Raw genomic sequence first — 57,671 nt, 5'->3', positions numbered from 1 at the left:
GATGCGTCCACGCCGCCTGGGGCGGCGGCACCGCCTGGCGCGCGTGCGGCGACGACCGCGAGGGCCGGGAGTTCCCGCTCGAGCGCCGCATCGCTGGCGAGGGGCCCCGATTCCTCGCCAACGGCGACGCGCTCGTCCTGAACGACCCGCAGTCCGGCGCGACCTGGGCGGCCTCGGGCCGGTACGAGCTCATCGACAACTGGGAGGAACTGCTCGCGGTCGAGCGCGACGAGCGGCAAGTCGAGCAGAACGACCCGGAATCGCGCGTCACGACCGAGAAGAGCCAGGTGCCGCCCGTCGCGGTCGACGACGAGTTCGGCGCGCGGCCGGGCCGCGCCACGCTCCTGCCCGTGCTGCTCAACGACTACGACGCGAACGGCGACGTCCTCGTGGTCGCCGCCGCGTCGGGCGACCTCCCGGACGGCGTCCGCGTCGACCTCGTGTCCGAGCGGCAGCAGCTGCAGCTGACGCTCGACGACCGCGCGGCGGGCTCGTTCGACATCCGCTACGACATCGACGACGGCCGCGGCGGCGTCGCCCAGGCGGTCGCGCGCGTCACCGTGCGGGCGCCCGACGAGAACGGGCCGCCGGCTCAGGTGCGGCCGACCCGCGGGGTGGTCGAGTCCAGCGGGCGGGTGACGACGGCCGTGCTCGGCGAATGGGTCGACCCCGACGGCGACCCGATGTTCCTGCGCAGCGCTTCGACCGCCTCGCCCGACGACGCGACCTCGACCGCCGAAGGCGTCGTCGTCTTCGACGAGCGCGGCGGGGAGGGCTCCGAGCGCCGCGTGGCGCTCATCGTGTCGGACGGCCGCGACGACGGAGCCGGGACGCTGCGCATCGACGTCCGCGCGCCGGGCGAGGCGCCGCTCGTCGCGGAGTCGTTCGTCGCGCTCGCCACCGCCGGCGAGGAGATCCGGCTGGAGCCGCTGCGCCACGTGCGCGGCGGCTCCGGGCAGGCACGGCTCTCGGCGGTTCCGGCCAAGCCCGAGGCCCAGCTCGCTCCCGACTTCGACAACGGCACCTTCCGGTTCTCGAGCGCAGCCGTCCGCACGCACTTCCTCGAGTACACCGTGACCGACGGGGACCAGACCGCCACGGGCAGCGTGCGCGTCGAGGTGGCGGCGCCGCCGGAGCGCGACACGACGCCGATCACCGTGCCGCACACCGCCTTCCTGCGGCTCGACCAGCCGATGGAGGTCGACGTCCTCGCCGGCGACATCGACCCGACGGGCGGGCTGCTCGTGATCACCGGTCCCGGCGAGGCGCCCGACGACCCGGGCGTCCGGGTCGAGGTGATCGACCACCGCATGCTCCGGGTCAGCCTGACGCGGCCGCTCGAGCAGGGCTCCGCACGGTTCGGCTACCGCGTGAGCAACGGGCTCGCGGACGCCGAGGGCACCGTCACGGTCGTCCAGGTCCCGCCGCCCGCCACGCCGCAACCGCCGGTCGCGGCGCCGGACACCGCCTCCGCGCGCACCGGCGACGTGGTCGACATCCCGGTCCTCGACAACGACGCGCACCCCGACGGCGACCCGCTGGAACTCGATCCCGAACTCGTCACCCGCCCGTCGTCCGGCCTGCTCTTCGCAGCCGGGAACCGGCTCCGCTTCCAGGCGCCCGACGAGCCCGGCGTCTTCGAGGCGTCGTACCGCGTCACTGGCCCCGACGGGCAGAACGCCACGGCATCCGTCGTCATCACCGTTCGCGAGGCCGACGCGGAGACGAACTCGCCCCCCGTCCCCGCGACCGCCGCGGCCCGCGTGCTCGCCGGCGACACCGTCCGGATCCCCATCCCGCTCGGCGGAGTGGACCCGGACGGCGATTCCGTCCAGCTGCTCGGTCAGGAGTCGAACCCCGAACGCGGCGCGGTCGTCGACCGAGGGACCGACTGGCTGGAGTACCAGGCGGGGGAGTACTCGGCGGGAACGGACACGTTCGAGTACGCGGTCGTCGACGCGCTCGGGGCCCGCGCGACCGGCGTGGTGCGAGTCGGCATCGCGCCCGGCCTCGACGGTGCCCGCGCCCCGGTGGCGGTGGACGACCGGATCACCGTCCGGCCCGGCCGCTCGCTCGCCGTCCGGGTGCTCGCCAACGACTCCGACCCCGACGGCGGCGAGCTCGTCATCGCCGACGTGGAGTCGAACACCGGCACCGCGACCGCCGAGGCGGACGGCGACGTCATCCGCGTCGACGTGCCCGAGGGCGACGCCGACCACAGCTTCATCTACACCGTCGAGAACGAGCGGCTCGGGTCGACGACCGCGTTCCTCCGCGTCGACGCGCGAGCCGATGCGCCCCTCATCCGACCCGAGGCCGCCGACGTCGTCCTCAGCCTGAGCGACGTGCTCGAGGAGGAGCAGGTCGAGGTCGACGTCCTCGACGACGTCTTCATCGCGGACGCCGACCACCGCGACGCCTCGGTCTCGCTCGTCGAGGGGCACGAGGACGGCGCCCGCGTCACCGGTCGGGGGACGATCGAGGTCGAGGTCCGCGACCGGCGGCGGATCGTCCCCTACGCGGTCGGCCACCCGGACGACCCGGACCTCCGCGCGCTCGCCTTCATCTGGGTCCCGGGTCGCGACGACGCGCTGCCGCAGCTGCGCCGCGATGCGCCGCCCGTGCGCGTCGAGAGCGGTGAGGAGGTCGTGCTCGAGCTCGAGGACCACGTCGTGGCCGCATCCGGCCGACCCGTGCGACTGACCGATGCCGCGAGCGTGCGGGCCTCGCACGCCGACGGCACCGACCTCGTCGTCGACGAGGACACGCTGCGCTTCCGCAGCGAGCCCGGTTACTTCGGGCCCGCCTCCATCTCGTTCACCGTGACCGACGGCGACTCGGCCGACGACCCCGACGGGCGGACCGGCACGATCGTCATCCCGATCGACGTCCGCCCGACCGACGACCAGCCGCCCACGTTCGTCGGGGGCGTCATCGACTTCGAGCCCGGCCAGTCGCGGACGATCGCGCTCGAGCGCCTCACCAACCGGCCCGACGACGGATCCGACGCCGAGCTGGCCTTCCGCATCGTCGGCGAGGCGCCGCCGGGATTCGACGTCGCGATCGACGGCGGCGACCTGCGCGTCCGCGCCGCGGAGTCGACTCAGCAGGGGACGGGCGAATCGGTCACGATCGGCGTGGCCGACGGTCCCGTCGAGGGCACGCCGGGGCGTATCGAGCTGCGGGTCGTCCCCTCCACGCGGCCCATCGCGCAACCGGCCGCCGACACGGCGATCGCACCGCGCGGGCGGACGACGACCGTCGACGTGCTCGCCAACGACGCGGCGGGCAACCCCTTCCCGGACACGCCGCTCCGGGTCGTCGCGGTGCGGGGCCTCGACGCCGGGAACCTCCCTTCCGGCGTCGCGATCACGCCGAGCGCCGACCGGTCCCGGCTGTCCGTCACGGTGTCCGAGGGCGCGGCGCCGATCAACACCGCCGTGCAGTACCAGGTGGCCGATGCGACCGGCGACCGGAGCCGGTTCGCCTGGGGGACGGTCACCGTCTCGGTCCAGGACCGGCCGGACCCGGTCACCGACGCGCGCCTCACGGGATTCGGCGACGGGACCGTGGACGTCGCCTTCGGCGCCGGCGCGTTCAACAACTCGCCGATCGAGGGCTACCGGATCTCGCTCCTCGACCCCGGCGACGGCCGCGAGGTCGGTGCGACCGAGTGCGCCGCGACGACGTGCACGGTCGCGACGCCCGGCAACGGTCCGGGCTCGGCGGTCCGGGTCCGGATCCAGGCGCGCAACGGGATCGGCCTCTCCGACCCCGCCGAGCTGCCCACGCCCGTCTGGTCGGACGTGATCCCCGCGCCGCCGGGCGGCCTGCGGGCCCTGCCCCTCGACGGCCGGCTCCGGATCGAGTGGGCGCCCGTGCCGGCCGGCTCGGGCAGTCCGGTCGACAGGTACGTCGTCTCGGTGGCCGGCTCGCCCGTGGAGGTCTCGGCATCGCGGGTCTGCACGGCATCGGTCTGCGCCACCGAGTCGCAGCAGCTGGCCAACGGCAGCAGCGCCGCGGTGGCGGTGAGCGCCCGGAACGGCGCGTTCCCGGCGCTCGCCCAGTGGACCGAGGCGACGACGACCGGGACCCCGTTCGGCGCCCCGATCCCGGGGGACATCGCCGTGGACGCCGATCCCGCCGCCGGCGCGGTCGTGGTGTCGTGGACGCCGTTCGCGGGCAACGGCGACGCCATGGGCGGGTACTACGTCGAGCGGCTCGTGGAGGGCGAGTCGTCCGTCCCGTCGGGCGCCCAGGCGTGCTCGGTGACGCAGCCGGCACCCGGCACCGTGGTCGCGCCGAGCGCCGGCGGCACCGTGGCCGAGGTCGTGCGCGTGGGTCCGGATGTCTCGAGCGTGTCGTTCACGGGCACGTCCACCGAGTCCGCCCGCTACTCGTTCGTCGTGTGGGGCTTCAACCGCGCCGGTTGCGTCCACACCGCCGTCGCCAGCACCGTCGTCCGTCCCGCTCCCGGCGGCGTCACGGGGGTCGACAGCACCATGGACTGGCTCAACGCGGAGACCTGGGACCGCTACGTCTCCGACGTCGAGGCCGGCACGCGGCGCCTCCAGATCATCGCGGTCGACGCGAACGGCGTCCGAGTCGGCACGGCGCGCGAGTTCAGCGGCTCCGGCTGGCTGCGAGCGCTCCTCAACCGGCCCTTCGGCGAGACCGCGCGATTCCAGGTGCGGGCGTGCACGGTGTGGGGATCGTGCGGCCCCTGGTCGCAGACCCAGCCGGGGGGCGAGTCGCCCTCGCTCACGTTCGCGCTGCCGGGTCGCGCCTACGACCCCGCCGAGGCGACCTGGACCTGGACGGCCGATCCCGCCAACGGCGGACTCCCGACCGCGTACCGGTGCGGTCTCGCGGGCGAGTCCGCGGGCCGGCCGGCGCAGTCGGCCACGTCGTGCCAGGTGCCCGGGGCGAGTGCGGGCGATCGCGTCTGGTTGGATGTTGAGGTCGCGGGCGTCACCGCGAGATTCGAGGCCCGATGAACTCGCAGGGAGCACGCATGACCATGACCCCCGAGGACGCCACCCGGTTCGCCGCGGACCTCGATCGGCTGGTCGGCGCGGTCGAGGAGGTCCTGCTCGGCAAGAACCGCGTCATCCGCCTGGCGTTCACGGCCCTCCTCAGCGAGGGCCACCTGCTCCTCGAGGACGTGCCGGGCACCGGGAAGACCTCGCTCGCACGGGCGATGGCGCAGTCCGTGGACGGGACGAGCAACCGCATCCAGTTCACGCCCGACCTGCTGCCCGGCGACATCACGGGCGTGTCGGTCTACGACCAGCGAACGGGCGCGTTCGAGTTCCACCCCGGACCGATCTTCGCGAACATCGTCCTGGCCGACGAGATCAACCGCGCGAGCCCGAAGACGCAGTCCGCGCTCCTCGAGGTCATGGAGGAGGGCCAGGTCACCGTCGACGGCCAGACCCACCCGGCGGGCCGCCCGTTCATGGTGATCGCCACGCAGAACCCCGTCGAGCAGGCCGGCACCTACCGGCTGCCCGAGGCGCAGCTCGACCGCTTCCTCATGCGCACCTCGATCGGCTACCCCGACCATGCCTCGACGATCCGCATCCTGGAGGGCACCGACCAGCGCGCCCACGAGCAGCGCGTGGAACCGCGCCTCGACGCGGCCGAGATCGTGCGGATGGCGGCGCTCGCGCGGACGGTGTACGTCGACCCGACCATCCACGACTACGTGTCGAGGCTCGTGGATGCGACGCGCACGGCGACGGAGGTGCGGCTCGGCGTGAGCGTGCGCGGTGCGCTCGCGCTCGTGCGCGCGGCGAAGACCCACGCGGCCGGCCGCGGACGCCACTACGTCGTCCCCGACGACGTGAAGGCGCTCGCCGAGCCGGTCCTCGCCCACCGGCTGATCCTCGATCCCGAGGCGGAGTTCGACGGCGTCACGGCCTCGAACATGATCGCGCAGGTGCTCATCGAGACGCCTCCGCCGTCGGCGAGGCAGGCCGGGTGACGTTCCAGACCCGCTCCACGATCCCGGAGGAGGCGGCCGAGGCGGGCCTGCTCGCGGTCGTGATCGGGCGCGGCGTCGCCGCGGCGCGGCGTGCGGCGGCGGTCTGGACGCGCTGGACCGAGGCGGCGCGGGGCGTGGTCACGCGGCTCGGCTGGGGGGTCGTGGCCGGCGCGATCGCCGCGCTCGTCGTCGGATACGGCTGGGGCTGGGGCGAGCTCGTGGTCGTGGGGTGGGGCCTCGCGCTGCTCGTCGTGCTCGCGTCGGCCCACCTCGCGGGACGCGGGGCGGGCAGCATCGACCTCTCGCTTCCGGTCGACCGGGTCGCCGTCGGCGAGGAGGCCGAGGCGCGACTCGTCGTGCGCAACCCCGGCCGCCGGCGGTTCGCGGCGGCGCGACTCGAGCTGCCCGTCGGCGACCGCGTCGTGGCGAAGCTGCTGCCGCCCCTCGCGCACGACGCCGTGTTCGACGAGCGCGTCGCCATTCCGACCCGTCGCCGCGGCGTCGTCCCCGTGGGACCCGTGCAGACGGTCCGCGCCGACCCCATCGGGCTGATGCGCCGCGAGATCGAGTGGTCCGGCGTGCGGATGCTGCACGTGCACCCCCGCACGATCGCGGTGTCGCCGCTCAGCACGGGCTACCTCCGCGATCTCGAGGGCACCCCGACGCGCGACCTGACCGTGAGCGACATCGCGTTCCATGCGCTGCGCGAGTACCAGCCCGGCGACGACCGCAGGTTCATCCACTGGCGCAGCTCCGCGAAGACCGGCACGTTCATGGTCCGGCAGTTCGAGGAGACCCGCCGCAGCCGGATGATGGTCGTGCTCGACCTCGCGGCCGACGCGTACGGCGACGGCGAGGACTTCGAGCTCGCCGTGAGCGTCGCGGGCTCCCTGGGCGCCCGCGCGATCCGCGACGGTCGCGGCATCAGCTTCATCGCGTCCGGGCAGGCCCGTGATCCGCGACGCGGCGCCGGCGCCGGCGAGGGCCGGGCGGGAGCCGGCATGCGCGAACTGCCGACCGCCTCGCGCGACCGGCTGCTCGACGCCCTCTGCCTCGTCGAGACCGACGCGCGCGCCGCGGGCCTCGCCGAGACGGTGCGATCGGCCTCCGAGTCGGTGAGCGGCGTGTCGCTCGTGTTCCTGGTGACCGGCGGGGCACGTCCGGTCGCCGACCTGCGGCAGGCGGCCTCGCGGCTGCCCGCGGGCGTCGAGGGCGTGGTCGTGCGCTGCGCCGCGGAGGGCGAGGCCGCGGCCGGTGCGATCGGCGCGCTCTCGGTGTTCTCCGTCGGCTACCTCGAGGACCTGCGGTCGATGGTCGCGAGAACGGCGTCGGTGTCATGAGCGAGCGCATCGGACCCGAGCGGCCGGGAGGCGCATCGCGTGCGCCCCGCGCCGGCGGGCGCCTCGGCGTCGGCCGGATCGGGCGGGCGTCCGGGCCGGTGTCGGCCCTGGTCACGGTCGCGATGGTCGCCGGCATGACCGCCGCCGGGATGGTGCCCTGGTGGCCCGTCTACGAGAGCGCGGCGTTCCTCGTCGCGGCGGCGGTCGCGATCGTCGCGGGTTCGACGCTGGCCGTGGTGGGGGCCGTGCGCAACCTCCCGTCGTGGGCCGTCGTGGTCGGCGTGGCATCCGCCTACCTCGTGCTCGGCGTGCCGGTCGCGGTGCCGGGCCGATCGTTCGCGACGGTGCTCCCGACGGCCGAGGGGCTCGTCGAGCTCGTCGCGGGAACGGCCCTGTCGTGGAAGCAGCTCGTGACCATCGCCGTGCCGGTCGGCAGCTACCAGGCACTGCTCGTGCCGCCGTTCCTCCTCGGGCTCGTCGCCTCGACCGCCGCGGTGACGATCGCGCTGCGGACCTCGCGGCCCGCTGCCGCAGCACTCCCGCCGGCGCTGCTGCTCGTCGCGGGCATCGCGCTCGGGGTCGTGCACGACGAACTGGCCGTGCAGACCGGCGTCGCGTTCCTCGTGACCTGCGTGGCGTGGCTCGCCCGGGTCGGAATCGCCTCCCACCGTTCCGTCCTCGGGGAGCGGCCCGCCGACGCCGCCCTGGCCGGGGTGCGACGCATCGTGGGTGCAACCGCGCTCGTCGCCGTCGCGCTCGTCGGGGCGACCGCCGCCGCCTTCGTCGTCCCGCCCGGCCCGCGCGAGGTCGTGCGGGCGCAGCTCCAGCCCCCGTTCCAGCCCGACGACTACGACAGCCCGCTCGCCGCGTTCCGGCGCGCGTTCGAACCGGATGCAGCCGCGACGCCGATGCTCGCGGTGCGCGGGCTTCCCGACGGCGCCGGCATCCGCGTCGCGACGCTCGACACGTACGACGGCGTGGTCTACTCCGTGGGCGGAGCCGATCGCTCCGCGGCATCCGGCCAGTTCACGAGGCTGCCGTACCGGCTCGACCAGTCGGGTACGCCGGGGCGCCCGGTCGAGCTCGAGGTCGAGGTGCTGGGCTACGACGACGTGTGGGTTCCCGGGATCGGCCTCCTCGAGCGGATCCGGTTCATGCCGGCGTCGGCACGCGCCGAGGCGCTCGCGGAGGAGTTCCACTACAACGACGTGACCGGGACCGGCGGGGTGCGCTCGGGCCTGCGGGAGGGCGATCGGTACCGGGCGTGGTCGGTGGCATCCGTCGACGACGTCGACCTCGCGACGCTGCAGCCGGGCGGTGCGGTGCTGCCCGAGGGCCCCGAGGCACCTGACGACCTGCTCCGACTCCTCGACTCCTGGGCTCCCGCGTCCGATCCGCCGGGCCTGCGGCTCGCGAAGGCGATCGAGGGCTTCCGTACGCAGGGCTACGTGAGCCACGGCGTCGGCGACGACGAGCCCAGCCGCTCGGGTCACTCGCTCGACCGGATCGGAGAGTTCGCGAGCGTCAAGCCCATGCTCGGCGACGGCGAGCAGTACGCCGTCGCGGCGGCCCTCATGGCCCGCTCGATCGGGTTCCCGGCCCGCGTCGTCGTGGGATACGCGCCCGGCGAGGGGAGCGGCGTCGTGGAGGACGGCGCCCGCGTACTCCGCAGCGACGACCTGCAGGCGTGGATCGAGGTGCAGGCGAGCAGCGGCGAGTGGATCCAGGTCGACCCGAATCCGGAGCCGCGCGAGATCCCCGAACGCCAGCCCGATGAGCCGACCGTGGTGTCGCGTCCCCAGTCGGCCCTGCCGCCGCCCGAGGACCGCACGCCGATCGAGGACCTCGTCGTCGAGCCGGACTCGGGCGACGACGATCGCGACGACGACGGACCCGCGTGGCTCGACGCCCTGCTCGCGGTGGCGCGCGTCGTCGGCATCGGGCTGTCGGTGCTGCTGCTCGCCTCGAGCCCCTTCCTCGCGGTCGTGCTGGCGAAGGCCCGCCGGCGCCGCCTGCGACGGCGGGCGCCCACGTCGGTCGAGCGGATCGAAGGCGGATGGCGCGAGTTCGCCGACACCGCGGCGGACTACGGCTACCCGGTCGCCTCGGGCGCGACGCGCGCCGAGCAGGCCGCCACGGTCGGCGACCTCGGGCCGCTGGTGCTGGCGTCCGTCGTCGACCGCGCGGTCTTCGCGCCGGGCGGTCCGGGCGAGGGCGACGACGAGCGGGTCTGGGATGCCGTCGACGATCTGCAGCAGCGGATGGCCGCGCCCCGGACGTGGCGGCAGCGACTCCGGGCCGCCGTCTCGCTCGCGTCGTTCGGCCGGTACGCTGGCAGCCGGAGGGAGGCGGCTCGTGACCTGCCGGATCTGCGGCGCTGACCTGCCCGAAGGCGCCATGTTCTGCGGCGAATGCGGCAGTTCGACCTCGGCGACGCCGGAATCCCGCCGCCCCGTCGACCCGCGCCCGGGCGACACCTCCGTGATGCACCGCTCCGAGAGCGGCGTGATCAGCATCCCGGTCCCCGGCGCTCCGGGCCCGACCGCGCCGCCCACCGCGCGGCCGATCACGGCGCCGCCCGAGGCGGTCGCGATCCCGCCGCAGTCGGCCGGCCCCGGTGCGTGGCCGGGCGAGCCGGCCGCGCCGGCCCGGCCGTCGGAGCCGCAGGCCGGCATCCCGCAGCCGGAGCCCGCGACCTGGGAACTCCGCTTCACGACCGGCGAGGTCGTCACCGTGTCCGGTACCGGCCTCGTCGGCCGCCGCCCCATGCCCCAGCCCGGGGAACGGTTCTCCCACCTCGTGCAGATCGTCGATCGCGGCCTGTCGGTGTCGAAGACGCACCTCGAGTTCGGCGAGCACGACGGCCGGCTGTGGGTCGCCGACCGGTTCTCGTCGAACGGCACGGTCGTGCGCCGCCCCGGCGAGGGCGGCGTGCGGTGCGAGCCCGGTCGCCGCGTGCTCGTGCCGCGAGGGAGCCGGGTGGAGATCGGCGAGCAGGCCTTCACCGTCGCCTGACCCGTCCTCCCCAATCGCGGGTCGCTGCCGCGGCGGAGGATGAGCGCCGTCCGGGCCGCGGCTCCGGCGACGGCGTGGTGAGGTGGTCCGGTGTCCGAAGCCCAGCCCTCGCCCGGCCTCGTCCCGCTCGCGCTGCCGCCGCATCCGGCCGAGCCCCGGCGAGTGGGGTTCCCGTGGATCGCCTCGGCCGCCCCCGTCGCGGGTGCCGTCCTCATCTGGTCGGTGACCGGCTCGACCTTCGCGCTCCTCTTCGCGGCGCTCGGCCCGCTCGTCGCCGTCGCGTCCGTGCTCGACGCCCGCCGTCAGGCCCGGCGCGAGCGCCGGCGCGCGTCGGCCGACCGGGCGCGCGCGCTCGCGCGCCTGCGCGACGAGATCGCCCTCAGGCACGAGCTCGAGCGCGACGCCGCGCGACGGGCGTGGCCCGGCGCCCGCCGGATCGTCGAGCGCGGCGTCCCCGCGTGGCGGTCGAACGTCCCGGGCCACGTCGTCATCGGCGCCGGGACGATCCCGAGCCGGGTGCGCGTCGAGGGGAGGCCCGCAGACGACGCCGACGCCGCGCTCCTCCGCGAGGCGACGTGGCTGCGCGACGCGCCGTGCACCGCCGACACCGCGGGCGGGCTCGGATTCGTCGGACCCCGCGGGCTCGCACTCGCCGCCGCGCGGGCGGCGGTCGTGCAGTGCGCCGATGCGGTCCCGCCCGGTCGACTCGCGATCGACGCGCCCGCGACCCCGGACTGGGCGTGGTCGGCGGCGCTGCCGCATGCGGCGACGGCCGCCCCGGGCCGGCTCCGCGTCGTCGATGCGGGCTCGCCGGGCTGCGTGGCGCCGGAACGGGAGGACCACGTGCGCATCGTGGTGGCGGCGACGGGCGCCGACCTGCCGCCGGGTCTCGCCACGGTGGTCGAGCTGGGGTCGCGCGGGCGCGCCGTCGTGGGCGGCGCCGTGCCCGCGGTCGTGGCCCCCGAGCTCATGAGCGCGGCGGAGGCGGGGGCGTGGGCCGATCGCGTCGCCGTGGCGGCGCAGCGCGCCGGTCTCGGACGGGTCGCGCCGCTCCCCGCGAGGGTCGGGCTGTCGGAACTCGAGCTCTCCCCGTCGGAGCGCACGGACCGTTCGCACCTCCGGGTGCCGGTGGGAATGGGCGAGGGGGGACCGTTCGAACTCGACCTCGCCGCCGGGCCGCACGCGCTCGTCGCCGGAACCTCGGGCAGCGGGAAGAGCGAGTTCCTCGTGACCTGGGTCGCCGCGCTCGCCGCGATCCACCCGCCCGACCGGGTGGCCTTCCTGCTCGTCGACTTCAAGGGCGGCGCGGCCTTCGCGCCGGTCGCGAACCTCCCGCACGTGACCGGCGTGGTGACCGACCTCGCCGCGGCCGAGGCGGATCGGGCCGTGGCGAGCCTCCGCGCGGAGCTCCGCCACCGCGAGCACGTGCTGGCCGGCGCGGGTGCGCGCGAGCTCGCGCAGCTCGACGCCGAGGTCGTCCTGCCGCGCCTCGTCGTCGTGGTCGACGAGTTCCAGGCCATGGTCGAGCGGTTCCCCGACCTGGGGCCCGTGATCGCCGACATCGCAGCGCGCGGCCGATCGCTCGGCGTCCACCTCGTGCTCGCCTCCCAGCGTCCCAACGGCGTCGTGCGCGAGAGCGTGACGGCCAACTGCGGCATCCGCGTGTCCCTGCGGGTGCTCCACCGCGCCGACAGCCTCGCCGTCGTCGGCACCGAGGGGGCGGCGGAGCTCGACGCGGGCTCTCCGGGCAGGGCGGTCGCCGATCCGGGCGACGGACGCGCCGTCCGGTTCCAGTCCGCGATCGTCGACGACCGCTCGATCAGGCTGGGGACCGCTCGCCACGCGGATGTCGCGCCGCCCCGGCGTCCCTGGCTCGACCCGCTGCCGCGGTCCCTCTCCCTCGACGCGGTCGGCGGCGTGCTCGGCGACCCGATCGCGACCGCGACCGCGACCGACGAGCCGGGCGGCCTGCTCCTCGGCGTCGCCGACGACCCCGACCGGCAGCGGCGGCTCGCCGTGTCGTGGAACCCCGCGGCCGACGGACCGCTCATCGTGCTCGGCATGCCAGGCTCCGGCCGGACCTCGCTCCTCGACGCCGTCGCCGCACAGGTGTCGCGCGCCTCCGGAGCCGAGGCGGTGCTCCGCGTCGAGGGGCCGCGAAGCGCCGTGTGGGATGCGCTCGCCGAGCTCGAGCACGCGTCGGACGCCGGGCACGGCCTGCCGCGACTCGTCGTGCTCGACGACCTGGACGAGCGGTTCGCGGCCTGGCCCGACGAGGCCCGGTTCGCCGGGCTCGCTCGCGTCGAGGGGCTCCTGCGCGCCGTCCGGGGGACCGACACGGCCGTCATCGCCTCGTCGGCCCGTCTCGCGGGCCTCGGGCCGGGTCTCCGGGACGGATTCCGCGCGTCCGCGCTGCTGCGGCACGCGTCACGCGCGGACCTCGTGCACGCGGGCGGGGAGGGCGCGCTCTGGGAGCCGGACCCGCCTGCCGGATCCGGCCAGTGGCGAGGGCTCCGGGCGCAGTTCGTCGCGGCGCCCGCGCCGGGGTCACGTCCTCCGCGGAGGCCGCCGCGCTACGAGCCGGCGCGGCATCCGCTCACCGCGATCTGCTCGGCCACGCCGCGGGCCGACGCGACGGCGCTCCTCGGCGACTGCCCCGACGGCGAGATCGTCCTGCTCGGCGACGGACCGGACGCCGCGGCCCGTGCGGCCATGGTGCTGCAGGGCGCCGCCGCGTCGGCTCGCCCGCGCCTGGTGATCGGCGACGCGGAGTCCTGGGCGGCGAACTGGGCGCTGGCCGTGCAGGCCCGAGGGCGGGCGACGATCGTGATCCACGGCGGGCCGGTGGAGTACCGAGCGCTCGCCCGGGAGGGCGGTCCTCCGCCGCTCCTCGACGACCCTCGCCGGCAGTGCTGGGTCATCCCGCCCGAGGGCGACGCCGTCCGGTGCTCGTGGATCGGGCCCGACGACTGATTCCGCGCGTGGAAGCGACCTCTCGATACTGATTCCGTGCGATCCGGCGCGAGAAATTAACGATTCGGTCATCATCCCGTGATTTCTGCCACGCAGTGTGGCATCATCTTCGCACCCCTGCACGAACATCGAAGCCGATGAGGAGCCCCCGCGTGACCAGCCGACCCCTGCCCCAGGACCCCGTCATCCGCGCCCTGATCTCCCAGGCGCGACAGTCCCAGCTCACCCGCCGATCGCTCCTCGCGGGCGGCGCGGCCGGCGCGTCCGCGCTCGCGCTCGCCGCGTGCTCGACCGGCGGCGGGCAGGCCCGTCCGACGGCCGCGGCCGACGTCTCCGAGACCGACAAGACCCTCAACTGGGCCAACTGGGCCGCGTACATCGACGAGGACGACGCGGGCAACTACCCGACGCTCGTCGCGTTCGAGGAGGAGACCGGGATCTCGGTCAACTACGAGGTCGCGGTCGACGACAACAACACGTACTACGGCAAGGTGAAGGACCAGCTCGCGCTCGGCCAGGACATCGGCGCCGACACCGTCTGCCTCACCGACTGGATGGTGTCGCGCTGGATCCGCCTCGGGTACACGCAGGAGCTCGACCACGGCAACATCCCGAACCTCGCGAACCTCACCCCGTCGCTGCAGAACCCGGACTTCGACGAGGGGCGCAAGCACTCCCTGCCCTGGCAGGGCGGCTTCGCCGGCATCTGCTGGAACACCGAGAAGGTGCCGGGCGGCCTCAAGTCGGTCGAGGACCTCTGGAACGCCGAGCTGAAGGGCCGCGTGGGCGTGCTCTCCGAGATGCGCGACACGATGGGCCTCCTCATGCTGCAGAACGGCGTCGACATCTCGGGCGACTGGGGCGACGCCGAGTTCGAGGCGGCCATCGAGATCCTCGACGAGCAGGTCGCGAACGGCCAGATCCGCAACATCAAGGGCAACTCCTACCTCGAGGACCTGAAGAGCGAGGACACGCTGGCCGCGATCTGCTGGTCCGGCGACATCACCGTCATCAACGCCGAGGCCGGCGACAAGTGGCAGTTCGCGATCCCGGACGCCGGCGGAACGCTGTGGAACGACAACTTCCTCGTGCCCATCGGGTCGCCCCGCAAGACCAACGCCGAGACGCTCATGAACTACTACTACGAGCCCGAGGTCGCGGCCGAGGTCGCCGCGTGGGTGAACTACATCACGCCCGTCGTCGGTGCGAAGGAGGCCGCCGCCGCCATCGATCCCGAACTCGCCGAGAACCAGCTCATCTTCCCGAACGAGGAGACCCTCTCCAACGCGTTCATCTTCCGCGCCCTGTCGGGCGCCGAGGAGCAGAAGTACCAGGCGCAGTTCCAGCAGATCCTGCTGGGGTCGTGATGTCGGGTCGCGAGTTCGCCGAGCGCGGCGCCGACCTCGAGCTGGTCGGCATCCAGAAGCGCTTCCCCGGGTTCACCGCGATCGAGGAGCTCGACCTGACGATCCCCGCAGGGTCGTTCTTCGCCCTGCTGGGTCCGTCGGGCTGCGGCAAGACGACGACGCTCCGGCTCGTCGCCGGCCTCGAGGAGCCCACACAGGGCCGCATCCTCATCGGCGGCAAGGACATCACCGACACGAAGGCGCACGAGCGTCCCGTGAACACGGTCTTCCAGAGCTATGCGCTGTTCCCGCACATGTCCGTCATCGAGAACGTCGCGTTCGGCCTGAAGCGCCGGCGCATGGACGACGCGATGGGCAAGGCCCACGAGGCGCTGCGGCTGGTCGAGCTCGACCACCTCGCCCAGCGTCGCCCCGCCCAGCTGTCGGGCGGCCAGCAGCAGCGCGTCGCGCTCGCCCGCGCCATCGTCAACCGGCCGGCCCTGCTGCTCCTCGACGAGCCGCTCGGCGCCCTCGACCTCAAGCTGCGCCGCCAGATGCAGCTCGAGCTCAAGACGATCCAGGAGGAGGTCGGCCTCACCTTCCTGCACGTCACGCACGATCAGGAGGAGGCCATGACCATGGCCGACACCGTCGCGGTCATGAACAAGGGCGCGATCGAGCAGATGGGCGCCCCGGAGGAGCTCTACGAGCTGCCCCGCACGGCGTTCGTCGCCAACTTCCTCGGCAAGTCCAACCTGTTCACGGGCGACATCGTCGGGACGACGAGCGACGCGGTGTCGGTCGACGTCGCGGGCCATCGCCTCACCGTGCCCGTGTCGCGTGCCCAGCGCCACCAGGGACTCGTCACCGTGGGCGTCCGGCCCGAGAAGGTGGCGCTGCACGTCGAGGCGCCCGACGCCGCCGCGTCGCGCAACGTGCTCGGCCCCGGCCGCGTCATCGACGTGTCCTTCGCGGGCGTGAGCACCGAGTACATCGTCGCCGTCCCCGGCGTCGGCACGCTGTCGGTGTTCGCGCAGAACGTCGGGTTCGGGCCCGTCGCCCACGAGGGCCAGGAGGTCTGGGTGAGCTGGCTCGTCGAGCACGGCTTCGGCCTCGCCGACGAGCCGCAGGAGTCCGACCGGTTCCCGGCCGACGACGACACCCGGTCCATCGCGGTGCAGCGGCGCGAGGCGCTCATCTCGGAGCTCGAGGGCAGCTGACGCATGGCCTTCGCAGCATTCGCGACGACGGAGGCCCAGCCGCAGGCACCCCGCAAGAAGAGCCGCATCGCGCTGCTCCTGCTCCTGCCCGGCATCCTCTACCTCGTCCTGTTCTTCCTCACGCCGCTGATCTCACTGGTCCTGACGTCGCTGCAGGCGCCGTCGGAGTTCGGCGACATCGGCGTGTACGACTACGCGTTCAACTGGCAGAACTACGTCGACGTCATCGACGCCTACTGGCCGCACATCCTCCGCTCGTTCGGCTACGCCCTCGCGGCGACCGTGCTGGCCCTCGTCATCAGCTACCCGATCGCCTACTACATCGGCGTGAAGGCCCGGCGCCGGCCGCTGCTGCAGAGCCTGCTGCTCGTGCTCGTGATCGCCCCGTTCTTCATCAGCTTCCTGCTGCGCACCCTGGCGTGGAAGCAGATCCTGTCGGACGAGTCGATCATCATCACGTCGCTGAAGGCGCTGTCGCTGCTCGCACCGGACGCCTACTTCGCGGGCACGCCGTTCGCGGTCGTCTTCGGCCTGACGTACAACTTCATCCCGTTCATGACGCTGCCGCTGTACACGACGCTCGAACGGCTCGACACCCGGTACCTCGAGGCGGGGAGCGACCTGTACGCCGGCCCGGCCACGGTGTTCCGCAAGGTCACGATCCCGCTCTCGATGCCCGGCATCGTCGCGGGCACGCTGCTGACCTTCATCCCCGCAGCGGGGGACTACGTCAATGCCAGTCGCGACTTCCTCGGCGGCCCCGACACCCAGATGATGGGCAACGTGATCGAGGCGAACTTCCTCGTGCTGCTGAACTACCCGGCGGCCGCGGCGCTGTCGATCATCCTGATGGCCGCGATCCTCGTGCTCGTCGGCGTCTACGTGAAGCGATCCGGAACGGAGGACCTGCTGTGAGCGGCGAAGCGCAGGCCGGGGCGGTCCTCGGCGGACTCGCGGGCAGCGAGGAACTCGAGACACGGCGTCCGGCGCAGCCGCCCCGGCGCCGTCGGGTCGGCCTCGGCGACTGGCTGCTGCCGGTCTACGTCACGATCGCATTCGTGTTCCTCCTCATCCCGATCGCGTACACCTTCGTGTTCTCGTTCAACGACTCGATCAAGTCGAACATCGCGTGGCGCGGGTTCACTTTCGACAAGTGGTTGAACGTCTGCAACGTCGAGGGCGGCGCGGTGTGCGAGGCGTTCGGCAACAGCATCGTCATCGCGCTGGTGTCCACGGTCGTCGCCACGACGCTCGGGACGATGATCGCGATCGCGTTGGTCCGGTACCGGTTCCGTGCGCGCTCGGCGATCAGCCTGCTGCTGTTCCTGCCCATGGCGACCCCCGAGGTCGTCCTCGGCGCCGGCCTCGCCGCGCAGTTCCTCGCGGTGGGCGTCCCGAAGGACATGCTGACGATCATCCTGGCCCACACGATGTTCTGCATCAGCTTCGTGGTCGTCACGGTCAAGGCCCGCGTCGCGAGCCTCGACCCGGCGCTCGAGGAGGCGGGGCGCGACCTCTACGGCTCGCCGCGCGCCGTGTTCTGGCGCGTGACGTTCCCGCTGCTCGTCCCGGGCATCATGGCCGCGGCGCTGCTCGCGTTCGCGCTCAGCTTCGACGACTTCATCATCACGAACTTCAACTCCGGTTCGGTGACGACGTTCCCGAAGTACGTGTACATCTCGGCGTCGCGCGGCATCCCCGCCGAGGCGAACGTCATCGCGTCGGCCGTGTTCATCCTCGCGCTGACGCTCGTGATCGTGGCCCAGATCTCGCGCGCCGCACGAGCGAAGCGGCTGGCGAACTCGATGGGCTGACGGTCCTCGCGAACGAGACGAGCGGATGCCGCGGCCCCGACGGGTCGCGGCATCCGCGCGTCCGCCTGCGCGCGCCGGGCCGGGCCCGCCGGCTCAGACGGTCGCGCGGATCCGGCCGACCACGGCGCCGCCGCCGAGCACCTCGAGGCCGAGTCCCGGCTCCGCCGCGTCGACGGCCGAGCCCTCCAACGCGCCCGCTGCGACGAGCAGGCGCGCCGCGACGATCGCGAGGGCGCGCGGCGAGCCGTCGAGGACCTTCACGGCGACGGTCGTGCCGTCGGGGGCGGTCATCACCTGGACGCCCTCGGCGCCGAACTTCGCGAACACGCCGAGCCGCTCGATGGCGACGGTGTCCGGGCGCCCGGGACCGGCGACCGCCCAGCCGTTGGCGCGGACCGCCTCGGTGAGGGCCGCCGCCTCGCGGAACAGGGCGAAGGGCGACGAGATCGACGAGGTCGTGATCTTCTGGATGCCGCGCGCGAGCCCCGTGAGGCTCAGCGCGTGCACCGGTGCGCCGCATCCGTCGGGCACGGTCGCGGCGGGGCGCTCGCCCGTGAGCCGTTCGAGCACGTCGAGGATGCGCCGCTGCAGCGGGTGCTCGACGTCGAGGTAGCCGTCGAGCGGCCAGTCGTTGGCGTGGCACGCGAGGAGCATCGCGGCGTGCTTCCCCGAGCAGTTCATCGTGATCGACTCGGCCCGGAGCCCCTCGCGTACCAGCTCGTCGCGCGCGTCGCGATCGGTGGGGAACTCCGCCGGGCACGCGAGCGCCGATGCGGGCAGGCCCGCGCGGGCGAGGAGCCCGCGCACGAGTGCGACGTGCCGCGGCGTGCCGGTGTGGCTCGCCGTCGCGATCGCCGCATCCTCGCCGCGCAGCGTGACGCCGGAGGTCATCGCGGCGACGGCCTGGAACGGCTTCATGCTCGAGCGCGGCAGGATGGGGGAGCGCACGTCGCCGAGGACACGCGCGACCTCGCCGTCGGGGGCGAGCACGATCGCTGAGCCGATGTGCCGGGACTCGGCGAAGCCGCCCCGCTCGACCACGGCGAGTTCGGCGGCGTCGGAGGCGCGGAAGGTGCCGGACACGCTCAGGCGAGGGTCGCGAACGCGTCGTCGAGCACGCCGAGCGCGTCGGCGATGAGCTCGTCGGTCATGCGCAGGCTCGGCAGGAAGCGGAGGACGTTGCCCCACGTGCCGGCGCTGAGGAACAGCACGCCCTGCTGTGCGGCGTGCGCGATGAGCGCCGACACGGCCTCGGGGTTCGGCTCCTTCGTCGTCGCCGCGGTACCCGGCTTCACGAGCTCGATCGCGATCATCGCCCCCCGTCCGCGGATGTCGCCGATGAGGTCGTACTTCGAGCGGAGCCGTTCGAGCCCGGCGGTCAGCGTCGCCTCGATGCGGCGGCCCTCGGCGAGCAGGTCCTCGTGCTCGATGGCCTCGAAGACGGCGATCGCCGCGGCGCACGCGACGGGGTTGCCGCCGAAGGTGCCGCCCAGGCCGCCGGGCTGCGAGGCGTCCATGATCTCGGCGCGACCCGTGACGGCGGCGAGCGGCATGCCCGCGGCGATGCCCTTGGCGGTCAGGACGAGGTCGGGCACCCACCCGAAGTGCTCGGCGGCGTAGTAGCGGCCCGTGCGGGCCATGCCCGACTGGATCTCGTCGGCGATCATCACGACGCCGTTCGCGGTGCACCACTCCTGCAGCGCGGGGAGGAACCCGTCGGCGTAGACCATGAAGCCGCCCTCGCCCTGGATCGGCTCGACGACGAGGCACGCGAGGTCGGAGGCGCCGACGACCTTCTCGAGGTAGCCGATGGTGCGCGAGGCCGCCTCCTCGCCCGACAGTCCGTCGCGGAACGGGTAGGAGCTCGGCGCGTGGTAGACGTCGCCGGCGAGCGGGCCGAATCCGGTGGCGTACGGCATGGCCTTGTAGTTCATGGCCATCGTGAGGTTGGTGCGGCCGTGGTACGCGTGGTCGAGCACGGCCACGGCGCGACGGCCGGTGTGCTTGCGGGCGATCTTGACGCCGTTCTCGACGGCCTCCGCGCCGGAGTTCACGAGCACCGTCTTCTTCGCGAAGTCGCCCGGCGTGTGCTCGGCGAGCAGCTCGGCGACCCGCACGTACTCCTCGTAGGGCGTGATGGTGAACAGGGTGTGCAGCACGTCGCGCGCCTGCCCGGTGATCGCGTCGACGACGCCGGCGGGGGTGTGCCCGGCCGTGGTCACCCCGATGCCCGCGCCGAAGTCGAGGAAGCGGTTGCCGTCGACGTCGACGAGGATCGCGCCGTGCGCGCGCTCGATGTAGACGGGGAGCACGCTCGAGACGCCGGAGGAGACGACCGCGTTTCGCCGGGCGTGCAGCTCCTGCGACTTCGGGCCGGGAACGGCGGTGACGACCCGTCGCTCCTGCGGCACGGCGGCGGCCTGCGCGCTCGACTCGGCGGGGAGGGACTCGACGGGGGTCTGGGTGTCAGTCATGGTCCCACCAGCTTATCGCCGCGCACCCGCCCGGCCGTCGGCGGGGTCGTGCAGAATCGACGACGAAGCGGCATCCGCTGCGACGAGGAGGACCAATGCTGGGCGAGCACCGGTACGCGATCGACCTCGAGTGGCAGGGCGACCGCGGCGACGGCACGTCGTCGTACCGCGCGTACGGCCGGCAGCACGTGGTGCGCGCCGACGGCAAGCTGCACGAGATCGCCGGCTCGAGCGACCGGGCCTTCCACGGCGACCGCGACCGGTGGAACCCCGAGGAGCTCGTGCTCGCCGCGCTCAGCCAGTGCCACATGCTGTCCTACCTGCACGTCGCGACGAACCACGGCGTGGTCGTGGTGGGGTACACGGATGCCGCGACCGCGACGATGCAGGAGGACGGCCGCGGCGGCGGGCGCCTCATCGAGGCGGTGCTCCGGCCGAGGGTCGTCGTCGCCGAGCCCGGCATGCGCGAGCTCGCCGACGCGCTCCACCACGAGGCATCCGAGAAGTGCTTCGTCGCGGCCTCGGTGAACTTCCCCGTCCGGCACGAACCCGTCTCGCTCGTCCGCGGCGCCGAGGCGTGAGCCGCGCGCCGGCTTCCCCGAGCGTCAGCCTCCGGCGCGGGGGTCGATGTCCGGCACGGGCGGGACGGCCGGAGGGCACGTGGCGCCGCCGACGAGCCGCGAGCACGGCGGGAAGTACGCGGGCAGCCGCTCGGCCTGCGGGTCGCCGAACCAGCGATGCCAGAGCCGCCAGAAGTTGAGGTTGCCGAAGGCCGAGCAGTCGTCGCCCGTGCTCGGGTCGGCGAGGACGGCCTCGTTGGGCTGGTACGGCGTGTAGTTGTACAGGTTGGCCGTGGCCTGGTTGCGGATGCGGACCGTGCTCGCCCCGCACGCGTCATCCGGGTGGTACCCCACCTCGACCGCGCCGACCCGGTACTGACGGTCGGGCTCGGCGGTGTACTGCCGGAACTGCCAGCCGGCCCGGTACACCTGGTTGAAGAAGCCGAAGTACCGCGCGTCGCAGTCGGCGTCGTCGGGGCACGCGTACCCCGTGGCCCGCTCGTACCCGCGTGCGCTCGGCCGGGTGAGCAGCGACTGCTCCTTCTGCAGGAGCACGAGGAGCACGCGCGGGCTCACGCCGCACGCGCGTGCCACCTCGGCGATGATCCGGCTCGCCGGGACGGCCGATCCGCCCTCCACCGCGTCGCAGTGCCGCGGCCCGGCCGCGGGAACGGGTTCGACGTCCTCGACGTGGTCGGCCGGGCACGGAACGGCATCGACCGGACGGCAGTCGCGGGACTCGAGGAACTCCTGGATCTCGTCCTCGTCCATCGCGCGGCCGTCGAAGAACGCGTCGTCGCTCACGATGAAGCCCGGGTCGAAGGCCTGCGCGGAGGGGATCCGCCGGTCCGAGGGTCCGGCGTCGCGCTCGAAGTCGGACTGGGGAGCGCAGCCCGCCAGCACGAGGGCGGCGGATGCCGCGACCGCGGCGATCCACGTGCGCACCGTCGTCCCCATCGGCACGACGATAGCGAAGGCCGCTCCCCGGAGGCTGGGAGTCGGGTCAGACCCGCTCGCGCGGCGCCACGCGATCGGCGATGCGGGCGAGGGCCCCCTGCGGGGGCGCCTCGTTGTACGCGTCGGCGAGCTCCTGTCCGGTGAGCGCGTGGATCGCGGCCATGATCTCGTCGGTCGCCGCGCGGCGCGCCCGGCCGGAGGTGGCGGAGCCGTGGCGGCTGACGTCGATCGGGTCTCCGAAGTGCACCTGCACGGGCCGGACGCGCGGGAGCTTCGCCCCGACGGGCTGGATCTCCTGGGTCCCGACGAGTCCGACCGGCACGACGAGGGCGCCGGTCGTCAGGGCGAGCCAGGCGACGCCGGTCCGGCCGCGGTAGAGGCGACCGTCGAGCGACCGCGTGCCTTCGGGGTACAGGGCGAAGGCGCTGCCCGACTCGAGGATGCGACGGCCCTGGTCGAGCGCCGCCTGCGCCTGCGCACCCGCGCCGCGCTCGACGCTCACGGCGCCGATCGCCGTGAAGAAGGTCCGCGAGAGCCAGCCCTTCGCGCCCGTTCCGGTGAAGTAGTGCGACTTCGCGAGGAACTGCACGGGCCGCGGTGCGGCGAGGGGGATCACGACGCTGTCGACGAACGACAGGTGGTTCGACGCGAGGATGACCGGGCCGGTCCTCGGCACGTGCTCGGCGCCGGTGATCCTCGGCCGGTACACGAGGCGCACGAGCGGCCGGAGGATGCCGCGCACGATGCCGTACACCGCACCGGGCTTCGACCGCGGGGCGGGAACGGCGTCGGCCTCGATCTCACTCACGGTCCGACGCTACGTCATCGCCCATGCACGCAGCGGAATATCCCGGCGGCTGGGCCCGGGAGCCCGGCATGCGCGATCATGGGCGCATGGACCTCACCGGCAGCGACGTGGTCGCCCTCGGCGACACGGGCGTCCGCGCCGTGGTCGTCGTCGGCGGGCGACGCGCGCCCGGGGTCGAGGCCGTGCTCCGGGCCCACCTGGCCCGGTCGGCGGAGGTCCCCGCCGACGACCTCGAGTTCGACCACGCGTGCTCGGCGTGCGGCGCGAGGCACGGCAGCCCCGCGGTCGTCTACCCCACCACCGCGTCGGGCGCGAGGTGGTACGCCGACGCGGCGGTCGCCGGCCCGATCGTGGTCGCGGCCGTCGGCACGCGCCATCCGCTCGGCGTCGGCGTGGAGCCGACCGACCTCGACCCGTCATCGCTCATCGACGAGGCGGCGCTGCACCCCGAGGAGCGTGCGCGGCTGGCGGAGCTCGACCCGTCGGCCCGGCCGCTCGTGCGGGCGCTGCTCTGGGCGCGCAAGTCGGCGCTCCTGCGGGCCGTGGGGCACGCGGGCGTCGTCGAGCCCTCGCTGCTGGCGCTCTCGAGCCCGGTCGACGACGACGGCGTCGGTCGCATCGTGCGCACGCTGCCGGAGTTCGGGTCCCGATGGGAGCAGGTGCGCCTGCACGACGTGGCCGTGCCGGGCCGGATCGCGGCGTCCGTCGCGGTGCTGCCCCGAGCCTGACGCAGTGCCCGGCCTAGAGTGGTCGGGTGCGCAGCGTCATCATCCTCGGGTCCACGGGTTCCATCGGCACGCAGGCGCTCGACGTCGTCCGCGCCAACCCCAACCGGTTCGACGTCGTGGGCCTCGCCGTCGGATCGAATCGCGCCGAGCTCGAGCGGCAGGCCGAGGAGTTCGGCGTCGAGCACACCGCGGTCGGCATCGACGAGGCCGTGGAGCTCGTCCGCAGCGTCGACGCCGACGTCGTCCTGAACGGCATCACCGGCTCCGTCGGGCTCGGGCCCACCATCGCCGCGCTCGAGCGCGGCACGACGCTCGCGCTCGCGAACAAGGAGTCGCTCATCGTCGGCGGCGACCTCGTCACCCGACTCGCGGCGCCCGGGCAGATCGTGCCCGTCGACTCCGAGCACTCGGCCATCGCCCAGGCGCTGCGCTCGGGTACCCGGCACGAGGTGCGACGGCTGGTGCTCACCGCATCCGGCGGCCCGTTCCGCGGCCGGACCCGGGACGAGCTCGTCGACGTCACGCCGGCCGAGGCGCTCGCCCACCCGACGTGGGACATGGGCCTCGTGGTCACGACCAACTCGGCGACGCTCGTCAACAAGGGCCTCGAGGTGATCGAGGCGCACCTGCTGTTCGACGTCGACTACGACCGTATCGACGTCGTGGTGCACCCCCAGTCGATCGTGCACTCGATGGTCGAGTTCATCGACGGCTCCACCATCGCGCAGGCGTCGCCGCCCGACATGCGGCTGCCGATCTCGCTCGGCCTCGACTGGCCCAACCGCGTGGCTGCGGCGGGCCGGCCGCTCGACTGGACGACCGCGCAGCAGTGGACCTTCGAACCGCTCGACGAGGCGGCGTTCCCCGCGGTGCGCCTCGCCAAGCAGGTCGGCCGGGCCGGAGGCGAGTACCCGGCGGTGTTCAACGCCGCCAACGAGCAGGCGGTGGCGGCCTTCCACGCGGGCCGCATCGGGTTCACCGCCATCGTCGACACCGTCCGCGCCGTGGTCGAGTCGCACGAGGCGTCCTCCGGCGGACTCACGGTCGAGGCGCTCGCCGAGGCCGAGCGCGTCGCGCGCCGGCAGGCCGACCTGCGCATCGCCAGGGGGTAGCCGCGGGGCCGGCCCCGCGCGCGCCATCCGCTCACAGCCGGCGGACAGCGCGCACCGAGCCGGCGGCCCTACGATGACGGGGTGGAAACCGTGCTCGCCTTCGTCGTCGGCGTCCTGATCATCGTCGTGGGCCTCGCCGTCTCGATCGGGCTGCACGAGATCGGGCACCTCGTGCCCGCGAAGCTGTTCGGCGTCAAGGTGACGCAGTACATGATCGGCTTCGGGCCGACGATCTGGTCGAGACGGAAGGGCGAGACCGAGTACGGCGTCAAGGCGATCCCGCTCGGCGGCTACATCGCCATGATCGGGATGTTCCCCCCGGGCAAGGGCGAGCAGGCCGGCGAGGGCAGCACGAGCTTCCTGCGGGGGATGGTGCAGGACGCGCGCACCTCGAGCGCCGAGTCGATCACGCCCGGCGACGAGCACCGCGCGTTCTACCTGCTGCCCGTGTGGAAGCGCATCGTCGTCATGTTCGGCGGCCCCTTCATGAACCTGCTGCTCGCGATCGTGCTCTTCGGGATCCTGCTCATGGGATTCGGCGTCGCCCAGCCCTCGACCACGATCGGCTCGGTGTCCGAGTGCGCGCTCCCGGCCACGAGCGAGCGCCAGACGTGCGAGGCCGGCGACCCCGCCGCGCCCGGCGCCGAGGCGGGCCTGCAGCCGGGCGACGAGATCGTCTCGGTCGACGGCCGACCGATCGGGTCGTGGAACGAGTCCACGGCGATCATCCGCGAGCACCCCGGCCAGGCGATCGACCTGGTCGTGGTACGCGACGGCGAGGAGGCCACGGTCGAGGTGACGCCGCTCCTCAGCGAGCGGTACGTCACCGACGAGCGCGGCCGGGTCGTCGAGGACGAGTCGGGCGAACCCGTCACCGTCGAGGTCGGGTTCATCGGCATCGCACCCGCCTCGGAGACGGTGCGGCAGCCGGTGACCGCGGTGCTCCCGATGGTGGGCGAGAACATCGCGGGCGTCGCGAACATCATCGTGAACCTGCCGCAGCGGATGGTCGACGTCGCCGAGGCCGCATTCGGTCCCGGCGAACGCGACGCCGACGGGCCCATCAGCGTCGTCGGCGTCGGGCGGGTCGCAGGCGAGGTCGCGACGCTCGACGAGGTGCCCGTCGCCTCGCGCGCGGCGTTCATGGTCGGGCTGCTCGCCTCGCTCAACGTCGCGCTGTTCGTGTTCAACCTCATCCCGCTGCTGCCGCTCGACGGCGGGCACATCGCGGGTGCGCTCTGGGAGGCGATCCGCCGCGGCTGGGCGAAGCTGCGTCGCCGACCCGATCCCGGGCCAGTCGACCTGGCCAAGCTCATGCCGCTCACGTTCGCGGTGGTCGTCGTGCTCGGCGGCATGAGCGCGCTGCTCATCTACGCCGACATCGTGAAGCCGATCAGCGTCCTCTGACCCGGCGGGCCGCCGCCGGGTGCGAGCGGATGCCGCGCCGCGGCCGCCTCACGCGAGGGCGCGGCGCAGCGCCTCGGCCTGGTGCCGGTGGCCGACCGTCTCGTACCCGACGACGACGACCACGGGAGAGAGCGCGGCGATCACGATGCCGGTGCCCATGCTCGCCCCGGACGCGACCCCCCACACGGCCGCCACGAGGGGCACCATGCTCGCGAGGAAGAGCCCGATGTGGAACGGGTCGAACTCGCGCAGCAGCAGCGTGTACAACGCGAACAGCCCGAACGAGAACACCCCGACCGGCACGACGACCGTGAGCAGCGCGGTCGTGTCGTCGATGTGCGCGACGCCCTCGATCACGTACGCCGCGACGTGCAGTCCCGCGCCGGTCGCCGCGAGCGAGCCGAACAGCACGATGTGGCCGTATCCCCAGACCCAGCCGCGCTCGCGATGGCGGGCGAGCACCTTCCCCGACGGCATGATGAAGTACACCCACCACAGGCCGAAGGCGAGCATCGTGCCGCCCACGGTCACGAGCACCGCCTCGAGGTCCCAGCCCTGCTCCTCCACGACGGCCGAGATGGCGAGGATGCTTCCGAGCACGATCTCGCCGAGCGTGATGATCACGAGCAGCCCGTACCGCTCGGCGATGTGGTGCGCGTGCCAGGGCGTGCGGCCGCCGAAGCGCTCGGCCATGAGCGGACCCGCGAGCTCGAAGGCGACGAGGAGCACCCACGCGACGACGGCCCCCGCGAGGGGCGGGTCGACGACGAGCAGTCCGATCCAGCCGGCCTGCGCGATGGAGACGAGGACGGCGTAGGCCAGCGCGGTCCGCCGGTGGGCCGGGTCGTGCCGGGCGGCCCGCAGCCAGAGGGCCACCACCGCGACGCGCATGATGACGTAGCCGATGACCACGACGTCGTTCTCGAGCTCGCCGCCCTCGTCGATCGACGTGAAGGTCGCGGGGAGGCCGAGGGCGAGCACGATGACGCCGATCATCTGCGTCATGGTCGCGACGCGGAAGAAGACGTCGTCGTTGTCGTAGGCCGAGGCGAGCCAGGCGTAGTTGATCCACGCCCAGGCGATCGCGAAGACCGCGAACACGAAGCCGAACGTGGCCGGCACGAAGTGGCCGAGCTCGAGCAGGTGGGCCGTCTGCGTGCCCGCCTGGCTGAACGCCGCGACGAACACGAGGTCGAAGAACAGCTCGAGCGGGGTGGCCGACCGGTGCGGCTCGTCCGGGTCCCGGCCCGTCATGCGTCGCAGCCGATGGTCGAGGCGGGCAGGCGCGGATGCCGCCTGCCCGGCGTCGTCGGTGGTGATCTCGCTCATGCGACCCCTCTCGGGGCGGGCTCGCGCCCGCGTCGTGCTGACATCATGCCTCAGCGACGACGCGGGCGCGTCATCCGGACGCCGTGCGGCTACCGGGAGAGCAGGAGCGCCTCGCCCTGCCCGCCGCCGCCGCACAACGCGACCGCGGCTCTGCCGCCGCCGCGGCGCGAGAGCTCGAGCGCGGCGTGGAGGGCGAGCCGTGCGCCCGAGGCCCCGATGGGGTGGCCGAGCGCGATCGCGCCGCCGTGCACGTTGACCTTGTCGTGGTCGAGCGAGAGGTCCTTCATGGACTGCAGGGAGACCGCGGCGAAGGCCTCGTTGATCTCGACGAGGTCGAGGTCGCCGGTCGCCCATCCCGCGCGGTCGAGCGCCGCGGCGATGGCGTTGGACGGCTGGGAGTGGAGCGAGTTGTCGGGCCCGGCGACCTGGCCGGACGCGCCGACCAGCGCGAGCCAGGGAAGGCCGCGCTCCTCGGCCCACGCGCGGCTCGCGACCACGACGGCCGCGGCACCGTCGGAGATGGGCGACGAGTTGCCGGCCGTGATGGCGCCGCCCTCGGCGAACGCCGGGCGGAGCTTCCCGAGCGTCTCGGGCGTCGAGTCGGGGCGCACGCCCTCGTCGGTCGTGACGACGACGGGGTCGCCCTTGCGCTGCGGGATCTCGACGGGGACGATCTCGGCGTCGAACAGCCCGTCGGCCTGCGCCTTGCCGGCTCGCACGTGCGAGGCGGCGGCCACCTCGTCCTGCTCGGCGCGGCCGAGGCCGTAGCGCTCGTTGAAGCGCTCGGTCGACGAGCCCATCGACTCGTGGTCGAACGCGTCGGTGAGGCCGTCGTGCGCGGTCGTGTCGACCAGCTCGATGGACCCGTAGAGGTGGCCCTTGCGGGATCCCGGGAGGACGTGGGGCGCATTCGTCATCGACTCCTGGCCGCCGGCGACGACGACGTCGGCCTCGCCGAGGCGGATCATGCGCGCGGCATCCGTCACGGCGACGAGCCCGGAGAGGCACACCTTGTTGATCGTCATCGCGGGCACGCGCCAGGGGATGCCCGCGGCGACCGCGGACTGCTTGGCGGGGTTCTGCCCGGCGCCCGCCTGGAGGACCTGGCCCATGATGACGGCGTCGACGTCGTCGGGGGAGACGCCGGCCTTCTCGAGGGCGCCGCGGATCGCGACGGTGCCGAGCTCGACCGCCGTGCGCGTGCCGAGGTTGCCCGCGATGCGGCCGAACGGGGTGCGGGCGCCGGCGACGATCACGACGTCGGGGAAGCTCATTTCGGGTGGACTCCTTCGTCTCGGGGTGCGCGGGGATGGTGCGCACCCGCCTCGGGTTGCGCGTCGTGCGCGTTCGACCCTAGTCTACGTTCCTGAGACCTGAACCAGCTGTCAGGTTTGACATCGTCGTCACTCAGAGAGGCTCACAGCATGCGAGTTACACCGAAGTACCTCGCGCCGGCGCTCGTCGCCGCCGCGGCCACCGCCATCGCGCTCGCCGGTTGCGCACCGACGAGCCCCGCCGGGGGAGGTGAGGCCGACGGCGCCGACGCCGCACCCGTCGCCGTCGGCATGATCACCTCGCAGACGGGCCCGCTGGCCGCCTACGGCGAGGCCTACACCGCCGGGTTCGAGGCCGGGCTCGACTACGCGACCGAGGGCACCGGCGAGGTGGACGGCCGCGAGCTCGACATCACGTGGGAGGACGACCAGGGCAACCCCGACACCGCGGTCGCGAAGGCCAAGGACCTCATCGGCCAGGGCACGAAGGTCATCGCCGGCACCGTCGTCTCCGGCATCGCCACCTCCCTCGCCGAGCAGGCCGAGCAGAACGAGGTGCTCTACATCTCCGGTCCCGCAGCGACCGACGCCGTCACCGGGGTCAACGACTACACGTTCCGTTCAGGCCGCCAGACCTACCAGGACGTCGCCACGGCGGGCACGTTCATCGGCGACCCGGCGGGCAAGAAGGTGGTCGTGTTCGCGCAGGACACCGCGTTCGGCCAGGGCAACCTCGCCGGCGTCGAGGCCGTGCTCGGCGGCCAGGGCGCCGAGGTCGAGGGAGTGCTCGTCGCCGAGGACGCCACCGAGTTCACGCCGTTCGCGCAGCAGCTCGTGGCCGCGCAGCCCGACCTCGTGTTCGTCGCGTGGGCCGGTGCCTCCTCCGGCGCGATGTGGACCTCGCTGCAGCAGCAGGGCGTGTTCGACGCGACCACCGTCGTCACCGGGCTCGGCGACGTCGCCACGTACCAGGCGTACGGCGATGCGTCGGGCGACATCTCGTTCCTGAACCACTACTTCGGCGGCGCCGCCGGCACCGAGGTCGAGACGGCGATGATCGAGCACCTCGAGGAGGCCGGCGCGGTGCCCGACCTCTTCTCGGTCGACGGCTTCGTCGCGGCGCAGATGATCGTGCAGGCCGTCCGCGAGGGCGGCGACGACGTCGAGGCCATGATCGACGCGCTCGAGGGCTGGACCTTCGAATCGGTCAAGGGCGAGATCACGGTCCGCGAGGACGACCACGCGCTCATCCAGCCGATGTTCCAGGTCTCGCTGGTCGAGGGCGACGCCGGGTGGGAGCCCGAGCTCGTCGAGACGATCGACGCCGAGACGGTCGCACCGCCCGTCGTCGAGGGCAAGTGACCTGATCCCTCCCATCACGATCGGAACCGCACGGACATGACCGACCACCCGGCGCTCGAACTCGAGCGCGTCTCCCTCCGCATCGGCGGCGCGCAACTGCTGCACGACATCTCGCTGGCGGTGCCCGCGGGCGAGATGCTCGGCGTCATCGGCCCGAACGGCGCCGGCAAGACGACGCTGTTCAACGTCGCCTCGGGCGTGCTGCGCCCCACCGAGGGGGTCGTGCGCCTCGCCGGCGCCGACGTGACCCGTCATCCCGTGCACCGGCGCGCCGCGGCCGGCCTCGGCCGCACGTTCCAGACGTCGAGCCTGTTCCCGGCCCTCGACGTCCGCGAGAACGTGCGGCTGGCCGCCCAGGTCCGCGAGGGTCGCGCGGCATCCGTGTTCCGCACTCCGCGGCGCACGGATGCCGCGACCCGCCGCGCGACCGCGGCGCTCGAGGAGGTCGGCATGGCCCACCGGGCCGACGCGACCGCCTCGGGACTCGCCCACGGCGAGAAGCGCAAGGTCGAGATCGCGATGCTCATCGCGATGGAGCCCCGCGTGATCCTCCTCGACGAGCCCATGGCGGGCGTCGGCTCGGCCGACGTGCCGGCGCTCACCGAGGTGATCCGCGGGCTCCACCGCGGCGGGCGCACCGTGCTCCTGGTCGAGCACCACATGGACGTCGTGCTCGGCCTCGCCGACCGCGTCGCCGTCATGCACCACGGCGAGCTGCTCGCCGTCGATTCCCCGGAGGCCGTGATGGCGAACCCCACCGTGCAGACCGCGTACCTCGGCAGCGCCGCATGAACCCCGAGGACGCGGCCGTCGAGCCCATCCTCAGCGTCCGCGGCCTGCACGGCCGCATCGCCGGCCAGCAGGTCGTCGAGGACGTCTCGTTCGACGTGCCCGCGACGGGCGTCACCGCGCTCCTCGGCCGCAACGGCGTCGGCAAGACGTCGACGATCAAGTCGATCCTCGGCCTGATCGACCGCACGGGCGAGGTGCGCCTCGCGGGCGAGCGCATCGACCGCATGCCCACCCACCGCATCGTGCAGCGCGGCGTCGCCTACGTCCCCGAGGACCGCGAGGTGTTCGGCTCGCTGACCGTGGCCGAGAACCTGCGGCTCGCCGAGCGCGACCGGATGCCGCGGCGCGAGCTCGTGGCCTCCCTCTTCCCCGACCTCCAGGCACGGCTCGAGCAGCGGGCCGGCACCCTCTCGGGCGGCCAGCAGCAGATGGTCTCGCTCGCCAGGGCGCTCGTGAACGAGAACCGGCTGCTGCTCGTCGACGAGCCGACGAAGGGCCTCGCACCGCGCATCGTCGACGAGGTCGCGGACGCGCTCGCCGAGGCCGCGCGCAGCGCGCCGATCCTGCTGGTCGAGCAGAACCTCCTGGTGGTGCGCCGGCTCGCCGAGCGGGTCGTGGTGCTGTCCTCCGGCCGGGTCGTGTTCACGGGCACGGCCGACGAACTCCTCGACGACCACGACCGCGTGCAGCGCTACCTCGGCGTGCACGACGAACGGGAAGCCGCCTGATGGACACCCTGATCCTCCTCCTCATCACCGGCCTCGGGCTCGGCGCCCTCTACTTCCTCGTCGCGAGCGGCCTCTCGCTGATCTACGGGCTCATGGGCGTGCTCAACTTCGCGCACGGCGCCTTCCTCACGATCGCGGCGTTCCTCGGCTGGGAGGCCGGACGGCGCATCTCCGACGGCACCTGGACCGGGCTGCTCATCTCGATGGCCGTCGGCATCGTGGTCGGCGCGACCGTGGCCGTGCTGACGGAGGTGCTCGTCATCCGCCGGCTCTACGAACGCCACATCGAGCAGGCGCTCGTCACCGTCGGCATCTCGCTCGCGGCCGTCGCCCTCTTCGAGGGAATCTGGGGCTCCGACCCCATCTACACCGATCGGCCGGCGTGGCTGACGCAGACGACCGAGATCCTCGGCGCCCGCATCCCGAACGACCGGTTCCTGCTCATCGCCTGCGCGGCGATCGTGCTCGGCGGCATCGTCGTGTTCCTCCGCCGCACGCGGTACGGCCTCATCATCCGCGCCGGCGTCGAGAACCGGCACATGGTCACCGCGCTCGGCATCGACGTGCGACGCTCGTTCACCCTCGTGTTCGCGATCGGCGGCGCCGCGGCCGGACTCGGCGGGGTGCTGGCATCCGTCTACTACGGCTACGTGTCGGCCCATCTCGGATCGGTCCTGCTCATCTTCGCGTTCATCGTCACCGTGATCGGCGGGCTCGGGTCGCTCACCGGCGCCGCGATCGCCTCGGTCCTCGTGGCGGTGCTCCAGCAGTTCGCCAACTTCTACCTCGGCGGCACCGGCGACCTGGTGGTCGTCGTGCTGCTCGCCGCCGTGCTCCTCATCCGCCCGCGTGGACTCATGGGAAAGACCGCATGACCGCCAAGTCGCTCCGCCTCGCCATCGGCGGCCTCCTCCTCGTCGTCGCGCTCGCCGTGCTGCCGCTGCTCGCGATCGACATCCCCGGCGTCCTGCCCGGACCCACGTACACGCCGGGGACCCTCCAGATGCTCGCGTTCGCGCTGCTCATCGCGGCGCTGGCCCTGAGCTACCGCATGATGTTCGGCCTCGCGGGGCTCCTGTCGTTCGGCCACGCGCTGTTCTTCGCCGCCGGGGCGTACGGTCTCGCGATGACGCTCGAGGCGTTCGGGCCGTCGGACTGGCCGAGCCCGGCGATCTTCCTCGCCTCGATCGCCATCACGCTGGTCGCCGGGATCGTGCTCGCGGCCACCGTCGGCTCGCTCGCGCTCCGCGTCACGGGCATCTCGTTCGCGATGGTGACGCTCGCGTTCGCCCAGGCCGGGTCGGTGCTCATCCGACGCAACCCCGGCGGGGCCACCGGCGGCGAGGAGGGCATCTCGCTCGACACCGCGAACGTGCCGCCCGAGCTCGTCGGCGTGGTCGACACCCGCAACCTCTACTGGATGGCGCTCGCCGTGCTCGTGGTCGTGTACCTCGTCGTGCTCTGGGTCGAACGCAGCCGTGCCGGCCACGTCGCCGAGGCGATCCGCGAGAACGAGCTGCGCGTGCGCGTCATCGGGATCCGCCCGTACGACGTGAAGCTGCTCGTCTTCATCGTCGCGTCGGTGCTCGCCGCCGTCGCGGGCATGGGCTACCTGCTGCTGCAGTCCGGCGCGGCGCCGCGCGTCGCCACGGCCGACTTCACGCTCACGCTCCTCGTGATCGTGGTACTCGGCGGGGTGGGCGCGCGCTGGGGTGCGATCGTCGGCGGTATCGTCTACACACTGCTCGACCAGCGGCTCACGGCGCTCGCCGGGTCGGACGCGGTCGCCGCGCTGCCCGACGTGCTCCGCGTCCCGCTGTCCGAGCCGCTGTTCATCCTGGGCACGCTCTTCGTGCTCGTGGTGCTGTTCCTGCCCGGGGGCATCGCCGGACTTCCCGACCGCATCCGCACCGGGAAGCGGCAGCATCCGGCCGAACGCGAGGAGGCGGTCGATGTCTGACGGACGCCCGGCGCACCACGCGCCCTGCACGCTCGGCCGCTGGACCGCCGACCGCGCGCGCACCGCCCCCGACGCGATCGCGATCGATGACCGCGGCGTCGTGGTCACCTACCGCGAGCTCGACGAACGCGCGACCCGGCTGGCCGGCGCGTTCCGGGCGGCCGGGTACGCGGTCGGCGACCGGCTCGCGACGATCACGGGCAACAGTGCCGACCACGTCGTGCTGTTCTTCGCGTGCGCGAAGGCCGGGCTCGTGCTCGTGCCGCTGTCGTGGCGGCTGTCGCCCCGCGAACTCGCCGAACAGCTCGAGACCGCCGACCCGGTGCTGCTGCTCGTGGAGGACGAGTTCCAGACCGTCGCGCGCGCCGCGCTCGACCGGCTCGCGCGCCGTCTCCCGACGGGGGCGCTCGGTGCGCACGGCGTCGAGCGTCACGTGCCACATCCCGGCCTCCGCCTCGTCGCCCCGGAGACCCGCCGCGACGCGCGCGACGACGACCCGCTGCTCATCGTGTTCACCTCCGGCACGACCTCCCGCGCGAAGGGCGCCGTGCTCACGCACGCGAACTGCTTCTGGACGAACCTGTCGCTGTCGAAGACCATCGCGATCGCCGAGCACGACGTCGTGCTCGCGGTCATGCCGCAGTTCCACGTCGGTGGTTGGAACATCCAGCCGCTGCTGGCCTGGTGGTCGGGCGCGACGGTCGTGCTCGAGCGCACGTTCGACCCCGGCCGCGTGCTGCACCTCATCGCCGAGCGGGGCATCACGACGATGATGGGCGTCCCGGCCAACTACCTGTTCCTCGCGCAGCATCCGGACTTCGCCGCGACCGACCTCTCGACCCTCGGCCACGCGGTCGTCGGCGGCGCCCCGATGCCGCCCGCGCTGCTGCGCACGTGGCACGCCCGCGGTGTCGCGCTCACGCAGGGCTACGGCCTCACCGAGGCCTCGCCGAACGTGCTGTGCCTGCCCGACCGCGAGGCGACCCGCCGCGTCGGCTCGGCGGGGCTCCCGTACGCGCACGTCGACGTCGCGGTCGCCGAGCCGGCGACCGGCGAGGTGCTCGACGGGGCCGCCGAGGGCGAGCTGCTCGTGTCCGGCCCCGGCGTCTTCGCGGGCTACTTCCGCGACCCGGATGCCACGGCGTCCGCGCTCCGCGACGGCTGGCTCCGCACGGGCGACCTGGTCCGTCGCGACGCGGACGGCTACTTCACGATCATCGACCGGCTGACCGACGTCTACATCTCCGGCGGAGAGGGCGTCTCGCCGGCCGAGGTCGAGTCGGTCCTCATCGCGCATCCGGCGGTCGCCGACGTCGCGGTCGTGGGCGTGCCCGACGACCGGTGGGGCGAGGCCGGCTCGGCATGGGTGGTGCTGCGCCCCGGCGCGATCACGGATGCCGCGGAGCTCGCCGACTTCGCCCGCGGCTCGCTCGCGGGATTCAAGGTGCCGCGCGACATCCGCTTCATCGACGAGATCCCCCGCTCGACCGCGTCGAAGACGCTGCGCCGGGTGCTCGCGGAACGCGCCGCCCGGCTCGCCGAGGCCGAGGGGGTCGACGCGTGACCGCCGCGGCGCCGCGCACCGCGCGCGGGGAGAAGACCCGGCGCAAGCTCCTCGAGGCCGCCGAGCACGTGTTCGCCGAGCACGGCTACACCGAGGCATCCGTCTCGCGCATCACCGAGCGCGCGGGCGTCGGCCAGGGCACGTTCTACCTGTACTTCGACACGAAGCTGCGGATCTTCGAGGAACTCGTCGAGGACCTGAACCACCGGGTGCGGCAGGCGATGAGCGAGGGCGCCGCGGGCGCGACCACGCGGCTCGAGGCGGAGCGGGCCGGCTTCGCGGCGTTCTTCCGGTTCACGGCCGAGCATCCGGCGCTCTACCGGGTGATCCGCGAGGCCGAGTTCGTCTCACCCGACGCGCTCCGCCTGCACTACACGCGCATCGTCGAGGGCTACATCGACGGGTTGCGCCTGGCGCAGCTCGACGGCGACATCGGCGACATCGACCCGACCGTGGCCGCGTGGGCGCTCATGGGCATCGGCGAGATGATCGGCATGCGATGGGTGCTGTGGGGGAGCGGCGCCGAGGGGGCCGGCGACGACGCCGATCCGACCGCGTCGGGCACGTCGACCGTCCCCGAGCACGTGCTCGACGAGATGATGCGATTCATCGGCGGCGCCCTGGGGAGGGGCGCGCGCCGCAGCGACGAGGAGGATTCATGACGGGACTGAGCGGATCGACCGGACTGGCCGGGCGCCGGGCCATCGTGACGGGCGGTGCGAGCGGCATCGGCCTCGCGTGCGCCGAGGCGCTCGCCGGGGCGGGCGCGCACGTGACGATCGCGGACCTCGACGGCGAGGCCGCGGCATCCGTCGCCGACCGCATCGGCGGCGAGGCCTGGACGGTCGACCTCGGCGACACCGCCGCGCTCGCCGACCTGACGCTCGAGGCCGACATCCTCGTGAACAACGCCGGCCTGCAGCACGTGCGCCCGATCGAGCAGTTCGAGCCCGAGCGGTTCTCGCTGCTGCTGCGCGTGATGCTCGAGGCGCCGTTCCTGCTCGTCCGCGCGGCGCTGCCGGGCATGTACGAGCGCGGGTTCGGCCGGGTGATCAACGTGTCGAGCGTGCACGGACTGCGCGCCTCGCCGTACAAGTCGGCGTACGTCTCGGCCAAGCACGGCCTGGAGGGACTCAGCAAGGTCACGGCGCTCGAGGGCGGCCCGCACGGGGTGACCTCGAACTGCGTGAACCCCGGCTACGTGCGCACGCCGCTCGTCGAGAAGCAGATCGCCGACCAGGCGAAGCTGCACGGGATCGCCGAGGAGGACGTCGTCGAGAAGGTCATGCTCACCGAGTCCGCGATCAAGCAGCTCGTCGAGCCCGGCGAGGTCGCGAGCCTCGTGCGCTGGCTCGCGAGCGACGACGCGCGCATGGTCACGGGTGCCAGCTACACCATGGACGGCGGGTGGAGCGCGCGATGAACGGTCCCGTCCCCTTCGCCGCGCCGGTGCGCGGCGGCGACCTCGCCGGCGGGCAGTGGCGAGCGGATGCCGCGGGCGTCCCGATCCTCGCCCTGCACGGCATCACCGCGACCCACCGGGCGTGGCACCACGTCGCCGATGCGCTCCCCGAACGGCGCATCGTCGCCCCCGACCTGCGCGGTCGCGGACGCTCCAACGGGCTGCCGGGCCCGTGGTCGCTGCGGGACCACGCCGACGACCAGCTGCGCGTGCTCGACGCGCTCGGCATCGACCGCGCGTTCGTCATCGGCCACTCGATGGGCGCCTTCGCGACCGTCAGGTTCGCGGCCGCGCACCCCGACCGGGTCGCGGGGGTCGGGCTCGTCGACGGCGGCCTGCCGATCCCGCACCCCGACGGGATCGCGCCCGACGAGGTCGCCGCCGCGGTGCTCGGGCCCGCGCTCGCCCGGCTCGAGATGCGCTTCGCGGACCCGGCCGCGTACGTCGACTTCTGGAAGGCGCACCCGGCGATCGGCCCCGCGTGGGACGACCACCTCGCCGACTACGTCGCCTACGACCTCGTGGGCACGCCGCCGGAGCTGCGCTCATCGGCCGTCGCCGAGGCGGTCGCCCGGAACGTGCTCGAGCTCGACGGCCGCGAGGGCTACGCCGACGACCTCGCCTCGCTTCCGGCGCCCGTCGACCTCCTCCGCGCCGAGCGGGGGCTGCTCGACCAGCCCGAGGCCCTGTACCCTCGCGAGCGGGTGGCGGCGTTCGCAGAACGGATGCCGGCGCTCCGCGTCACCGAGGTCGCGGGGCTCAACCACTACACGATCGTGATGACGGATGCCGGTGCGGCGCAGGTCGCCGCGGTCGTCGCGCCGCGGCTCGCCGAGGCCGACGCCGCGGCATCCGTCTCGAATCGCTGACAAGGAGGTCACACGATGACACTGGACAAGACCGTCGGATCGGCCGCGGAGGCGGTCGCCGACATCCCGGATGGCGCGTCGCTCGCCGTGGGCGGGTTCGGACTCTGCGGCATCCCCATGGTGCTGATCCAGGCCCTGCTCGAACGGAAGGTCGGCGACCTGTCGGTCGTCTCGAACAACTGCGGCGTCGACGACTGGGGCCTCGGGGTGCTGCTGGGTGCCGGGCTGATCCGCAAGATGACCTCGTCGTACGTCGGCGAGAACAAGGAGTTCGAGCGCCAGTACCTCTCGGGCGAGCTCGAGCTCGAGCTGACCCCGCAGGGCACGCTCGCCGAGAAGCTCCGCGCGGGCGGTGCGGGCATCGCCGCGTTCTACACGCAGACGGGCGTCGGCACGCAGGTCGCCGAGGGTGGACTCCCGCAGAGGTACGCCGCCGACGGCTCGATCGCGGTCGCGTCGGAGCCGAAGCCCGTGCAGACGTTCACGATGCGGGGCGAGGAGCACGAGTTCGTGCTGGAGGAGGCGATCACGACCGACTTCGCGCTCGTGCATGCGCTGAAGGGCGACCGCCACGGCAACCTCGTGTTCGACAAGTCGGCCCGCAACTTCTCGCCCCTGGCCGCGATGGCCGGCCGCGTGTGCATCGCCCAGGTCGAGGAGCTCGTCGAACCGGGTGGGATCGACGCGGACGCCGTGCACCTCCCGGGCATCTTCGTCGACCGCGTCGTCGAGGTCGGCACCGGGATCGAGAAGCGGATCGAACGCCGCACCGTGCGAGAGGGGAACTGACCATGGCGCTCACCCGCCTCGAGATGGCCGCGCGCGCGGCGAAGGAGCTCGCCGACGGCTCGTACGTGAACCTCGGCATCGGCCTGCCGACGCTCGTGCCGAACTACGTGCCCGACGGCGTCACGGTCGTGCTGCAGTCCGAGAACGGCATCCTCGGCGTCGGCCCGTACCCGACCGAGGACCAGGTCGACCCCGACCTCATCAACGCCGGCAAGGAGACCGTCACGGTCCTGCCGGGCGCGGCGTACTTCGACTCGGCCACGAGCTTCGGCATGATCCGCGGCGGCAAGGTCGACGCGGCCATCCTCGGCGCGATGCAGGTGTCGAAGGACGGCGACCTCGCCAACTGGATGATCCCCGGGAAGATGGTCAAGGGCCCCGGCGGTGCGATGGACCTCGTGCACGGCGCCCGGCGCCGCATCGTGCTCATGGAGCACGTCGCCAAGGACGGCTCGCCGAAGATCGTCGACTCGTGCTCGCTTCCGCTCACCGGCAAGGGCGTCGTCGACCGCATCATCACCGACCTCGCCGTGATCGACGTCACGCCCGACGGCCTGAAGCTCGTCGAGGTCGCCCCCGGCGTCACGGTCGACGAGGTGGTGGAGAAGACCCAGCCGCCGCTCGACACCACCTCGGTGGCATCGCTGGTCGAGTAGCGCGAGGCCGCCCGCCTCCGCTGGTCGAGGAGCGCGAAGCGCGTCTCGAGACCCCGTCGAAAGGACCCCGTCATGGCCGACACCATCCTCCCGGGCATCGCCGCGCACCGCGTGACGACGCCGCGCTACACCGCCCAGGTGCTCGAACGACCCGCGGATGCCGCGGTCGACGCGCCGCGCACCGTGCTGTTCGTGCACGGCAACGTGTCGTCGTCGCTGTTCTGGCAGCCGACGATGCTCGCACTCCCCGGGGACGTGCGCGCGCTCGCCGTGGACCTGCGCGGCTTCGGCGGCAGCGAGACCCTGCCGGTGGACGCGACGCGCGGGCTCGGCGACTTCGCCGAGGACCTCGCGTCGGTCATCGGCGAGCTCGACCTCACCGACGTGCATCTCGTGGGCTGGAGCATGGGCGGCGGGGTCGTGCTCCAGGCCCTGCTCGAGCACGAGCTGCCCGTGGCATCCGTCACGCTCGTGAACCCCGTGTCGCCCTTCGGCTTCGGGGCGACGGATGCTTCGGGGAAGCTGCTGAACCCGGATGCGGCGGGCTCGGGAGGCGGGGGAGCCAACCCCGACTTCGTCGCGCGGCTGCAGGCGGGCGACCGCACGGCGGAGGCGCCGGCGTCGCCGCGTTCGGTGTACCTCGGAACGTACGTGGCTCCCGGGTTCACGTCGGAGCACGACGACGTCTGGGTCGAGTCGATGCTCACGACCGCGACGGGCGAGCACAACTACCCGGGCGACTCGCGCCCGACGGAGCACTGGCCGGGCTTCGCGCCGGGCGGGCGTGGCGTGCTCAACACCATGGCGCCGACGAACTTCGACGTCAGCGGCATCGTCGACCTGCCGTCGAAGCCGCCGATCCTGTGGATCCGCGGTGCCCAGGACGCGATCGTCTCGGACGCGTCGCTGTTCGACCTGAACCAGCTCGGCGCGCTCGGCGTGATCCCCGGCTGGCCGGGCGCCGACGTCGCGCCGCCGCAGCCGATGATCGCGCAGACCCGGATGGTGCTCGACCGGTACGCCGAGCGCGGCGGCGCGTACCGCGAGGTCGTGCTCGAGGAGTGCGGGCACTCGCCGCACCTCGAGCAGCCCGACCGGTTCCTCGACGAGCTCGTCGCGCAGCTCGGCGGCGACGAGGACGCCGCGGCCTGAGCCGGAGGAGCGATACCGCTTCGTGATGCGGGGGTGCGCCGGCCGGCGCACCCCCGCTGCCATGCTGGTCACGACGGTTCCCCACCGCCCTTCCGAACAGGAGTTCAGTTGACCCGCCGCTCGCGCCGCGCCGCGCCGCGCTGCCCGCCCTGATCCTCGCCGCCGGACTCGCGTTCGCGCTCTCCGGCTGCGCTCTCGAGGCCGCACCGGCGGCAGAGCCGTCGGGTGCCCCCGCGACCACGGCTCCCACGCCGACGGCGACCGCGGATCCGCTCGAGTCGGTCACCACCGTGGTCCTCCGCCCGGAGCACCTCGACCTCGTCGACGCCGCTGGAACGGTCGTGGCCGAGCTGGCGTACGACGACGACGCCTCCGCGATCGCGGAGTCCCTCGCCACGGTGTTCGGCAGCGACGCCGAGATCGAGGAGTTCACGGCGCCATGCTGCGAGGGTTCGCATGACGATCCGGTCCCCGACGGTCTCGAGGCCACCGCCTGCGACTCGCTCATGGCCGAAGTCGTCGGCACGCTCGGCGTCGACATGGGAGGCACGCCGTCGGTCACGTCCATCCGCTCGCCCATCTACACTGACGTGTGCGAGTGAATCGCAGAGGAGCCCTCATGACCCGAACCCGACACGCCCGTCTCCGCGCCGCGTTCCTCGCCGCGCTCGTCCTCCCGCTCGCGGCATGCGCCGCCGAGCCGGCAGCGCCGACGGCTTCGCCGACGCAGCCCGCCCACGTGATGGCGACGCCGACCGAGGAGCCGGTCGACCCGCTCGAGGCGGTCGTCGCGATCGAGGTGCGCCCCGACGGGCTCGAGCTGCGCGATGCCGGAGGTGCGGTCGTCGCCGAAGTGGACTACATGGGCGATGCTGCCGAAGCGGTCGCGACACTCACGGCGGTGTTCGCTGCCGAACCCGTCTCGGAGCCCGTCGAGGGCGACCTGCACTTCCCGGGCGGCGTGAAGCACAGCTGGGAGGGCTTCGAGCTCATGGAAACCCACTACGACGAGGAGCGGCGCGCCGCGGACGACCTCGACAACCTCCTCTGGCCCCGGCTCATCGCGCTCGTGCGGGCGCCCCGAGTCGGCGGCGTGGACGTCACGTCCACCGCCGGCCGGGTCGGTGACCGAGTCGATCAGCTCGACGTCGCGATCGACCAGGAGCTCTGGACCTGCAGCGGCTGGGCGGTCGAGATCACCGGCGTGACCCGCGCCAGCGGCGCGACGAACACGGTGGGGGTGAGCCTTTCGTTCTCCGGCGCGACCGGCATGCGCGAGGCGCTGCCGGCCACGGACGAGACCGTGACGCTGGTCCGCGCGCCCGCGGATGTCGCCGAGGGCTGCGTCTGAGCCGGTCCACCAGCGTCGGCCCGGGCGCAGGATAAGCCGCCCGGGCCGACCGCGCCAGTCCCTCGCCGCGTCGCCGGACGGCGCGCAGGATGGGGCGATGACCGACGCACGAGCCGTCCACGACGACCGCATCGCTCCCGACCCTGAGGACGATCGCAAGCCCGACACGCCCGCCGAGCTCTCGAAGCGGTCCTGGAAGTACGTCTTCCGCAAGACGCTTCGCGAGTTCGTCGACGACGAGTGCCAGGACAGCGCCGCGGCGCTCACCTACTACGGCGTGCTCGCGATCTTCCCGGGGCTGCTCGCGCTGACGTCGCTCCTCGCCCTCGTGGGGCAGGGCGGGAGCGCGATCGACCAGTTGCTCGGCGTGCTCGAGGGCGTGGCCCCGCCCGAGGTGCTGCAGGTGCTGAGCGAGCCGTTGCAGCGGTTCGCCGACTCCCCGGCCGCAGGCCTCGGTTTCGTGACCGGCCTCCTCATCGCGCTCTGGTCGGCATCCGGGTACGTCGGCGCCTTCGGACGAGCCATGAACCGCATCTACGAGATCGAGGAGGGCCGGCCGTTCTGGAAGCTGCGCCCGGTGCAGCTCGGCGTGACCGTCGCGGCGGTCGTGCTCGTGGCGGTCGTCGCCGTCATCCTCGTCGTCTCGGGGCCCGTGACCGACGCCATCGGCTCGGCGCTCGGGCTCGGCGAGTCGGTCCGGGTGATCTGGGAGATCGCGAAGTGGCCGCTGCTCGCCGTCATCGTGATCGTCATCATCGCGCTGCTGTACCACGCGACGCCCAACGCCAAGCAGCCGAAGTTCCGGTGGATCAGCCTGGGCGCCCTCCTCGCGATCCTCGTCCTCGTGATCGCCTCGGCGGGGTTCGCGCTCTACGTCGCCAACTTCTCGAACTACGACCGGACGTACGGCTCCCTCGCCGGGGCGATCGTGTTCCTGCTGTGGCTCTGGATCGCGAACAATGCGCTGCTGTTCGGCGCCGAGTTCGACGCCGAGCTCGAGCGCGGTCGCGAGCTCGAGGCCGGCATGCCCGCCGAGGAGCGGCTGCAGCTGCCGCCGCGCGACACCCGCAAGATGGACAAGGCCGAGAAGAAGGAGAAGGAGGACATCGAGCTCGGACGCCGGATCCGCGAGGCGAGTGCGGCCAAGGACGAGGGCGGCGCGAAGCGGGGCGACGAGCAGCGCTGAGCGGCGCGTCGCGCCGGGCGCGAAGCATCCGTTCGATGGAGGTGCCGCCCAGCGGGGCCGCCCTAGACTGGCAGCGTGCCTGCAGTGAACATCGGAATGCCCAAGGTCCCCGAAGTCCTCGCGCCCCGGCGCACGTCTCGGCAGATCAAGGTGGGCAAGGTGCTCGTCGGCGGCGACGCCCCCGTGAGCGTGCAGTCGATGACCACCACGCCCACGCCGAACATCAACGCGACCCTCCAGCAGATCGCCGAGCTCACCGCGTCGGGCTGCGACATCGTGCGCGTTGCCGTGCCGAGCCGCGACGACGCCGAGGCGCTGCCGATCATCGCCAAGAAGAGCCAGATCCCGGTCATCGCCGACATCCACTTCCAGCCGAACTACGTCTACGCCGCGATCGACGCCGGCTGCGCAGCCGTGCGCGTGAACCCCGGCAACATCCGCAAGTTCGACGACCAGGTGGCCGAGATCGCCCGGCGTGCCAAGGCGGCGGATGTCTCGATCCGCATCGGCGTGAACGCCGGATCACTCGACCCGCGCCTGCTCCAGAAGTACGGCAAGGCCACCGCCGAGGCGCTCGTCGAGTCGGCCGTGTGGGAGGCGAGCCTGTTCGAGGAGCACGACTTCCACGACTTCAAGATCTCGGTCAAGCACAACGACCCGATCGTCATGGTGAAGGCGTACCGGATGCTGGCGGAGCGGGGCGACTGGCCCCTGCACCTCGGCGTGACCGAGGCCGGTCCGGCGTTCCAGGGCACCATCAAGTCCGCGACCGCGTTCGGCATCCTCCTCGGCGAGGGCATCGGCGACACCATCCGCGTCTCGCTCTCCGCCCCGCCCGTCGAGGAGGTGAAGGTCGGCCTGCAGATCCTTCAGTCGCTGAACCTTCGCGAGCGCAAGCTCGAGATCGTCTCGTGCCCGTCGTGCGGCCGCGCGCAGGTCGACGTCTACAAGCTCGCCAACGACGTGACCGACGGGCTCGAGGGCATGAGCGTGCCGCTGCGCGTCGCCGTGATGGGCTGCGTCGTGAACGGCCCGGGCGAGGCCCGCGAAGCCGACCTCGGCGTGGCATCGGGCAACGGCAAGGGCCAGATCTTCGTCAAGGGCGAGGTCATCAAGACCGTGCCCGAGTCCGAGATCGTCGCCACGCTCATCGCCGAGGCGAACCGCATCGCCGACGAGATGGGCGTCGACGCTCCGGTCGGCTCGCCGACGGTCCTCACGCCGTAGGCCGCGCGGGACGCGCCATCCGTCGTCACTAGAATCGTCGGGTGCCCACACGCCTGACGAACTTCTTCCTCCGCACGCTCCGCGAAGACCCCGCCGACGCCGAGGTCGCGAGCCACAGGCTGCTCGTGCGCGCCGGCTACATCCGGCGCCAGGCGCCCGGCGTCTTCGCGTGGCTGCCGCTCGGCCTGCGCGTCAAGGCGAAGATCGAGCGCGTCATCCGCGACGAGATGGAGTCCGCGGGAGCGCACGAGGTGCACTTCCCCGCGCTGCTGCCGCGCGAGCCGTACGAGCAGACCGGTCGCTGGACCGAGTACGGCGACGCGCTGTTCCGGTTGAAGGACCGCAAGGACGCCGACTACCTGCTCGCCCCCACGCATGAAGAGGTCTTCACGCTGCTCGTGAAGGACCTCTACTCGTCGTACAAGGAGCTCCCGCTCACGATCTACCAGATCCAGGACAAGTACCGCGACGAGGCGCGACCCCGCGCGGGCCTGCTGCGCGGGCGCGAGTTCACGATGAAGGACGCGTACTCGTTCGACGTCAGCGACGCCGGGCTCGACGCGTCCTACCAGGCGCAACGCGACGCCTACGAGCGGATCTTCCAGCGGCTCGGGCTCGACTACGTGATCGTGCAGGCCGACGCCGGCGCGATGGGCGGCTCCAAGAGCGAGGAGTTCCTGCACCCGACGCCCGTCGGCGAGGACACCTTCGTCCGCTCCGCGGGCGGCTATGCCGCCAACGTCGAGGCGTTCACGACCGTCGCGCCCGACCCCATCGCGTTCGACGAGCTGCCGCCCGCGGCGATCCTCGACTCGCCGAACACGCCGACGATCCAGACCCTCGTCGACCTCGCGAACGAACGCTACCCGCGCCCCGACGGCCGCGCGTGGACGGCGGCCGACACGCTGAAGAACGTCGTGCTCGCGCTCACCCACCCGGACGGAACGCGCGAACTCGTCGTCGTCGGCATCCCCGGCGACCGCGAGGTCGACGCCAAGCGCGTCGAGGTCGCCTTCGCGCCGGCCGAGGTCGAGGCGGCGACCGAGGAGGACTTCGCGCGCAACGCCGGCCTCGTCAAGGGCTACATCGGGCCCTGGTCGCCCGACGGCCCCGTGCTCGGCGCCGAGTCCGTCACCGGCATCCGCTACCTCGTCGACCCGCGCGTGGTCGCCGGAACCGAGTGGATCACGGGAGCGAACCTCGACGAGAAGCACGTGTTCGGCCTCGTCGCGGGGCGTGACTTCGTCGCCGACGACACGGTCGAGGCGGCGAACGTGCGCGCCGGCGACCCGGCGCCCGACGGCTCCGGCCCCGTGGAGCTCGCCCGGGGCATGGAGATCGGGCACGTGTTCCAGCTCGGGCGCAAGTACGCCGACGCCCTGGGCCTCAAGGTGCTCGACGAGAACGGCAAGCTCGCCACGGTCACCATGGGGTCCTACGGCATCGGCGTCACCCGGATCCTCGCGATCATCGCCGAGCTGCACAACGACGACAAGGGCCTCATCTGGCCGCCCGCGGTGGCGCCGTTCGACGTGCACGTGCTCGCGACGGGCAAGGATGCGGCCGCGTTCGAGGCGGCCGAGCGCATCGTCGCCGACCTCGAGGCATCCGGGCTCGAGGTGCTCTTCGACGACCGCCCCAAGCTCTCGCCCGGGGTGAAGTTCGCCGACGCCGAGCTCATCGGCGTGCCGAAGATCGTCATCGCCGGCCGCGGCGTCGCCGACGGCGTCGTCGAGGTGTGGGACCGGGCCTCCGGCGAGCGCGTGAGCGTGCCGGTCGACGGGGTCCGCGAGGCGCTCGGCCGCTGAGGCGGTCGAACCCGCGACCAGCACGCGAACGCCCCCGGCACCCTCACGGGCGCCGGGGGCGTTCGCCTCCGCTCACATCTTGGCGTAGCGTGCGCGCGCGAAGCAGAAGACGCCGTACAGCACCAGGCCGAGACCCACGAGCCAGAGGATGAAGACTCCGAAGGGCAGTGCCGCGAGGCTCTTCAGCGCGGCATCCAGGCCGCCGGCGGCCTCCGGATCCGCCGTGACCGCAGCCACCACGAAGAGCACGCCCACGATGCCCACGGCGATGCCCTTCGCGATGTAGCCCGCGGTGCCGAAGGCGATGATGCCCTTGCGCGTCGTGCCGCTGCCGGGAAGCATCAGGTGCTTCTCGAACTTGCGCTTCGCACCCCGGTACACGAAGGCGACGCCCACACCCAGGACGATGAGTCCGATGAGCACCAGCAGGAACACGCCCCCCGGTGTGGCGAGGAGCTGTCCGCTGAACGTCTCGGACGACTGGTCGGAGTTCGAGCTGCCGCCCACGGCGTAGACGAGCGCGGTGACGCCGATGGCGATGTATGCGACCGCCGTGCCGAGGTACTTGACCCTGTATCCCCACTTCCGCTTCGTGTCGGACTCCTGCACGAGGAACGCCTCGGCGATCTGCCACAGGGCCAGGGCGAACAGGCCGAGGCCGATGACCCACAGGAGCACGAGTCCGAACGGCCAGCTCGCCACCTGCTGCATGGCGCCGCCCTGGTCGGCCTCGCCGCCCCCGCCCTGGGCCACGGAGATCGCGATGGCGCCGATCACGATGTGGACGATCCCGAGGACCACGTAGCCGATACGGGCCAGGATCTCGAGGATGCGGGAGTTCTGCGCCGCGCTTGCGGCCGACTTGCCGGTCGTCGATGTCATGCGCACAGCGTAGTGATCCGCGGGGCCGAGCGGCAGAGCCGTGCGGCCGGTTGCGTGCGCGTCTCCCCGAGTGCTAGGGCGCGCGGCTTCGCCCACCGGTCAGCGCCGGTTCACCCGCCCGACGCCCGGGCGTCGGGCGCGCGTCATCCGCCGCGGTGAGGCTCGGCGCGTCCCTGCGACCGATCCGCGCCCGACCCGTGCGCCCGAACGAGGAGCTGCCCATGGCCCCGACCGAACTCCGACTCTCCGTCGCCGACCACGCCCGGGGGAAGCGATCGCCCGTCACGTGCCGCCTGAAGTGCGCCGACGCGTGCCTCGGCCCCGAGTGCAACACCTCCTCCAACGAGCACTTCCGCGAAATCGCCTCGCAGGCGATCTCGCGTCGATCGATCCTCGGCCTCGGCGTCGCGGGCGCGATCGGGCTCGTCCTCGGCGGCGCGGCCGGCGGCGGTGGCGCCGCTCCCGCGTTCGCCGCGAGGCCGGGAACCGCGGGCCTCGCGTTCGACCCGATCGACCCGGTGGGACGGCTCGTGGACGAGTTCACGGTGCCGTCCGGCTACCGGTGGCAGCCGATCATCCGCTGGGGGGACCCGCTGTTCTCGTCGATCCCGGCGTTCGACTTCGACCGTCAGGCCGCCGAGGCGCAAGCGGGGCAGTTCGGCTACAACAACGACTACCTCGACATCATCGCCGACCCGAGCGGCAGGTCGGGCGTGCTCGTCACGAACCACGAGTACGTCAACCCGAACCTGATGTTCGCCCCGACGAGCGACGCCGGCGAACTCCGCCGGCGCGGCGAGGTCTACAAGGCCGCGATGGGCATGTCCGTCGTCGAGCTCGAGCGGCGGGCGGTCGGGCAGCCGTGGCGGTACGTCGTCGACGGCCGCCGCAACCGCCGTGTCACCGTCGACACCGTGTTCGAGCTCACGGGCCCCGCGGCCGGCACCGACCTGGTGAAGACGGCCGAGGACCCCGAGGGGCGATGGGTCAAGGGCACGCTCGGCAACTGCGCCGGCGGCACCACGCCGTGGGGCACGGTGCTGTCGGGCGAGGAGAACTTCAACGGCTACTTCGCGTGGGCGGCCGACACCGCCGAGCAGAAGCGGTACAGCGCGACCTCGACCACGACGACCGACACCGGCTGGGAGCAGTACGACCCGCGCTTCGACGCGCACGACCCGGCCTACGCGAACGAGCCGAACCGGTTCGGGTACATCGTCGAGATCGACCCGAGCGACCCGACCTCGACGCCGAGGAAGCACACGGCGATGGGCCGCTTCAAGCATGAGGGCGCGAACGTCACGATCGCCGAGGACGGACGGGTGGTGGCGTACATGGGCGACGACGAGCGAAACGACTACCTGTACAAGTTCGTCTCGAAGGGCCGGTACACGGCCGCCGCCTCGACCGGCGCACGCCGGAAGAACATGCAGCTGCTGAGCGAGGGAGACCTGTTCGTCGCGAGGTTCTCGGGCAACTCGCCCGCCGCGGAGATCGCCGGCACCGGCGCCCTGCCGAGCGACGGCGCGTTCGACGGCACCGGCGAGTGGGTCGCGCTGACCCGGGACGGCGCGAGCGTCGTGCCCGGCATGTCGACCGAGCAGGTGCTGGTTCACACGCGCCTGGCCGCCGACCTCGTCGGCGCCACGAAGATGGACCGCCCCGAGGACGTCGAGCCGAGCCCGCTGACCGGCAAGGTGTACCTCGCGCTGACGAACAACGGCAATCGCGGCCGGACCGTCCCGCTGGACGAGGCGAATCCCGTCACGGGCAATCGCTACGGCCACGTCGTCGAGCTCACGGAGACCGCGGGGCAGGCGGGGGAGACGTTCGGCTGGAGCATCCTGCTCCTGTGCGGCGACCCGACGACGACGGCGTACACCTACTTCGCGGGCTTCCCGAAGGAGCTGGTCTCGCCGATCTCGTGCCCCGACAACGTCGCGTTCGACTCCGAGGGCAACCTCTGGATCTCCACGGATGGCGCACCGAGCACGATCGGCTACAACGACGGACTGTTCCGGGTGCCGCTCGAGGGGCCGGAGCGCGGGAACGTGCAGCAGTTCCTGTCGGTGCCGCGCGAGGCCGAGACGTGCGGGCCGGTCATCCACGATCGCGAGGGACTCGTGTTCGCCGCGGTGCAGCACCCGGGCGAGAACGGGTCGGTCGGCGCGCACACGTCGTTCTTCCCGGACTACGTGCCGGCGCACGGCTCGGGCACGGCGGCCGCGCCGCGGCCCTCGGTCGTGCAGGTCTTCCGGGCATAGACGCGGCCGGCGCGAACACGGGCGGGTGACGGATGCCGCAGCGGCATCCGTCACCCTCCGTCGTGCGTCACTCGGGCGGCGCGATCCCCCCGCTCACCCAGAAGCCGTTCGATGGCGTCGGCCGCGGAGGAGGCGGCATCCGTCGACCGCAGCCGCTCGCCCAGGGCGGACGCTTCCGATCGGATGCCCTCGTCGGCCAGGAGCGACGTCACGGCCGCGGCGATGCGCGCCGACGGCGCGGTCCGCGGAAGGACGATGCCTGCGCCGGCGTGTGCGACCGCGGCGCCGACCATCGGCTGGTCGAGCAGCGGATGCATGGGCATGACCAGCACGGGCACGCCGTGCGCGAGCGCGCGCATCGTCGTGGAGTGGCCGCCGTGCCCGATGACGGCGGCGGCGCGCGGAAGCACCTCGGCGTGGGGGACCGCATCCCGGAGTTCGACGTTCGCGGGAACCCGCAGTTCTCGTTCGGGATGGAGCCCGCCGAGCGTCACCAGGCCGCGCACCGGCAGTGCGCCGAGCGCGTCGATGATGCGCTGGTAGGTCTCGGCCTGACCGGGGAACCAGGTGGTGCTGAGGCTCACGAGCACGAGCGGGCTCCTCTCGGCGTCCCGGGCGGACGGCACACCCGTCTCGACCGCCCCGATCCATTCGCTCGCAGCGGGAAGACGCGAGGTGAGCGACGAGGCCGGATCGAGCACGGCGTCGCAGGCGACCAGCCGCGCGTCGGCTCGGGCCCACGTGCGAACCGGGTCGGCGCCGCGGAGGCGGGCGACGATCCCGACGGGTCCGCGCTCGAATCCGCGCATCCAGAACGCGAGGAAGGTGTGGAACAACGCGGCGGTCCGCGCACCCCCCGCACGCGCGCCACGCAGCGAGGAGGGCATGAGGCAGTCGACGAGTGCCAAATCGGATGCGGCAGCGGCGACCGCTTCGGCGACCTCCCGCTCGATGCCGGGGTCGGCGGCGAGCCGCACGATGCGTTCGATCGCCGCGGGGGCCGACCGCCGCACGGAGGGATCCCAGTACTCGAGCGATGCGAGCGGGCGGAAACCGAGACCGGCGGAGGTGATCGCATCGGCTTGCCGGGCGTGTCCGAGCACGTCGACGCGATGCCCGCGTCGAGCGAGCTCGCCGGCTATGCGGAGCGCGGGAGGCACGTTGCCCCCGGCGTCCACGGTGACGACGGTGATGGTGGACATGGCGTTCCCCTTTCGTGCGGGGTCAGTGCTGGGTGTCCGGGTCGAGTCGGGCGCAGACGGATGCCGTGAGCGCGCGCATCCGCACGAGCGTCGCGTCGCGGCCGAGGGCGCGGTCGCGACGCCAGAGCTTCCACGTCGTGACATCCGTCGCGGCGACCAGGAGGTCGAGTCCTTCGATGCGGCGGCTTCCGGAGAGCGGTTCGAGCGCGCGGGCGAAGACCGTCTCGACCCATTCGCGGTGGAGGCGCTTGCCGTTGGCGGTGATGCGGGCGGCGAAGGGCTCCCACGACTCCTGGCCGAGGAGGAGCAGGGCGGCGTCGCCGCGCAGTTCGTAGTGGTCGGCGAGCGAGGCGAGCGACGCGTCGACGTCGTCGGGGTCGGCGAGCCGTTCGGCCAGGACCGCGGCCTCGTTGTGCACACGCGCCGCCTCGAACAGTCCCTCGCGCGACCCGAAGATCCGGAGAACCGTCTGGACGGAGACCCCGGCCAGGTCCGCGACCGCGGGAAGCGTGCACGCCGCGAGCGGCCGTTCGCCCGCGAGCTCGACCGCGGCGTCGAGGATGCGGGCGCGGGTACGGTCGGCCTGCTCGGCACGTGCCCGCATGGTGTAGCGGCGGGTAGTTTTCATGACAACTTCCATTAACGCGGAAATGGGATTCGGTGTCAATACCCCTTCACGCGAAATTTCCGACGCGCGGATGACGGTGCGCTCCGCCATCCGCTAACCTTGAGTGTTCCGCCCGGGTGGGGAGCGGACCTGAGAGCTGAATAGAGGAGGCCGGAATGGACATCGACCTCAGCGTGCTCCGCATGATGGAGCGCGAGAAGGAGATCCCGTTCGACGAACTGGTGCAGATCATCGAGCAGGCGATCCTGATGGCCTACCTCAAGCACACCAACCCCGCCCAGCACGGGCACGCGAACCCCCGCGGCGCGCGCGCGCACCTCGACCGCAAGACCGGACACGTCTCGATCTACGTCCCCGAGCTCGACGACGAGGGCAACGTCATCGGCGAGGCGGAGGACTCGCCGAGCGACTTCGGCCGCATCGCGGCGTTCGCCGCCAAGCAGGTCATCAACCAGCGCCTGCGCGACCTCGCCGACGACGCCGTGCTCGGCGAGTTCCGCGGTCGCGAGGGCGACATCGTCGCCGGCGTCATCCAGCAGGGCCCGAACCCGCGGATGGTGCACATCGACCTCGGCGCGGTCGAGGCCATCCTCCCCCCGGAGGAGCAGGTGCCGGGCGAGGAGTACCCGCACGGCCAACGCGTCCGCGTCTACGTCACGAGCGTCGCCAAGGGCGCCAAGGGGCCCTCGATCACGGTGTCCCGCACGCATCCCGCGCTCGTGCGCAAGCTCTTCGCGCTCGAGGTCCCCGAGATCGCCTCGGGCGTCGTCGAGATCGTCTCGCTCGCTCGCGAGGCCGGTCACCGCACCAAGATCGCGGTCCGCGCCAACCAGCCCGGGGTGAACGCCAAGGGCGCCTGCATCGGCGAGCTCGGCCAGCGCGTGCGGGCCGTGACCGCCGAGCTCGGCAACGAGAAGATCGACATCGTCGACTGGAACGAGGACCTGGCGACGTTCGTGGCCAGTGCGCTCTCGCCCGCCAAGGTCACGAGCGCATTCGTCATCGACGAGGGCACGCGCGCCGTCCGGGCCCTCGTGCCCGACTACCAGCTGTCGCTCGCCATCGGCAAGGAGGGGCAGAACGCCCGCCTGGCCGCCAAGCTCACGGGCGCGAAGATCGACATCCAGCCGGACTCGATCCTCGACCAGGCGTGACGCTCGGACCGGACTCGCGGGCCTGTCCGGAGACGTACAGGCCGGAGGTGTAGGATGGATCCCGTCAGAACGTGCATCGGATGCCGTTCGCGCGCTCCGCGGTCCTCGCTTCTGAGGGTCGTCGCCCAGCAATCCCGAGTCCTCGCCGATCCGTCGGCGGTGCTCCCCGGGCGTGGCGCATGGCTGCATCCGACGCTCGAGTGCTTCCGACTCGCCGAGCGACGCCGTGCCTTCGGGCGCGCGCTTCGCGTGAGCGGCGAGCTGGACACATCCCATCTGGAGAACAGGCTGAACGGCTAATGGACAACTCATGAGCGGCTCGAAATGAGACCCGTCCGCCATTGATGGTCCCCCCTGTTTCGGGGCGGACCCGGAACAGGAGAGAAGTGGCTGCCAAACCACGCGTACACGAGATCGCCAGCGAGCTCGGCGTCGACAGCAAGGTCGCGCTCGAGAAGCTGAAGGAGATGGGCGAATACGTCAAGGGCCCGTCGTCCTCGATCGAACCCCCCGTCGCCCGCCGTCTGCGGGCCGCCCTCGAGGCGGCCGGCGGGGCGAGCAAGACCGCCGAGGCGCCCAAGGCGTCCTCGGCGAAGCCGGGCCCGAAGCCCGGCCCGAAGCCTCCGGCAGCGCCCGAGCCCGCGGCCGCGCCGCCGGCCGAGGTCCCCATGTCGGTCGCCGAGCGCCAGGCCGCCGCCGAGAAGGCGGCTGCCGAGAAGGCCGCCGCCGAGCAGGCCGCGGCCGCCGAGAAGCCCGCCGCGGAGCCCGAGGCTCCGGCCGCCGCGTCCGGCGCCGCCAAGTCCGGCGACGTCGCGCGCCCGGCCGGGCCCAAGCCCGGCCAGAACATCCCGCGTCCCGCCCCGCGCCCCGGTGCGCCGCGACCGGGCAACAACCCGTTCTCGAGCTCGCAGGGCATGGGCCAGCGACAGGGTCAGCCCCGTCCCGGCAACAACCCGTTCTCGAGCTCGCAGGGCATGGGCCAGCGGCCGAGCCCGGGCAACATCCCGCGGCCCCAGCCGCCGCGTCCGGGTGCTCCGCGCCCCGGCGCCCCGCGTCCCGGCGGTCCCGGTCGCCCCGGCGGCGGCGGTGGCGGATTCCAGCGTCCCGGCGGTGCCGGCGGCGGTGCCCGTCCCGGCGGTGCCGGCGGCGGCTTCCGTCCCGGCGGCGCGCCCGGCGGCGGCTTCGGCGGTCCGCGTCCTGCGGGCGGCGGCGGCCGTGGTCGCGGCCCCGGCGGCGGCACGGCCGGCGCGTTCGGCCGTGGTGGCGGCAAGAGCAAGGCCCGCAAGTCGAAGCGCACGAAGCGGCAGGAATTCGAGATGCGGGAGGCGCCGTCGCTCGGCGGCGTGAGCGTCCCGCGCGGCGACGGCAACACCGTCATCCGCCTGCGTCGCGGCGCATCGATCTCCGACTTCGCCGACAAGATCGACGCGAACCCCGGTTCGCTCGTCACGGTGCTCTTCCACCTCGGTGAGATGGCGACCGCGACGGAGTCGCTCGACGAGGCCACCTTCGAGGTGCTCGGCGCCGAGCTCGGCTACAAGATCCAGGTCGTCTCCCCGGAGGACGAGGACCGCGAGCTGCTCGAGGGCTTCGACATCGACCTCGACCAGGAGCTCGAGGACGAGACCGACGAGGACCTGCGGGCCCGCCCGCCGGTCGTCACCGTCATGGGTCACGTCGACCACGGAAAGACGCGCCTCCTCGACGCCATCCGCAGCGCGAACGTGGTCGCCGGCGAGGCCGGCGGCATCACGCAGCACATCGGTGCGTACCAGGTGCACACCGAGCACGAGGGCGTCGACCGCGCGATCACCTTCATCGACACCCCGGGCCACGAGGCGTTCACCGCCATGCGCGCCCGTGGTGCGCAGGTGACCGACATCGCGATCCTCGTGGTCGCGGCCGACGACGGCATCATGCCGCAGACGATCGAGGCGCTGAACCACGCCCAGTCGGCCAACGTGCCGGTCGTGGTCGCCGTCAACAAGATCGACAAGCCCGATGCGAACCCGGCCAAGGTGCGCCAGCAGCTCACCGAGTTCGGCCTCGTGGCCGAGGAGTACGGCGGCGACGTCATGTTCGTCGACGTGTCGGCGCGCGAGAACATCGGCATCCAGGAGCTGCTCGACGCGGTGCTCCTGACCGCCGACGCCGGACTCGACCTGCGCGCGAACCCCGACAAGGACGCGCGCGGCGTGGCCATCGAGGCGAAGCTCGACAAGGGACGCGGCGCCGTGGCGACCGTGCTCATCCAGTCGGGCACGCTGCGCGTGGGCGACGCGATCGTGGCGGGCACGGCCTACGGCCGCGTGCGCGCCATGGCCGACGAGAACGGCGACCCCGTGACCGCCGCGACCCCGTCCCGCCCCGTCCAGGTGCAGGGCCTCTCGAGCGTCCCGCGTGCCGGCGACACCTTCCTCGTGACCGAGGAGGACCGCACGGCCCGCCAGATCGCCGAGAAGCGCGAGGCCGCCGAGCGCAACGCGCAGCTGGCGAAGGCCCGCAAGCGCATCTCGCTCGAGGACTTCACGCGTGCGCTGGAGGAGGGCAAGGTCGAGGCGCTCAACCTCATCATCAAGGGCGACGTGTCGGGTGCCGTCGAGGCGCTCGAGGAATCGCTCATGAAGATCGAGGTCGACGACTCGGTGCAGCTGCGCATCCTCCACCGCGGTGTGGGTGCCGTCACCGAGAGCGACATCGACCTGGCGACGATCGACAACGCGATCGTCATCGGGTTCAACGTCCGTCCCGACGTGAAGGCGCGCGAGCGCGCCGCCCGCGAGGGCGTCGACGTGCGCTTCTACAACGTCATCTACAACGCGATCGACGACATCGAGAACTCGCTCAAGGGCATGCTCAAGCCCGAGTTCGAAGAGGTGCAGTCGGGTGTCGCCGAGATCCGCGAGGTGTTCCGCTCCTCGAAGTTCGGCAACATCGCCGGTGTCATCGTGCGGTCGGGAACGATCACGCGGAACGCCAAGGCCCGCGTCATCCGCGACGGCGTCGTGGTCGGCGACAACCTGGCCATCGAGTCGCTGCGCCGGTTCAAGGACGACGTCACCGAGGTCCGCACGGACTTCGAGGCGGGCATCGGCCTCGGCAAGTACAACGACATCCAGGTCGGCGACGAGATCGAGACCATCGAGATGCGCGAGAAGCCGCGGGTCTGACCCACGGCACGGGGCTCCGCTCGTCGACGCGATGAGCGGGGCCCCGCCCCCTTCCACCCGACGAAAGGCAGGGAATCATGGCCGATCCGCAGCGCGCCAGGAAGCTGGCGGACCGCATCAAGGAGATCGTGGCGAAGCGGCTCGACAAGGGCCTGCGCGACCCGCGACTCGGCTTCGTGACCATCACCGATGTGCGGGTGACGGGCGACCTGCAGCACGCGAGCATCTTCTACACCGTGTACGGCACCGACGAGGAGCGGCGCGACTCCGCGCTCGCCCTCAAGGCGGCCACGGGGATGCTCCGCACCGAGGTGGGTCGCAACATCACGTCGCGGCTCACCCCCACGCTCGAGTTCATCGCCGACGCGATCCCCGAGAACGCCGAGCACATCGAGGAACTGCTCCGCGAGGCGCGACAGCGCGACGCGGAGACCTCGACGCTCGCCGCGTCGGCTGAGTACGCCGGCGACCCCGACCCGTACGTGACCCCGCGCGACGCGGAGGACGACGACGACGAGGAGCCCGAGGGCCGCGGCGCGACCGCGGCCGGCTGACCCGCTCAGGCGATCGCATCGGAGGAGGCCGCCGTGCGCCCCAGGAGGGCGTCGGCGGCCTCCGCCATGCGCGATCGGAGTGCCGCGATGAACGCCACGGCCGTGGGCTGGCGCAGCGCCTCGGGTCGGCAGACGAGCCAGTACGGCAGCCGCTCCTCGATGCGGTCGGGGAACAGGCGCACGAGGTCCTCGTGCGGGTCGGCGAGGAAGGCCGGCAGCAGTCCGTACCCCGCGCCCGCACGCGTGGCGTCGACGTGCACGTACACGTTCGTGCTCGACACCGCGTCGACCATGCCGCGCGTCGACCGACGCGCGGCATCCAGCGCGTCGACCTGCAGCATCGACTCGATGAAGTACACGAGCGGACCGCCGGCCAGATCGTCGAGCGACTGCGGCACGCCCGCGCGGTCGAGGAAGCCACGGCCGGCGTAGAGGCCGAGCACGTAGTCGCCGAGGTGGATCGCCTCGGCGCGCTGCACGTGGGGTCGCCCGACGACGACCTCGAGGTCCACTCCGACGCGCTGCTGCGCGGCACGGCGGGTCGCGGCGACGATCTCGAGCGAGACGTCCGGATGCCTCGCCCGGAGGGCGGCCATCGCCGGCGCCGCGATGAACCCGCTGAAGCCGTCGGTCGCCGAGAGCCGGACCACGCCGCCGAGCGCGGGCGCGTCGGGGGACAGCCGGCGCATGGCGCGCTCCACCTCCTCGGCGGCGGCCAGGGCGTGCTCGCCGAGCGGGGTGAGCACCCAGCCGGCCGCGCCGCGCGCGAGCACGCGGCCGCCGAGCGCCTGCTCGAGCGACTCGATCCGACGGGCCACCGTCGTGTGGTTGAGGCCGAGCCGGGTCGCGGCGCCCGTGTACCGGCCCTCACGCGCGACGGCGAGCAGCACGATGAGGTCGTCGGCGCTCGGGGCGCGTCGCGGCGTCGTCACTGACATGGTGTGCAGTTTCGCACATCGACGATGCGGATCTCGCCATTGGACTGTGCACGGATGCAGGCCAGACTCGGGGCGGTGACGCGGACGCGTCCGAGATCCCCCGTGGTCCATGCAAAGGAGCATCGAATGACCCAGGCACCCGTTCGGGAGGCGAGCGCGAACCCGAGCGCCTCGAGCCTCCGCCGCGTCGTGACCGCCTCGATGGCGGGAACCGTCGTGGAGTGGTACGACTTCTTCCTCTACGCCACCGCGGCGACGCTCGTCTTCGGCACCGCGTTCTTCCCGCCCTCGGACGACCCGTACGCCGGCATCATCGCCGCACTGCTCACCTACGCCGTCGGCTTCATCGCCCGCCCGCTCGGCGGCATCATCTTCGGCCACTTCGGCGACAAGTACGGCCGGAAGTCGATGCTCCAGCTCAGCATCGTCCTCATCGGCGTGGCGACGTTCCTCATCGGCTGCCTGCCGACCTATGCGCAGGTGGGCCTGATCGCTCCCGCGCTGCTCGTCCTCCTGCGATTCCTCCAGGGCTTCGCCCTGGGCGGCGAGTGGGGCGGCGCCGTGCTGCTCGTGGCCGAGCACAGCCCCTCGAAGACCCGCGCGTTCTGGGCCAGCTGGCCGCAGGCCGCCGTGCCGGTCGGCAACCTCCTCGCGACCCTGGTCCTCTTCGTGCTCTCGTCGACCCTCACCGAGGACGCGTTCCTCGGCTGGGGCTGGCGCGTGGCGTTCTGGCTGTCGGCCGTGATCGTGCTGATCGGGTGGTACATCCGCACCAAGGTCACCGACGCCCCGATCTTCCTCGAGATGCAGGCCGAGCGCGAGGCGGCGAAGGCCGCGAGCTACGGCGTCTTCGAGGTCGTCAAGCGCTACCCGCGCGGCGTCCTGACCGCGATGGGCCTGCGCGTCGCGGAGAACATCCTCTACTACGTGGTGGTCACGTTCTCGATCGTCTACCTGACCCAGGTCGTGCAGGCGACGACGGCGAACACGCTGCTCATCCTCGTCGGTGCGCACGTCGTGCACTTCGTCGTGATCCCGCTCGCGGGACGGCTGTCGGACCGCTACGGCCGCAAGCCCGTCTACGCGGCCGGTGCGATCCTCGGCGCGTCGTGGGCGTTCTTCGCCTTCCCGCTCATGAGCACGGCGAACCCGTTCGTGATCTGGCTGGCGATCGCGCTGGGGCTCGTGTTCCACGCGCTGATGTACGCGGCGCAGCCGGCGATCATGGCCGAGATGTTCCCGACGCGCATGCGCTACTCCGGCGTGTCGCTCGGCTACCAGGTGACGTCGATCTTCGCCGGCTCGCTCGCACCCATCATCGCCACCGGGCTGCTGTCGCAGTACGGCTCGAGCGTGCCGGTCGCGGTGTACGTGGCGGTCGCCTGCGCCATCACGCTCGTGGCGGTGTGGGCGGCGCGCGAGACCCGCGGCCTCGACCTCCGCGACGTCGACGACGCCGATCGCGAGCGCGTGCAGGCCGCCTCGGACTGATCCGCGGCACTCGGCACGGGGGGGGGGGGGGGGGGGGGGGGGGGGGGGGGGGGGGGGGTGGTAGGGGGGGGGGGGGGGGGGGGGGGGGGGGGGGGGGGGGGGGGGGGGGGGGGGGGGGGGGGGGGGGGGGGGGGGGGGG

General features: G+C 72.8%; 47 protein-coding genes (1 of these 47 running past the window's edge). 37 read left to right on the top strand and 10 right to left on the bottom strand.

Features of this window, described 5'->3' with window-relative positions; translation table 11 throughout:
- The 10 genes from WBQ80_RS04565 to WBQ80_RS04520 form a co-directional block, all read left to right on the top strand.
- A protein-coding gene (locus WBQ80_RS04565; RefSeq protein WP_336570634.1) for an Ig-like domain-containing protein crosses the window boundary here: on the top strand, positions 1-4,997 show its 3' portion. It extends 886 nt beyond the left edge of the window; only the last 4,997 of its 5,883 coding nucleotides appear in the window; its start codon lies off the left edge, out of view; the stop codon is at positions 4,995-4,997.
- Positions 4,998-5,014: 17 nt separating this feature from the next.
- Positions 5,015-5,986 (top strand): AAA family ATPase, encoded by a 972-nt coding sequence (locus WBQ80_RS04560; protein ID WP_336570635.1) that lies wholly within the window; start codon positions 5,015-5,017, stop codon positions 5,984-5,986.
- Positions 5,983-7,326 (top strand): DUF58 domain-containing protein, encoded by a 1,344-nt coding sequence (locus WBQ80_RS04555; RefSeq protein WP_336570636.1) that lies wholly within the window; start codon positions 5,983-5,985, stop codon positions 7,324-7,326. The genes WBQ80_RS04560 and WBQ80_RS04555 overlap by 4 nt, the downstream gene beginning before the upstream one ends.
- Positions 7,323-9,707 (top strand): transglutaminase-like domain-containing protein, encoded by a 2,385-nt coding sequence (locus tag WBQ80_RS04550; protein WP_336570637.1) that lies wholly within the window; start codon positions 7,323-7,325, stop codon positions 9,705-9,707. The genes WBQ80_RS04555 and WBQ80_RS04550 overlap by 4 nt, the downstream gene beginning before the upstream one ends.
- Positions 9,708-9,810: 103 nt before the next feature.
- Positions 9,811-10,341 carry an FHA domain-containing protein gene (locus tag WBQ80_RS04545; RefSeq protein ID WP_336570638.1) on the top strand — a complete coding sequence of 177 codons (531 nt, stop codon included), beginning with the start codon at positions 9,811-9,813 and terminating at the stop codon, positions 10,339-10,341.
- Positions 10,342-10,431: 90 nt separating this feature from the next.
- The gene (locus tag WBQ80_RS04540) at positions 10,432-13,314 is read left to right on the top strand and encodes an FtsK/SpoIIIE domain-containing protein (RefSeq protein ID WP_336570639.1); all 2,883 of its coding nucleotides are present in this window, start codon (positions 10,432-10,434) and stop codon (positions 13,312-13,314) included.
- A gap of 137 nt (positions 13,315-13,451) precedes the next feature.
- The gene (locus tag WBQ80_RS04535) at positions 13,452-14,681 is read left to right on the top strand and encodes an ABC transporter substrate-binding protein (protein WP_336570640.1); all 1,230 of its coding nucleotides are present in this window, start codon (positions 13,452-13,454) and stop codon (positions 14,679-14,681) included.
- A complete protein-coding gene (locus WBQ80_RS04530; protein ID WP_337282472.1) occupies positions 14,681-15,880 on the top strand; it encodes an ABC transporter ATP-binding protein in 1,200 nt (399 codons plus the stop codon). The genes WBQ80_RS04535 and WBQ80_RS04530 overlap by 1 nt, the downstream gene beginning before the upstream one ends.
- A 3-nt stretch (positions 15,881-15,883) precedes the next feature.
- Positions 15,884-16,795 (top strand): ABC transporter permease, encoded by a 912-nt coding sequence (locus tag WBQ80_RS04525; protein WP_336570643.1) that lies wholly within the window; start codon positions 15,884-15,886, stop codon positions 16,793-16,795.
- A 113-nt stretch (positions 16,796-16,908) separates the two neighbouring features.
- Positions 16,909-17,694, top strand: a complete 786-nt coding sequence (locus tag WBQ80_RS04520) for an ABC transporter permease (protein ID WP_336570709.1) — start codon at positions 16,909-16,911, stop codon at positions 17,692-17,694.
- A 93-nt stretch (positions 17,695-17,787) separates the two neighbouring features.
- Here the strand turns inward: WBQ80_RS04520 and WBQ80_RS04515 are convergent, their stop codons facing one another.
- Positions 17,788-18,777, bottom strand: coding sequence for an asparaginase (locus WBQ80_RS04515; protein WP_336570644.1), 990 nt, complete (start codon positions 18,775-18,777; stop codon positions 17,788-17,790).
- Between the two features lie 2 nt (positions 18,778-18,779).
- Positions 18,780-20,168: a 4-aminobutyrate--2-oxoglutarate transaminase gene (gene gabT, locus WBQ80_RS04510; RefSeq protein ID WP_336570645.1), complete on the bottom strand. Its 1,389-nt coding sequence runs from the start codon at positions 20,166-20,168 to the stop codon at positions 18,780-18,782.
- A gap of 95 nt (positions 20,169-20,263) precedes the next feature.
- Here gabT and WBQ80_RS04505 point away from each other — a divergent pair, with 95 nt between their 5' ends.
- Positions 20,264-20,749, top strand: a complete 486-nt coding sequence (locus WBQ80_RS04505; protein ID WP_336570646.1) for an OsmC family protein — start codon at positions 20,264-20,266, stop codon at positions 20,747-20,749.
- Between the two features lie 24 nt (positions 20,750-20,773).
- Here WBQ80_RS04505 and WBQ80_RS04500 read toward each other — a convergent pair whose 3' ends face one another.
- Positions 20,774-21,685: a hypothetical protein gene (locus tag WBQ80_RS04500; protein WP_336570647.1), complete on the bottom strand. Its 912-nt coding sequence runs from the start codon at positions 21,683-21,685 to the stop codon at positions 20,774-20,776.
- Between the two features lie 46 nt (positions 21,686-21,731).
- Complete coding sequence (locus tag WBQ80_RS04495; protein WP_442892661.1) at positions 21,732-22,493, bottom strand: lysophospholipid acyltransferase family protein; 762 nt, start codon at positions 22,491-22,493, stop codon at positions 21,732-21,734.
- A gap of 86 nt (positions 22,494-22,579) precedes the next feature.
- On the opposite strand from WBQ80_RS04495, the gene WBQ80_RS04490 reads away from it, so the two are divergent.
- The 3 genes from WBQ80_RS04490 to WBQ80_RS04480 all read left to right on the top strand — a co-directional run bounded on the left by WBQ80_RS04490 (position 22,580) and on the right by WBQ80_RS04480 (position 25,740).
- Entirely contained in the window at positions 22,580-23,221 is a 642-nt protein-coding gene (locus WBQ80_RS04490) for a hypothetical protein (RefSeq protein ID WP_336570648.1), read from the top strand.
- A 26-nt stretch (positions 23,222-23,247) separates the two neighbouring features.
- The gene (gene dxr / locus WBQ80_RS04485; protein WP_336570649.1) at positions 23,248-24,333 is read left to right on the top strand and encodes a 1-deoxy-D-xylulose-5-phosphate reductoisomerase; all 1,086 of its coding nucleotides are present in this window, start codon (positions 23,248-23,250) and stop codon (positions 24,331-24,333) included.
- A gap of 81 nt (positions 24,334-24,414) precedes the next feature.
- Positions 24,415-25,740, top strand: coding sequence for a M50 family metallopeptidase (locus WBQ80_RS04480; protein WP_336570650.1), 1,326 nt, complete (start codon positions 24,415-24,417; stop codon positions 25,738-25,740).
- A 48-nt stretch (positions 25,741-25,788) separates the two neighbouring features.
- Here the strand turns inward: WBQ80_RS04480 and WBQ80_RS04475 are convergent, their stop codons facing one another.
- Positions 25,789-27,069, bottom strand: a complete 1,281-nt coding sequence (locus tag WBQ80_RS04475) for a low temperature requirement protein A (protein ID WP_336570651.1) — start codon at positions 27,067-27,069, stop codon at positions 25,789-25,791.
- Positions 27,070-27,158: 89 nt separating this feature from the next.
- Positions 27,159-28,343: an acetyl-CoA C-acetyltransferase gene (locus WBQ80_RS04470; protein ID WP_336570652.1), complete on the bottom strand. Its 1,185-nt coding sequence runs from the start codon at positions 28,341-28,343 to the stop codon at positions 27,159-27,161.
- A 150-nt stretch (positions 28,344-28,493) separates the two neighbouring features.
- Here WBQ80_RS04470 and WBQ80_RS04465 point away from each other — a divergent pair, with 150 nt between their 5' ends.
- The 17 genes from WBQ80_RS04465 to WBQ80_RS04385 all read left to right on the top strand — a co-directional run bounded on the left by WBQ80_RS04465 (position 28,494) and on the right by WBQ80_RS04385 (position 45,249).
- On the top strand, positions 28,494-29,705 hold the full coding sequence (locus tag WBQ80_RS04465) for a substrate-binding domain-containing protein (protein WP_336570653.1): 1,212 nt from the start codon (positions 28,494-28,496) through the stop codon (positions 29,703-29,705).
- 36 nt (positions 29,706-29,741) lie between these two features.
- Entirely contained in the window at positions 29,742-30,497 is a 756-nt protein-coding gene (locus WBQ80_RS04460) for an ABC transporter ATP-binding protein (protein WP_336570654.1), read from the top strand.
- A complete protein-coding gene (locus tag WBQ80_RS04455) occupies positions 30,494-31,225 on the top strand; it encodes an ABC transporter ATP-binding protein (protein WP_336570655.1) in 732 nt (243 codons plus the stop codon). The genes WBQ80_RS04460 and WBQ80_RS04455 overlap by 4 nt, the downstream gene beginning before the upstream one ends.
- The gene (locus WBQ80_RS04450) at positions 31,225-32,100 is read left to right on the top strand and encodes a branched-chain amino acid ABC transporter permease (RefSeq protein WP_336570656.1); all 876 of its coding nucleotides are present in this window, start codon (positions 31,225-31,227) and stop codon (positions 32,098-32,100) included. The genes WBQ80_RS04455 and WBQ80_RS04450 overlap by 1 nt, the downstream gene beginning before the upstream one ends.
- The gene (locus WBQ80_RS04445; protein ID WP_336570657.1) at positions 32,097-33,185 is read left to right on the top strand and encodes a branched-chain amino acid ABC transporter permease; all 1,089 of its coding nucleotides are present in this window, start codon (positions 32,097-32,099) and stop codon (positions 33,183-33,185) included. Before WBQ80_RS04450 ends, WBQ80_RS04445 begins: the two co-directional genes overlap by 4 nt.
- Complete coding sequence (locus WBQ80_RS04440) at positions 33,178-34,749, top strand: AMP-binding protein (protein WP_336570658.1); 1,572 nt, start codon at positions 33,178-33,180, stop codon at positions 34,747-34,749. Before WBQ80_RS04445 ends, WBQ80_RS04440 begins: the two co-directional genes overlap by 8 nt.
- Entirely contained in the window at positions 34,746-35,411 is a 666-nt protein-coding gene (locus WBQ80_RS04435; protein ID WP_336570659.1) for a TetR/AcrR family transcriptional regulator, read from the top strand. The genes WBQ80_RS04440 and WBQ80_RS04435 overlap by 4 nt, the downstream gene beginning before the upstream one ends.
- On the top strand, positions 35,408-36,172 hold the full coding sequence (locus WBQ80_RS04430; RefSeq protein WP_336570660.1) for a 3-hydroxybutyrate dehydrogenase: 765 nt from the start codon (positions 35,408-35,410) through the stop codon (positions 36,170-36,172). The genes WBQ80_RS04435 and WBQ80_RS04430 overlap by 4 nt, the downstream gene beginning before the upstream one ends.
- Positions 36,169-37,080: an alpha/beta fold hydrolase gene (locus WBQ80_RS04425; protein WP_336570661.1), complete on the top strand. Its 912-nt coding sequence runs from the start codon at positions 36,169-36,171 to the stop codon at positions 37,078-37,080. The genes WBQ80_RS04430 and WBQ80_RS04425 overlap by 4 nt, the downstream gene beginning before the upstream one ends.
- 15 nt (positions 37,081-37,095) lie before the next feature.
- Positions 37,096-37,869 carry a CoA transferase subunit A gene (locus WBQ80_RS04420; RefSeq protein WP_336570662.1) on the top strand — a complete coding sequence of 258 codons (774 nt, stop codon included), beginning with the start codon at positions 37,096-37,098 and terminating at the stop codon, positions 37,867-37,869.
- A 2-nt stretch (positions 37,870-37,871) separates the two neighbouring features.
- Positions 37,872-38,525, top strand: a complete 654-nt coding sequence (locus WBQ80_RS04415) for a CoA transferase subunit B (RefSeq protein WP_336570663.1) — start codon at positions 37,872-37,874, stop codon at positions 38,523-38,525.
- Positions 38,526-38,597: 72 nt separating this feature from the next.
- Complete coding sequence (locus tag WBQ80_RS04410) at positions 38,598-39,677, top strand: alpha/beta fold hydrolase (RefSeq protein ID WP_336570664.1); 1,080 nt, start codon at positions 38,598-38,600, stop codon at positions 39,675-39,677.
- Between the two features lie 290 nt (positions 39,678-39,967).
- Entirely contained in the window at positions 39,968-40,279 is a 312-nt protein-coding gene (locus WBQ80_RS04405; protein WP_336570665.1) for a hypothetical protein, read from the top strand.
- A 17-nt stretch (positions 40,280-40,296) separates the two neighbouring features.
- Positions 40,297-41,028, top strand: a complete 732-nt coding sequence (locus WBQ80_RS04400) for a hypothetical protein (protein WP_336570666.1) — start codon at positions 40,297-40,299, stop codon at positions 41,026-41,028.
- A gap of 97 nt (positions 41,029-41,125) precedes the next feature.
- Complete coding sequence (locus WBQ80_RS04395; RefSeq protein WP_336570667.1) at positions 41,126-42,214, top strand: YihY/virulence factor BrkB family protein; 1,089 nt, start codon at positions 41,126-41,128, stop codon at positions 42,212-42,214.
- 96 nt (positions 42,215-42,310) lie between these two features.
- Positions 42,311-43,441, top strand: a complete 1,131-nt coding sequence (ispG, locus tag WBQ80_RS04390) for a flavodoxin-dependent (E)-4-hydroxy-3-methylbut-2-enyl-diphosphate synthase (RefSeq protein ID WP_336570711.1) — start codon at positions 42,311-42,313, stop codon at positions 43,439-43,441.
- A 41-nt stretch (positions 43,442-43,482) separates the two neighbouring features.
- Positions 43,483-45,249: a proline--tRNA ligase gene (locus WBQ80_RS04385; RefSeq protein WP_336570668.1), complete on the top strand. Its 1,767-nt coding sequence runs from the start codon at positions 43,483-43,485 to the stop codon at positions 45,247-45,249.
- A gap of 72 nt (positions 45,250-45,321) precedes the next feature.
- Here WBQ80_RS04385 and WBQ80_RS04380 read toward each other — a convergent pair whose 3' ends face one another.
- Positions 45,322-46,131, bottom strand: coding sequence for a DUF1206 domain-containing protein (locus WBQ80_RS04380; RefSeq protein ID WP_336570670.1), 810 nt, complete (start codon positions 46,129-46,131; stop codon positions 45,322-45,324).
- A gap of 221 nt (positions 46,132-46,352) precedes the next feature.
- On the opposite strand from WBQ80_RS04380, the gene WBQ80_RS04375 reads away from it, so the two are divergent.
- Positions 46,353-48,395: a PhoX family protein gene (locus WBQ80_RS04375; RefSeq protein ID WP_336570671.1), complete on the top strand. Its 2,043-nt coding sequence runs from the start codon at positions 46,353-46,355 to the stop codon at positions 48,393-48,395.
- Between the two features lie 50 nt (positions 48,396-48,445).
- Here the strand turns inward: WBQ80_RS04375 and WBQ80_RS04370 are convergent, their stop codons facing one another.
- Together WBQ80_RS04370 and WBQ80_RS04365 are read right to left on the bottom strand one after the other, a co-directional pair.
- Positions 48,446-49,597, bottom strand: coding sequence for a glycosyltransferase (locus tag WBQ80_RS04370; protein ID WP_336570672.1), 1,152 nt, complete (start codon positions 49,595-49,597; stop codon positions 48,446-48,448).
- Between the two features lie 22 nt (positions 49,598-49,619).
- Positions 49,620-50,225, bottom strand: coding sequence for a TetR/AcrR family transcriptional regulator (locus WBQ80_RS04365; RefSeq protein WP_336570673.1), 606 nt, complete (start codon positions 50,223-50,225; stop codon positions 49,620-49,622).
- 155 nt (positions 50,226-50,380) lie between these two features.
- Between WBQ80_RS04365 and nusA the strand changes: the two genes are divergently transcribed.
- From nusA to rbfA, 4 genes are all read left to right on the top strand, one after another.
- Positions 50,381-51,379, top strand: coding sequence for a transcription termination factor NusA (nusA, locus tag WBQ80_RS04360; RefSeq protein ID WP_336570674.1), 999 nt, complete (start codon positions 50,381-50,383; stop codon positions 51,377-51,379).
- Between the two features lie 54 nt (positions 51,380-51,433).
- Positions 51,434-51,679 (top strand): YlxR family protein, encoded by a 246-nt coding sequence (locus WBQ80_RS04355; protein ID WP_336570675.1) that lies wholly within the window; start codon positions 51,434-51,436, stop codon positions 51,677-51,679.
- 86 nt (positions 51,680-51,765) lie between these two features.
- Positions 51,766-54,549: a translation initiation factor IF-2 gene (infB, locus tag WBQ80_RS04350; RefSeq protein WP_442893182.1), complete on the top strand. Its 2,784-nt coding sequence runs from the start codon at positions 51,766-51,768 to the stop codon at positions 54,547-54,549.
- A 77-nt stretch (positions 54,550-54,626) separates the two neighbouring features.
- Positions 54,627-55,103, top strand: a complete 477-nt coding sequence (gene rbfA / locus WBQ80_RS04345; RefSeq protein WP_336570678.1) for a 30S ribosome-binding factor RbfA — start codon at positions 54,627-54,629, stop codon at positions 55,101-55,103.
- A 5-nt stretch (positions 55,104-55,108) separates the two neighbouring features.
- On the opposite strand, the gene WBQ80_RS04340 is transcribed toward rbfA, so the two are convergent.
- Complete coding sequence (locus tag WBQ80_RS04340) at positions 55,109-56,041, bottom strand: LysR family transcriptional regulator (RefSeq protein ID WP_336570680.1); 933 nt, start codon at positions 56,039-56,041, stop codon at positions 55,109-55,111.
- 126 nt (positions 56,042-56,167) lie between these two features.
- On the opposite strand from WBQ80_RS04340, the gene WBQ80_RS04335 reads away from it, so the two are divergent.
- Complete coding sequence (locus WBQ80_RS04335) at positions 56,168-57,532, top strand: MFS transporter (RefSeq protein WP_336570681.1); 1,365 nt, start codon at positions 56,168-56,170, stop codon at positions 57,530-57,532.
- Positions 57,533-57,671 lie beyond the last annotated feature (139 nt).

The sequence above is a fragment of the Agromyces sp. CCNWLW213 genome (assembly GCF_037199545.1).
Lineage (GTDB): Bacteria > Actinomycetota > Actinomycetes > Actinomycetales > Microbacteriaceae > Agromyces.
The sequence above is the reverse complement of the archived record's forward strand: the minus strand, read 5'-3'. Positions and strand labels throughout refer to the sequence as shown.

Excerpts from the sequence above, each read along its gene's own strand:
- WBQ80_RS04560 (WP_336570635.1), top strand. The coding sequence starts at position 5,015 with ATGACCATGACCCCCGAGGACGCCACCCGGTTCGCCGCGGACCTCGAT.
- WBQ80_RS04550 (WP_336570637.1), top strand. The coding sequence starts at position 7,323 with ATGAGCGAGCGCATCGGACCCGAGCGGCCGGGAGGCGCATCGCGTGCG.
- WBQ80_RS04545 (WP_336570638.1), top strand. The coding sequence starts at position 9,811 with ATGCACCGCTCCGAGAGCGGCGTGATCAGCATCCCGGTCCCCGGCGCT.
- WBQ80_RS04535 (WP_336570640.1), top strand. The coding sequence starts at position 13,452 with ATGAGGAGCCCCCGCGTGACCAGCCGACCCCTGCCCCAGGACCCCGTC.
- WBQ80_RS04530 (WP_337282472.1), top strand. The coding sequence starts at position 14,681 with ATGTCGGGTCGCGAGTTCGCCGAGCGCGGCGCCGACCTCGAGCTGGTC.
- WBQ80_RS04525 (WP_336570643.1), top strand. The coding sequence starts at position 15,884 with ATGGCCTTCGCAGCATTCGCGACGACGGAGGCCCAGCCGCAGGCACCC.
- gabT (WP_336570645.1), bottom strand. The coding sequence starts at position 20,168 with ATGACTGACACCCAGACCCCCGTCGAGTCCCTCCCCGCCGAGTCGAGC.
- WBQ80_RS04505 (WP_336570646.1), top strand. The coding sequence starts at position 20,264 with ATGCTGGGCGAGCACCGGTACGCGATCGACCTCGAGTGGCAGGGCGAC.
- WBQ80_RS04500 (WP_336570647.1), bottom strand. The coding sequence starts at position 21,685 with ATGGGGACGACGGTGCGCACGTGGATCGCCGCGGTCGCGGCATCCGCC.
- WBQ80_RS04490 (WP_336570648.1), top strand. The coding sequence starts at position 22,580 with ATGGACCTCACCGGCAGCGACGTGGTCGCCCTCGGCGACACGGGCGTC.
- WBQ80_RS04475 (WP_336570651.1), bottom strand. The coding sequence starts at position 27,069 with ATGAGCGAGATCACCACCGACGACGCCGGGCAGGCGGCATCCGCGCCT.
- WBQ80_RS04470 (WP_336570652.1), bottom strand. The coding sequence starts at position 28,343 with ATGAGCTTCCCCGACGTCGTGATCGTCGCCGGCGCCCGCACCCCGTTC.
- WBQ80_RS04465 (WP_336570653.1), top strand. The coding sequence starts at position 28,494 with ATGCGAGTTACACCGAAGTACCTCGCGCCGGCGCTCGTCGCCGCCGCG.
- WBQ80_RS04460 (WP_336570654.1), top strand. The coding sequence starts at position 29,742 with ATGACCGACCACCCGGCGCTCGAACTCGAGCGCGTCTCCCTCCGCATC.
- WBQ80_RS04455 (WP_336570655.1), top strand. The coding sequence starts at position 30,494 with ATGAACCCCGAGGACGCGGCCGTCGAGCCCATCCTCAGCGTCCGCGGC.
- WBQ80_RS04450 (WP_336570656.1), top strand. The coding sequence starts at position 31,225 with ATGGACACCCTGATCCTCCTCCTCATCACCGGCCTCGGGCTCGGCGCC.
- WBQ80_RS04445 (WP_336570657.1), top strand. The coding sequence starts at position 32,097 with ATGACCGCCAAGTCGCTCCGCCTCGCCATCGGCGGCCTCCTCCTCGTC.
- WBQ80_RS04440 (WP_336570658.1), top strand. The coding sequence starts at position 33,178 with ATGTCTGACGGACGCCCGGCGCACCACGCGCCCTGCACGCTCGGCCGC.
- WBQ80_RS04430 (WP_336570660.1), top strand. The coding sequence starts at position 35,408 with ATGACGGGACTGAGCGGATCGACCGGACTGGCCGGGCGCCGGGCCATC.
- WBQ80_RS04425 (WP_336570661.1), top strand. The coding sequence starts at position 36,169 with ATGAACGGTCCCGTCCCCTTCGCCGCGCCGGTGCGCGGCGGCGACCTC.
- WBQ80_RS04420 (WP_336570662.1), top strand. The coding sequence starts at position 37,096 with ATGACACTGGACAAGACCGTCGGATCGGCCGCGGAGGCGGTCGCCGAC.
- WBQ80_RS04415 (WP_336570663.1), top strand. The coding sequence starts at position 37,872 with ATGGCGCTCACCCGCCTCGAGATGGCCGCGCGCGCGGCGAAGGAGCTC.
- WBQ80_RS04410 (WP_336570664.1), top strand. The coding sequence starts at position 38,598 with ATGGCCGACACCATCCTCCCGGGCATCGCCGCGCACCGCGTGACGACG.
- WBQ80_RS04400 (WP_336570666.1), top strand. The coding sequence starts at position 40,297 with ATGACCCGAACCCGACACGCCCGTCTCCGCGCCGCGTTCCTCGCCGCG.
- WBQ80_RS04395 (WP_336570667.1), top strand. The coding sequence starts at position 41,126 with ATGACCGACGCACGAGCCGTCCACGACGACCGCATCGCTCCCGACCCT.
- ispG (WP_336570711.1), top strand. The coding sequence starts at position 42,311 with ATGCCCAAGGTCCCCGAAGTCCTCGCGCCCCGGCGCACGTCTCGGCAG.
- WBQ80_RS04380 (WP_336570670.1), bottom strand. The coding sequence starts at position 46,131 with ATGACATCGACGACCGGCAAGTCGGCCGCAAGCGCGGCGCAGAACTCC.
- WBQ80_RS04375 (WP_336570671.1), top strand. The coding sequence starts at position 46,353 with ATGGCCCCGACCGAACTCCGACTCTCCGTCGCCGACCACGCCCGGGGG.
- WBQ80_RS04370 (WP_336570672.1), bottom strand. The coding sequence starts at position 49,597 with ATGTCCACCATCACCGTCGTCACCGTGGACGCCGGGGGCAACGTGCCT.
- WBQ80_RS04365 (WP_336570673.1), bottom strand. The coding sequence starts at position 50,225 with ATGAAAACTACCCGCCGCTACACCATGCGGGCACGTGCCGAGCAGGCC.
- nusA (WP_336570674.1), top strand. The coding sequence starts at position 50,381 with ATGGACATCGACCTCAGCGTGCTCCGCATGATGGAGCGCGAGAAGGAG.
- WBQ80_RS04355 (WP_336570675.1), top strand. The coding sequence starts at position 51,434 with ATGGATCCCGTCAGAACGTGCATCGGATGCCGTTCGCGCGCTCCGCGG.
- rbfA (WP_336570678.1), top strand. The coding sequence starts at position 54,627 with ATGGCCGATCCGCAGCGCGCCAGGAAGCTGGCGGACCGCATCAAGGAG.
- WBQ80_RS04340 (WP_336570680.1), bottom strand. The coding sequence starts at position 56,041 with ATGTCAGTGACGACGCCGCGACGCGCCCCGAGCGCCGACGACCTCATC.
- WBQ80_RS04335 (WP_336570681.1), top strand. The coding sequence starts at position 56,168 with ATGACCCAGGCACCCGTTCGGGAGGCGAGCGCGAACCCGAGCGCCTCG.